Origin of the sequence: Sphingomonas changbaiensis NBRC 104936 (genome assembly GCF_000974765.1) — a bacterium.
In the GTDB taxonomy this organism is placed as follows: Bacteria; Pseudomonadota; Alphaproteobacteria; order Sphingomonadales; family Sphingomonadaceae; genus Sphingomonas_B; species Sphingomonas_B changbaiensis.
This window is the reverse complement of record NZ_BBWU01000001.1, coordinates 57,480-112,886: the sequence shown is the minus strand read 5'-3', so window position 1 is coordinate 112,886 and position 55,407 is coordinate 57,480. Positions and strand designations below refer to the sequence as shown.

Here is a 55,407-nt window from a genome sequence, read left to right as displayed (position 1 = left end):
CAGCGTCAGGTCATAGCCGATCTGCTCGGCGCGCTGGGTGAGGCGCTTCACATAATCCCAGCTTGCGTCCATCCCCTCGTCGGGCACGTTGCGCAGCCAGCCGCCGAACACCGGCATCCAGAAGCCGTACCTCATGCGCGCGCGATCCTTTGCTGGAGATAGTCGACCAGGTTTTCATGCGGGTCCCAGCCGAGCACCGTCAACGGGTCGGCCACGAAGTTGGACAGCGCGTTGATGTCGTAGAAGCGGGGCGCGCCGTCGCGGTCGTCGATCATCACCTCGATCCCGCCCACGTCCAGCGCCATCGCTTCCGCGATGCGCTCGGCAGCGGCGATCAGCTGCGGATCGGGATCGGCGCGGGTCAGCTTGATGTTGCTGTCGGCAACGCAGGCATCGGCCGGGCACAGGTCGAACGCGCCGCCGCCCTCCACGTCGATCGCGTACAGGAATTTGCGGTCGAGCGTCTCCAGCCGGGTGATCCGGCCGCCGCGTGTCGGCACATATTCCTGGACCAGCAGCACCGAGTCGATGCTGGCCGGAAAGCCGTTCTCGGCCGCGACGACCTTCAGCTCCGACAGGTTGTCGTAACGCACGATGCCCGCGCCCGAGCCGCCGATGTTCGCCTTGACCACGATCGGGAAGCGCAGCCCGTCGGCGGCAGCAACGACGTCGGCCGCGCGGTGCACGACGCGAGTCGCGGGAATATCGAGGCCAAGCGAGGCGATCAGCGACAGCTGCCGCGCCTTGGATGAATCGATCGCGAACGCCCGTCCGCCATTGATGATCGCCGCGCCCTGCCGCTCCCACTCGTCGAACAGCGCAGCGGCATAGAACAGCGGATGCTCGGCCGAACGCAGGAAGCTCGACTGGGCCAGCCGGTTCAGGATCAGCGGCGCAGGCGGCGGGCTCGCGCCCGGCACGAAGCGGTGATCGTCGGCCTGAATCGCGACATAATCGACGCCGCGCGCGTCGAGCGCCGCGAACAGCGGCCGGAACCAGAGGGGGTGTTCGTAGAGGATCGCGAGGTCGGCCATCGGCAGGCGCTATGGCCATGCGGCCAGCCCCAGGCAAGCGGCAAGGATTTGGAAAGAGCTTTGCGGCAGAAGGGCTTGGCGATGAAGCGGTTGAGCTCTCTCGAAACCCTGGGGCTGTGGGCCCGGTCCCATCGCTGGGCCGATCTGCGCCGGTTTCCGCGCAACGAAGCCGACGACGTGTTCGCCGGCCTGACGATCCGCGGCCGCAACCACATCGTGCGCCTGTATAACTGGTCGGCCGGGGGCGCCTGCATCGACCTTCCCGGCTCCGCCAAGCTGGGCGAGCGCGTCCACCTGGTCTGCGGCAAGCTCCGCCGTCACGGCCGCGTCGCCTGGCTCGCCAGCGGCCGTGCGGGCGTCGAGTTCGATTCCTAGCCGCTCAGGCTGACCTGCGCCCCTTCGCAATCGAGCATGCGCGCCAGCAATGTCCCGTGCTGCTCCTTCGGCGGAGCGGTGAACGTCACCTTGCCCGCCTCGTAAAACCCGCGCAGGTCGTCCAGATTGAAGCCGAGCTGGCACGATCCGGCCGGATTCTCCGCGCTCGCGGGGTGCAGCGCCAGCACCGTCTCGCCGGTGTCGACCTCGCTCCAGAACGGCGACGTCATCTTGACCGCGAAACCGAAGGTCTCGCTGTAGAACGCGACTGCCCGATCCATGTCGGCGACGAATTTGATGACGTACGACAGGCGTGCCATCCATCCCTCCTCTTCACGCGCCGCCATAATCGCACCAGAGGGAGCAGAATGCGATGCATCTCGACCGCAGAACCTTCCTCGCCGCGAGCGCCGCGATGTTGAGCTTTCCCGCCGACGCCGCCATCGCGCCCCTGGCGCCAGGCGCCCGCATCGCGCCCGATCGCGAGGAGATGATCCCGGTCGAAGGCGGCCGGGTCTATGTCCGCATCAACGGCGACCTGACGGGGCCGCGACCGCCGATCGTCTTCGCGCACGGCGGCCCCGGCAGCTCGCATTGGTATTGGCTGAATGCGACCGCGCTCGCCGACGAACGCGCCGTGATCCTCTACGATCAGCTGGACAGCGGCCGGTCCGATCACCCCGGCGATCCGGCCAATTGGACGGTGGCGCGGTTCGTGAGCGAGCTGCCGACGATCGCGCACGCGCTGGGCATCACGCGCTGGCACATGCTGGGCGCCAGCTGGGGCGGCACGCTCGCGCTCGAATATGCGGCGCGGCGCCCGGCCGAGCTTGCCAGCGTCATCATCCAGTCGCCGCTTGTCTCGACCGATATCTGGATTCGCGACGCCAACCGGCTGAAGGACGCGATGCCGCCCGAAACGCGGCGCCTGCTCTATCTCTGCGACACGCCCGGCGCGGCGTCGCAGGCGGAATGCGAGGCGGCAACCGACGCCTTTTACGCGCGCCACGTCCGCCGTTTCGATCCGCCGGCTGCCGTCCAGGCCTATAAGGACGCGCTGCCGCGGAGCTTCAGCCCCGATATCTACAATCATATGTGGGGCCGCGCGGAATTCACCGCCTCCGGCACGCTGAAGGATTATGACGGCCGCGCGCTGCTGAAGCACCTGGACGGCAAGCGCACGCTTTTCGTCGCGGGCGAGCATGACGAGGCCATCCCGTCGACGATCGCCGCCTTCGCCGAGGAGGCGGGCGCAGCATTCCGCGAGGTGCCGGATGCCGGGCACACGGCGATGAACGACAATCCGGAAGCCTATCTGGCGATCCTGCGTCCGTGGCTTGCGGCGCACGATCAGGGCTAGCGATCAGCAGGCCTGGCGGATCGGCGTTTCCTCTTCGGCCGCCTGCCGGCCCGGCCGCTCCGCCATCAGCGCGCGCACCAGCGGCTGCATCTTGGCGTCGAACTTAGCGAGCATCGTGTGTTCGTCGGCGGTGTCGAAATGGCTGACAAGCTCGCGCCCGTTCCATTTGTGAAGCGCGAAGGCCGGGGGATCGGCGATGATCATCGGGCGGTTGTCGGGCTGGTCGGGATCGATCGGGGCAAGGTCCAGCGCAACCTGCGGCGCGGTCGACGGGCAGATCGACACCGTGGTGCCGCGCCAGGCGGCGCTGATCGGGCGATGCAGATGGCCGCAGATGATGCCCTTGACCTGGGCGTGCCCGGCGATCGTGTCGGCGAACAGCGTCACCCAGGGCTCTTCGGGATCGGTCGTCATCCATTCGATGCCGACGTCGACGGGCGGGTGATGCATCACGATCACCGTGTCCCGGTCCGGTTGTTCCGCCAGCCGCTCGCGAAGCCAGCGCGCCCGCGCTTCGCAGAAGGCGCCGCCGTGCCGCCCCTCCTCCAGCGTGTCGATCACCAGGAAGCGGAGCTTGCCGGCGTCGACCTCATATTGCACGAACCCGTCCGGCATCGGGATTTCGGGGAAATGCTCGGCAAAGGTTTCGCGCTGATCGTGATTGCCGACGCAAGGCCAGACCGGAAAGGGGCAGATGCTAAGCGCATTCCTCAAGCGGCGATAGCTTTCGCCATCGCCGCGATCGACCAGGTCGCCGGTCGCAAGCAGCAGGTCCGGCATGGGGTTCATGCCGGTCAATAGTCGCAGTACCTGATCCAGCCGCTTCCGATTGAACTCGGCCGGATTGTCTGGATCGAACCCCAAATGAATGTCCGTGATCTGCGCGATCAGCATGTCACCCGCCTAGCATGCCCAAGCCACTCCCCCTTCAGCCTGGTCGCGCCCCTATACGCAATCCGGGCCAACGAGTGGTTAAGCGTTCCCCTCAGCGCCAGCGGACCTGCAGCATCGCCACCTGGTTCGCCGGCTCCGTCTTCCTGCCCTTACGCTTGAGCACCCAGGGCGCTCCCTCGTCGGCGTGGTAATCGTGGCACATCGCGCATGACGAAGCTGTGCCGGAACGCACAAGCTGCGCCGTGTGCGCGCCGTTCTGGCCGGTGTGGCAGGCCTGGCAGGTGGTCAGTGTCGGCAGAAGCAAATCACTGGCCGTGTTCGACTTTTCGGCAGCATGGCAATCGCGGCAGCCCCAGCGGCGCGATCCGTCCGCGCCGCGCACATCAAGATTGATGTGGGCGCGGTGATCGAACCAGCCATTCCGCAAATAGCGAGTCGGCTGCGCGACCGGCGCGATTCGCACGCCGTCCGGCCCGCCCATGCCGACCGTGTGGCATTCGCCGCAGACGCCGCCCGGAGCAAAGGTTGCGCGGATCAGCGCATCGCCCTTGCCCGGCAGCAGCGCCGCCGCGCGCGCCAGGTCCGCCGAACGCCGCTCGGCATTGACCTCGCCCGGCCGCGCACGGGTGTAGCGCGCGATCGGCAGGCCGGTCGGCCGGAAGCTGCCGCCCGATCCGTAGAAAGCACGGATATCGGCGATCACCTGCGCCGGCTGGCCGTGCGGCAACTGGCGGACCGTGCCGCCGATCGTCTGCAGGCCGAGACTGTGGCAGCTCTGGCACGCAGTCTCCATCCGGACCGGTTGGTAGCGCGTGCCGCTCGGATCGGTCTTGTGGCAGTCCTCGCAGTCCATCCCGGGCCCCTGGCCGGGCGACACGTTGCGCCACATTTCCGCGATCCCGTTCGATGTCGACAGATGCTGGGCGTGGGTGAATTTCAGCCCGTCCGGCATCTTGATCGGGCCGCTCATCACCGCACGTTGCATCTGCCAGCCGAGCAGCGGATTGCCGCCCGATCGCGCGTCGCGCTTGGCGAACGGCACCGGATGGGCGGTGTCATAGCCGGCCAGGATCAGCGGCTTGAACGGCGGATGCTGCAGGCCGAAATCGGTCGCGCTGCCGATCGCGCTCTTGAACCCTGCCGATTGGAGGCGGCCTTGCAGCCCGTTGTGGCAATCGGCGCAAAAGGCCTGCTGCGTCGCCGGCATCGGGCCCGCGCCTTCATGCTCTGTATGGCAATCGACGCAGCGCCCTTCGGGCTTGTTGAAGCTGTGCTTGAAAAACGCCTTGATACGACCGCCCAGATTGTCCGGCCCTCCCCGCGCCACGGCCAGCAGCTTTTCCGGCGCATGGTCGTAGGCGGCAGGCCCCGGCCGGCCGGGCCCGGTCATCGCCACACGCTGCAAGCCGGTCGCGGCGCGGCCGTGCGCGTCAGTGTGGCAGGCCTCGCAGGCATCGTCGCGGACGGCGACGAAGGCGTCGACATGGCAGGCCTGGCAGTCATTCTCAAGGTCCGCATGCGCCTTGCTGAGCGCCCCGGTTTCCCATGTCTTGTCGCCGTGGAAACCGGCCGGCCGGATCTTCTCGCCATGGGCACTGGCATAGGTGTAGATCGGCCAGGCCAGGAACGCGGCCAGGATCAGCGCGACGAACGTGTAGGCGCTGACCCGCTTTCCCGGCAGCAGGCCGCGGATCGTGAAGACGGTCTGCTGATCCTTTTCCTCAGCGGAATCGGACAGCGCCTCGACACGCTCCACGGTGATCGCGATCGTGCCGTCGTCGCTGCCGAGCTTCAGCCGGTGATTGCCGAAGCGGAGCTCCGCGCCGGTCGAGGCAGGCTCGATCTCCGCATGCATCACGGTGCGGCCGTCGAAGCCGAAGCCGAGCCCGGAAATGGAGTCGACGGTGACCCGGCCCGGCGAGGTTTCCTTGATCACGGCATGGCGCGGCTCGACCGCAAGATCGGCGAGATGGACGTCGTTCTCGCTCAGGCGCCCGACGCTGATCTGGTCGCCCGGCACCAGCTTTTCGCGCGGAATTTCACGGCCTTCGGACGTCCGCGCGATCGTGATGATCTTGAAGCCCATTTTGCCCCCGTCCGCCCGATCACCAGTAGAAGAAGACCGAGACGATGTGCGCCGACAGCGCCGCGATCAGCGCGAAGGTGATCGGCACGTGCACGTACAACCAGATTTCCAGCAGCGCCTTCAGCCGCAGATGGCGACGGACCCGCAGCAGGATCGAGCCCTTGCGCTCCAGCAGGCTGTCGATCCGATCCAGCGGATCGTCGGCAAGCTTCGGACGGAACGCGGCGCCGCGGCGAAGCTCGGCCTGGGCAGCGCGGGTCGAACAATTGGAATAGCGGCCGGTCAGTCGCGCCCAGAGACCGCCGCCGAACGGGTCCTGCTCCAACGAGGACTGGACCAGGTCCGCATTCTCCTGATCGAGCGGCTGGGCGGCCTCGTGCAGCTGCCGGTCGATCGAGCGCAGCGCTTCCAGCATCTGCGTCTCGGTCATCATTTCGCGATTGTCGCTGAGCGCCTTCGGCAGCGCGCCGTACATGCTGATGCCCCAGATGCCCGACAGGATGACGAGCATCATCAGCGCATAGGCCAGCGTGTGCACGTTCCAGCCGAACTGGAAGCCGGTGTGGAGCGTCGCGATCACGATCAGCGACAGGCCGAGATAGACGTGCGCCGACGTCCAGGCCTTCAACGACCAGCGCCCGCGCGTCATCGCCCGCTTGCGCACGCCCAGCAGGGTCAGCCAGAGGATCAGCAGCGCCCCGATCGTGCCGAGCACATAGCCTTCGGCGCTGCCGCCATTGGGGTGCGGCTGCACGTCGATCATCAGATAAGCAGCAATTGAGATTCCGCAGATCACGGCGGCGATCTTCGCCCAGCGGAAATTCCGATAGCGCAGGAATCCGTCATGCGAGCTCGTCCGCTCGCGCCGGCTCGCACTGGGCGGGTTCTTGACCATCAGCATGTCACGCCTCCAGTCGCGCCACCGTCAGGAATTCGTCCGGCGAAACACGGATCGCGGCGCCGGTCGGGCAAGCGCGGACGCAAGCCGGGCCGCCCTCGATCCCCGAGCACATGTCGCACTTGATCGCTTTTTTCGGCTTCTCGCCCTTCGAATTCTCGACCGACCATTCGTGGCTCGGCTCGCCTGGTCCCGGTCCGAGGCCGAGGAACAACCAGCTGAGCAACGACGGCTTCTTGGGCGGAACCTTGTCCATCCGGATCACGCCATAGGGGCAATTGCGCTGGCAATTGCCGCAGCCGATGCAGGTATCGTCGATGAACACCTCGCCGTCCGGCCCGCGATGGATCGCGTTGGGCGGGCAATCGGCCATGCAGTGCGGATGCTCGCAATGCCGGCACGAGGTCGGCACGTGCAGGTGGGCGTAGGTCTTGCCCGCCTCGCGATCGAGCCGGCTAAGCCCGTCATGGCTGTCGGCGCAGGCCTTTTCGCAATTGTCGCAACCGACACAGAGATTTTCGTCGATCAGGAGAACGTCGGTCGCTTCGCCGATGCCCTCGTCGATCAGGAACTTCGCCGTCTGCGAATACAGGTCGACCGCGCCCGAGAAGCTGTGCTTGCGCTCCTCGACGAACGAATTGACGATGCGCCGCGCTTCCATGTCCTGGCGGACGCGCTGCTCCAGCGCGGGCTTGCTCGCCATCAGCCGGGCAAAGGCTTCGCCGGGTAGGCGGATCACGTCGGCCTTGATCGCGGCCTTGACCGTTGCCGTGCGCAGGCCGCCGTCGATCAGCGCCATCTCGCCGACGAACGAGCCGGCCGGGACATAGCTCAGGAACACGGGTTTGCCGCCGACCGTCTTCTCGACGATCATCGAGCCTGAGCGGATCACGAACACGTCGCTGCCTTGCTCGCCCTCGGTAATCACCGCTTCGCCGGCCTTGACGGTCCTGACCTCGGCGCCGGCGACGACTTCGGCGACGTCCTCCTTGGTCAACCCGGCCTTGAACAGCTGCAGCAGCTGCCGCTCGATCGAGATGCGGGTGATTTCCTTCTGTGCGGACGGCACCTGGCGCTGCAGGCGCAGCGCGGCGAGGCGCGAAATCTCGACGATGATGCTCTTCTCGGCCGCGCGGATCGTGGCGCCGCGCGTGCGACCGGAGATCAGTCCGACCTCGCCGAATATTTCGCCGGTGCCGATCGGCACGGTGATCGACGGGTCCTGCGGATTGATTTCGACCAGCACCGACCCTTCGGCGATCGCGAACAGCGAATCCTCGCGCGCGCCGCGAACGAAGATCACTTCGCCCGGCCGATACATGCGCACGTCGGAATCGAGCATGAACTCGCGCATCTGCAGCGGCGAAAGACCCTGGAGAATGCCGATATTGGTGCGCAGCAGCTCCAACCATTCGGCGACGTCGCGGCCTTTCGGCAGGCCCGCGAATTTCTTTTCGAGGATCGGCTCGTCGGCGGGCTTCAGCGCGGTATTGCCGTTGATGAACTCGACGACGTCATAGCCCTGATTCATGCAATGCTTGATCAGCGGGTATCCCGCGAGCGCACCGATCACGAAGATGCCGGGCACGGTCGATTCAAACGTCGGCGACAGCACCGGATAGGCAAGCCGATCGTTGCTGGTGAACTGCACGCCGGTGCCCGCCTTCACGCCGCGCATCATCTTGCCCGGATTGCGCGGGTCCTCTTTCTCCTCGAACTCGGCGCAGCACGCCTCGACGAACGCGCGGGGCGGCGCCGAGCCCATGCGGGCGATCACGCGGTCGCAGCGGATCTTCAGTTCGCCGTCGCGCGTGTCGAACGTGATCCAGCCCTTTTCGACCTTTGCCGGCGTGCTTTCGGTCAGCACCTGCATCCGCCCGGCGTCGCGCGCGCCGAGCAGGGCGGCAACGTTCGGCCCTTTCGCGGTCGAGAATTCCGCCGACCGGTTGCACAGGCTGACGACGTTTCCCTGGGCGACCTCGGCGGCGAGACCCAGCGCATTTTCGATGCCCGCATCGCCGCCGCCGACGACGGTGATGTGCTCGTCATTATATTCTGCTGGATCGTCGAGCGTGTATTGGACCACCGCGCCGTCCTCGATCGGGCAGCGCATCAGGTTCGGATTGCCTTGGGTACCAATCGCCAGGATCACCGTTTCCGCCTTCACTTCGCGGCCGTCGGTCAGCTTCAGCGTGAAGTCGCCCTTGGCGCCGGTGATCGCCTTCACGTCGGCGTGATGCATGACGTTCACGCCATGCTTGGCGGTCTGCTCGTCCCAGGTGCCGAGCACCTTCTCGCGCTTGCCAGCATCGAAATCGAGCGGCGAACGCAGGGCAAGCTGCACCGGCGTCGCCATGACGTGCTTGCCCTTCTGGTATTTGTAGATGGTGTCGGACAGATGGTCCGTCTTTTCGAGCAGCACATGGCTCAGGCCCAGCTCTGCGGCCCGGCCGGCCGCACTGAGGCCCGCAGGTCCCGATCCCACGATTGCGATGCGGAAAGCGTCCGACACGCCTCTTCCCCCCAGAAAATCACACTGACCTGCCCGTCCGGTTCTCGCCGGTATCGGACAATGGTGCGGCCCCACCCCTTCTTACCAAAGTCCGATCGGTTCGCTAGTGACTGAGGCCACAAAAAACGACGGAATGGCAATGACTGAGAGGACTATCCCTGCTTCCCGCCTCGCGCTGTTCGGGGCGGCTGCGATCGCAATCGTCGCGGTGGGCGTCGCCGCATCGCGGAACCGAGCCGCTCCACCCCCCGCGCCCGTCGCCCAGGCTTCGGCCAGCCCCCAGGCGGACGTGGACACGATGATCTCGTCTCTGGAAGCCAAATTGAAGGCCAATCCGAACGACGCCGAAGGGTGGCGGATGCTCGGATGGTCGTTCTTCGAGACGGGCAAATTCGCCGAAGCCGCGATGGCCTATCAGAAGGCGACCCAACTTGCGCCGAAGAACGCCGAATATTGGTCTTCGCTGGGCGAGGCGCTGGTGCTCGCCGGATCGGGTGAGAAGATTCCGGCCGATGCGTCCGCCGCGTTCAAGAAGGCGCTGGCGATCGACCCGAAGGACCCGCGCTCCCGCTATTTCATCGGCGTCGAGCAGGACATGGCGGGCCGGCACAAGGAAGCGATCGACACCTGGTTCGCCTTGCTGAAAGACTCGCCATCGGGTGCACCCTGGGAAGCCGATGTTCGCAAGACGATCGAGCAGGTCGCCGCGAAGGAGAAGATCGACGTCAAGGACAGGCTGGCCGCGCTGAAGCCGCTCGCGCCCGCGGCTCCCGCCGGCCCTGCCGCGGCGCTCAACGGCATCCCCGGCCCAAGCCGCGAGCAGATGGCCGCGGCGTCGCAGCTTCCGTCCGGCCAGCAGGAGGCGATGGTCCGCGGCATGGTCGACGGGCTTGCCGCCAAGCTCCAGGCCGATCCGAAGCAGCCGGACCGCTGGATGATGCTGATCCGCAGTCGCATGATGCTGGGCCAGGGCCGCGAAGCCGCCCAGGCGCTTCAACAGGCGATCGCCGCCAATCCCGACTCGCGCGCAGACCTCGTCCAGGCGGCGCGCACGCTTGGGGTTCCAGGCGCCTGAAACCAGAAGGGCCCCGCTCCTGGGGTGGGGAGCGAGGCCCGGACTGGGGTCGTCCTAGGAGACAGGGAGGGGTGACCCTGTCTTGGTTCAGACAGCGGGGAGGGGTGCCGCGCTGTCTGGGATCAGTATATCGCCGTCAAAGGTCGCAAACCTATGTCGGCCGTCACAGGAAAGTGTCGCAAATTGTCGCGAACGGGAAAATCCTCCCCTTAGAGGGGAGGTGGCGCGCGCAGCGCGACGGAGGGGTGTCAGAGGCCGAGGATAAAACTCGAAGGTCGACACCCCTCCACCACTCGCCTTCGGCGAGCGGTCCCCCTCCCCTCTAAGGGGAGGATCTGCTCCGGCGATAGTCTCGCCACCCCCGCATCCGAAGCTCACACGCCGGACAGGTGCCGCAGCCATAGCCCCAGTCGTGGAGCGTGCCGCGGTCGCCCAGATAGCAGCTGTGGCTCTCGGTGCGGATCAGCTCGACCAACGCGTCGCCGCCCAGCTCGGCCGTGAGCGCCCAGGTCGCGGCCTTGTCGCGCCACATCAGCGGCGCGTGGATGACGATCCGCCGGTCGAGTCCGAGACCAAGCGCCACCTGTAGCGCCTTCAGCGTATCGTCCCGGCAGTCGGGGTAGCCCGAATAATCGGTCTCGCACATGCCGCCGACCAGGTGGCGGATGCCGCGCCGGTAGCCGATCGCCGCGGCCAGGTTGAAAAAGATCAGGTTGCGCCCGGGCACGAACGTGCTCGGCAGTCCGTCCGCATCAAATGCGATCTCGGCGTCGCGGGTCAGCGCCGTGTCGCTGATCTGGCCGAGCAGCGACAGGTCGAGCAGATGGTCCTCGCCAAGCTTTCCCGGCCAGACTTTGCCCATGCCGTCGCGCAGCGAAGCGCGGCAATCGAGCTCCACCCGATGCCGCTGGCCATAGTCGAACCCGACCGTCTCCACGCGCGCGAACCGGTCCAGCGCCCAGGCGAGACAGGTCGCCGAGTCCTGCCCGCCGGAAAACAGCACAAGCGCGGGTTCGGATTGCAGGGTCATGCGTGCGCCCCTACCGCCAAATTCCGTTCGTTTCGAGCGAAGTGGAGAAGCGATGGCTCCGAGCCTGCGCTTCTCCACTTCGCTCGAAGCGAACGGTGTTATTCGGCAGGAACCAAAGCGGGATCGAGAGCATCCCCCGTCACCAACCCTTCGCGATGCGCGACGATGTAGGTGACGAGCGCTTGGCCCGCGACGTTCACCGCGGTGCGGCCCATGTCGAGGATCGGATCGATCGCAAGCAGCAGGCCGGCGCCTTCCAGCGGCAGGCCGAGGGTCGACAGCGCCAGCGTCAGCATCACCAGCGCGCCGGTGAGGCCCGCCGTCGCCGCCGATCCGATCACCGAGACCAGCACCAGCGACGCATAGTCGGTCAGCCCCAGCGGCAGGCCATAGAATTGGGCGACGAAGATCGCGGCGATCGCCGGATAGATGGCGGCGCACCCGTCCATCTTGGTCGTGGACGCGACCGGGACCGCGAAGCTTGCATAGCTGCGGTCGACCCCCAGGCGTTCGGCGACCGCTTCGGTGGCGGGCAAGGTGCCGATCGACGAGCGCGTCACGAAACCGAGCTGGATGGCCGGCAGCGCCGCACGGAAGAACCGTGCCGGGCTGAGCCCATGCAGCACCAGCAGCGCCGGGTACACGCCCAGCAGCACGAGGCCGAGCCCGAGATAGACGGCGCCGGCAAACCAGCCGAGCCGCGCGAGTGAGTCCCAGCCATAGGTCGCGACCGCATGGCCGAACAGGCCGAACGCGCCGATCGGGCTCAGCGCGATCAGCCACGCGAGCAGCTTGCGAACGACCGCCAGCAACGAGCGCGCAAAGGCAAGGAACGGCTCGCCTGCCTCTCCCACCTTCAGCGCCGCGATGCCGGCGAGGACCGAAATCACGACGATCTGCAGCACGTTGAAACCGAGGTTGGTGCTCGGCGCACCGTCGACCAGCTTGGTCGAGGCGCCGAGGCCGAGCACATTGGCGGGGACCAGTCCTTTCAGGAAATCGAGCCAGGTGCCGACGGTCCGCGGCGCCGCCGCAGCCGCCGCGTCGGCGCCTGCACCCACGCCCGGCTGAATGACGAGCGCCAGGGCGATGCCGATCGACACCGCGATCAGCGCGGTGATCCCAAACCACAGCAGCGTCTGCGTCACCAGCCGGCTCGCGTTCGACAGCGCGCGCAGGTTCGAGATGCTGGACACGATCGACGCAAAGACAAGCGGCGGCACCAGCACCTTCAGCAGCTGGACGAAGCTCGATCCGATCAGGTCGAGTGCGGTGGTCAATCCCCTCGCATCGGGCAATGCGCGCGCGACAAAGCCGGCGGCAAGCCCGAGCAGCATTGCCGCCCCGATCTGGAGCCCGAAGGAAGCACGTACCATGGCTGCCGATCTGGCGCCGCCGCCTTCGGGCTCCAACCAAGCTTTTCTGTCAGCCGCAACAGCGCGGCTGAACCCTCATTTCAGCTTCACTTCCTGGAGCTGCGTCGTCGACATGATCGTGCGAAGCGGCGTGCGCGTCTCAGCCATCTGCGCGTCCGCCTGGTGCGGGTCCATCTTGACGAAGGCTTCGAAGGCCGCCGCCCGCCGCGCCTGCTCGGCCGCATCGGGCACCGATCTGTATTTGGTCATCAGATAGATGTCCGGCTCGCCGTTGCGCGGATAGGTGTTGGCGAGGACCTGATAATCCTCGATCCAGCCCTTCGACTTGGCGAATTCCTGCTGCTTCTTCCACTCGGTCGCGACCCAATCGAGATACTTTTCGGCGCCACCTTCCTTGAACTTGATCCCCGTCACATCCCAGAACGAGCCGGGCGTGTAGCTGCTCGCCTGGGCAAAGGCGGGCGCGGCACAGGTGAACGACAGCGGCAACGCGGCAAGCGCCGCGGCAAGCATCAGCTTTCTCATGATCAGGTTCCCCGTTCTCTCCGGCAGGCCCTTTGCCCGCCGAGCCTTACGCGACTGGCCCGCGTCGTCACCTGCGGCCCCGATGCTCTCGCGGCGACGTGAACGCGATCAAATCATCACGAAAGAGACCGTCTGGCAAGCCGCTGCGAGAGATGAGCGCCAAGCAGCGCGAAACCCACGCCTTCCATCCAGCCGCCGAGCACGTCGGTCGGCCAATGGACGCCCAGCACCACCCGCGAGCAGCCGATCAGGATCGCGAGCGGAACCGCGATCCACAGCAATCTGCGATCGATCAGCAAGGCGATCAGCAGGTATAGCGCCGCATTCTGGGCCGCATGGCCGCTCGGGTAGCTGAGGTCGAACGTGCGATCGAGGTGGGTGTACAGCTCCGGCCGCACGCGCGCGAACAGCGCCTTCAGCGCGCTGTTAGTGCCCGATTGGACAAGCGCCACAACCAGCAGAAGCACGGCGTCGCGGCCGCGGCTCCTGAACCACAGAAAGGCGGCGGCGAGCAGCCCGACGGCAGCACGGATCTCGCCCGCGCCGATCGTCGACAGGGCCAGCCAGACACCGCTCTGGGTCCGCCCGGCGGCAGCCAGACGGGAAAGCCAGAAATCGACCGCGGGCGTGCCGCCGACCTCCAGCCCGATCCCGAGCGCCAGCACGGCCGCGAACAGGATGAGCGCGGCACGAAGCTTGCCCGTCACGGGACCGACTTCACCACCTCGCCGCCCTTGATCACCACCGCTACGTGCTCGAGGGTGCGAACGTCCTGGGTGGGATCGCCATCCACCGCGATGATGTCACCGTAGCGACCGACCGCGATCGCGCCGACGTCGCCGGTCTGGCCCAGCGCTTCGGCCGCGCTCTTGGTCGCCGACTGGATCGCCTGCATCGGCGTCATGCCCCATTCGACTTCCTTGGCGAACTGGCGCGCATTCTGGCCATGCGGATAGACGCCGGCATCGGTCCCGAACAGCATCGGCACGCCGGCGCGGAACGCCTTCCGGAACGTCTCGCGCTGCAGCCGCCCGATCATCTTTTCCTTGTCGAGGCTTTCCTGCTCGGTGCCGTTCGCAGTGCCCGTCGCCAGAATATAGTCGTCATTATAGATATCCATGTCGAACCAGGTCTTCTTCGCCGCGGCCAGCTTGATGTCCTCGTCGTCGGCCAGGCTGGCATGCTCGATCGTGTCGATGCCGGCCTGGATCGCGGCGCGGATGCCGTCGGCGCCGTGGGCGTGCGCGGCGACCTTCAGGCCCAGCATGTGCGCTTCGTCCGCGATCGCCTTCATCTCGTCATAGGTGAGCTGCTGCGCACCGACCGCGTCGCCCATCGAAAACACGCCGCCGGTCGCGCAGATCTTGATCACCTTCGCACCATATTTGTGCAGCCACCGCACCTTTGCCCGCGCTTCCTCGGGCGAGTTGATGACCGACGCCTGCTTCTTGTCATAGGAAGGCGGCAGCGCATTTTCGTCGCAATGGCCGCCGGTCGCGCCGATCGCGTAGGTGGCGGGCACGATGCGCGGACCCGGAATCCAGCCGCCGTCGATCGCCTGCATCAGCCCGACATCGTCGAAATCGGCCGAGCCGACGTTGCGGACCGTCGTGAAGCCCGCCTCCAGCGTCTTCTTCGCATTGGCGGTGCCCACCGCCTGCCAGAAGCTGTCCGTATAGCGCAGCCCGCGATAGCCGCCGATTTCCGCCAGGCTGGTCAGGTGCACGTGCATGTCGATCAGGCCGGGGAGGATGGTCTTGCTACCCAGATCGATATGCTTCGCGCCCGCCGGCACCGCGCCGCCGCTGGAGACCGACGCGATCCGCCCGTCGGTGATGACGACCACCGGATTGTCGACTGTCTTTCCAGCCAGCACGTCGACCATCTTGGCCGCGGTGACGACGACGGTTTCGGCAGAAGCCGGCGCGGCAAGCAGCGCCGCGCCGAGAAGCAGAGTGCGGATCATGGTCCCTCCCGTGTGATGCGGGAGGGTTAGAAGGGCGAGGATCACCAAACAAGTCCCTCTCCCGACGGGAGAGGGAGGGAGCCGCGGAGCGGCGGAAGGATGAGGGCAACAAGGCCAGTCGCCCTCACCCCGCTCGGCTTCGCCGAGTCGACCCTCTCCCGACGGGAGAGGGTGATGGCTACATTGGCAGCTTCTGCGCCATGTCGAGATGGTGCTCGACCACCGTCGCGGTCTTGCTCGCGAAGTCCTTCAGCGGCGGGGAATCACCGCCACTTGCATAGCCCTTAAGCGCGGCGAGCGCCTTCTGGTGCGCATCGACCTGCTGCCTCGCATATTCCTTGTCGAAGTCGGTGCCGCTCAGGCCCTGCAGCTTGGTCATGTTCGCCTGCTGCTCGGCCGTCATCATGCCGGACGGCATCGGGTGACCATCAGCCTTGGCAGCGGCGGCCTTCAGGTCGGCTGTCGACTTGGTGTGATCCTTGATCATGTCGGCCGCGAAGCTTTTCACCTTGGCATCGCTCGACTTGTTCTGCGCCAGCTTGGCGGCGGCGATCTCATAGGCATCGGTGCCCGAAGCCGCGTCGACGAACGCCTGCGCCGTCATCGGCATCGCCGCAGTTGCGTTCATGTCGTTCGCGGCCATCATGTTGTTGTCGATGGCGCCGGTCTCGTTCGCGGTCGCCAGATTGTCGGACATATTGGTTTCGTTGGCGGTGTCGTTCTTCGATCCGCAGGCGGCCAAAGCCATCGCCAGGGCAGCGACCGTTGAAAGGGCGACGAACTTCTTCATGGGCTCTCTCCTCCAGAGCCGCCGAACGCCGCGCCTGTGCCGATGTTCCCGGAATCGCGGTGAAACGAGCGCTGCCTACTCAGTCGTTCGACCGTCCCAATGATCGTTGTCGTGATCGGCTTCGGCCTGTGCCTTGGTCCGGTGGACGACCTTGTCCTTGTGTTCGGGCGGACCATAGAGCGTGTAGAATCTGAGCGGTGCAGCCCCGGTGTTGCGGACATTGTGCCGAGCGCCGGCGGGCACGATCACGCCGAAATCGTCCTCGACCGGGTTGGCCTTGCCGTCGATCAGCACTTCGCCCGAGCCCTGCTCGAAGCGGAAGAACTGGTCGCGGTCTTCATGCACTTCCTCGCCGATCTCTTCGCCCGGCTTCAGCGTCATCACGACGAGCTGCAGATGCTCGCCCGTGTAGAGCACGGTCCGGAAGGTTTCGTTGTCCAGCGTCGCCCGCTGGATGTCATCGACATAACCCTGTTTCATGTGCCCTCCGTTCGGTTCGGCGGAGTAACGGGAAAGCCGCGCGCGTGTTCCCCCAACCCGTCATGCCGGACTTGATCCGGCATCCACCTGCCTTGACGGCTACGGCAGGAAGAAAGGTGGACCCCGGATCAAGTCCGGGGTGACGGTCCTGTCGGACCGTCAAATATGCAGCGCCCGCCCGTAGGCGGCGAGCACGCTTTCGTGCATCATCTCGCTCAAGGTCGGGTGCGGGAACACCGTTTCCATCAGCTCGGCTTCGGTCAGCTCGCCGGTCTTGCCCACCGTATAGCCCTGGATCAGCTCGGTAACTTCGGCGCCGATCATGTGGGCACCCAGCAGCTCGCCGGTTTTCGCGTCGAACACCGTCTTCACAAAGCCTTCCGGCTCGCCGAGCGCGATCGCCTTGCCGTTGCCGATGAACGGGAAGTTGCCGACCCTTACTTCGTAGCCCGCTTCCTTCGCCTTCGCTTCGGTCAGGCCGACGCTGGCGATCTGCGGCCGGCAATAGGTGCAGCCGGGGATGTTTTTCGGGTCCATCGCGTGCGGGTGCTTGCCCGCGATCGCCTCGGCCGCGATCACGCCTTCGTGGCTCGCCTTGTGGGCCAGCCAGGGCGGCGCGGTCACGTCACCGATCGCGTAGATGCCCTCCACGTTGGTGCGGCACATGCCGTCGGTAACGATGTGCCCGCGATCGGTCTTCACGCCGAGCGCCTCTAGGCCGATGTTCTCGGTGTTCGGCACGATCCCGATCGCGACGATCACATGGCTGAACTCTTGCGCGACGGTCTTGCCGTCCTTGCCCTTGATCGACGCCTTGACGCCGTCCGGGGAGACCTCGAGCTTCTCGACGCCCGCGCCGGTCATCGTCGTCATGCCCTGCTTCTTGACCGCCTTTTCCAGGAAGGCAGACACGTCGGCATCCTCGACGGGCACCAGCCGGTCGAGCATTTCGACCACCGTCACGTCCGCGCCCATGTCCCGGTAGAAGCTCGCAAACTCGATCCCGATCGCGCCGGAGCCCACGACCAGCAGCTTGGTCGGCATTTCGGGCGGCGTCATCGCGTGGCGATAGGTCCAGATGCGTTTACCGTCGGCCTTCGCGAACGGAAGGTCCCGCGCGCGGGCGCCGGTCGCCACGATGATGTTCCTGGCCGTCAGCTCGGTGGTCTTGCCATCCTTGGTGACGCTGAGCTTGCCCTTGCCCGTAAGCTTGCCGTCGCCCATGTGGACGTCGATCTTGTTCTTCTTCATCAGGTGCGTGACGCCCTGATTCAGCTGCTTCGCCACCCCCCGCGAGCGCTTCACCACCGCTTCCAGATCGGCGCTGATCTGGTTCGCGACCAGCCCGTAATCCTTGGCGTGCTGCATGTAATGGAACACCTCGGCCGACCGCAGCAGCGCCTTGGTCGGGATGCACCCCCAGTTGAGACAGATGCCGCCCAAGAGCTCCCGCTCGACGATCGCGGTCTTGAGGCCCAGCTGCGCCGCGCGGATCGCGGCGACATAACCGCCGGGCCCGGAGCCGAGGACGATGAGGTCGTAGGTGTCAGGCACGTTCGGAGGCTCCATTGGCAGCCCCTCTCCCCTTGCGGGAGAGGGAGGGGCCCACGCCGCAGGCGTGGGAGGGAGAGGGGGATATCAGTCGGGCGTAGATCGCTTCGGCAACCTCTAGGCTCTCGCCTAGAACTTGATTGTTCCAGAACCGCAGAATCTCGAAACCTTGGCCTTGCAGAAAAGCATCCCGGCGTTCGTCATACTTGTTGTCCGCGTGCTGGGAGCCGTCGGCTTCTATGATCAGCCGCCGCTCGAAACAGATGAAATCGACGATATACGGCCGAAGGATCACCTGACGCTTGAACTTGAACGCTGCCAGCCGTTTCACGCGGAGCATCGACCAGAGCCGCTTTTCCGCTTCAGTCGGGTGTGCGCGCATCCATTTCGCGCGGGCGAGGAGTTCGGCATCCCCTCTCCCTCCCACCGCTTCGCGGCGGGCCCCTCCCTCTCCCGCAAGGGGAGAGGGGCTGGGGTCCGGCGCGTGCTGCATCTACGCCACCATCCCCAGCGGCGCTTCCACCAATTCCTTGAACACCTTCATCAGCCGCGCGCCGTCCGCGCCGTCGATCGCGCGGTGGTCGAAGCTGCCCGTCGCGCTCATCACCGTCGCGATCTGGAGCGCATCGTCGACCACGTACGGCCGCTTCTCCCCGGCGCCGATCGCCATGATCATGCCCTGGGGCGGGTTGATGACCGCTTCGAACTGCTTGATCCCGAACATGCCCATGTTGGACAGGCTCGCGGTGCCGCCCTGATACTCGTGCGGCTGGAGCTTGCCGTCCTTCGCACGGCTCGCGAGCTCGTGCATTTCGGACGAGATCGCAGCCACGCCCTTACCGTCGGCATTCGTGACGATCGGCGTGATCAGCCCGCCCGGGATCGACACCGCGACCGAGATATCGGCGCGGCTGTATTTGATCAACTGGTCCGGCGTGAAGCTGACGTTGCACTCCGGCACTTGCTTCAGCGCAACCGCGAGTGCCTTGATCAGCAGGTCGTTGACCGACAGCTTGACGTTGCGCGCAGCCAACGCGCCGTTCAGTTCTCCCCTGAGCTTGAGCAGCGCGTCGAGGCGGATATCGACCGTCAGGTAGATGTGCGGGATCGTCGACTTCGCTTCGGTCAGGCGGCGCGCGATCGTCTTGCGCATGTTGGAAAGCTTGACCGCCTCGTGCGGGATCTCGGTCTCGAAAGGCGCGGCGGGTGCGGCCGGGGCCGGAGCAGGTGCGGGCGCAGCGGCCGGCGCGGCAGCCACCTTCGGCGCGGCGCCTGGCTGCGCGCCCTCGATATCCGCCTTCACGATCCGCCCGCCGGGGCCGGAGCCCTGCAGCGCGCCCAGGTCGATGCCCTTCGCCTCCGCCATGCGTCGCGCGAGCGGCGATGCCTTTACCCGGCCTTCTAGCCCCTCTCCCGCTTTTGCGGGAGAGGGAGGGGCCCGATCGGCGCCAGCCGATTGGGAGGGTGAGGGACTTGGCGCGGCGCTGCCCTCACCCTGGCCGGCTTTGCCGGCCTGTCCCTCTCCCGCCTTCGCGGGAGAGGGACTGGGCGCCGGCGCGGAAGCAGCGGCGGACGCGTCTTCCCCCTCGCCCGCGATCAGGGCGATCACGGCACCGACCTTCACGCCGTCGGTGCCTTCCGGCACGACGATCTTCGCAATTGTGCCTTCGTCGACCGCCTCGAATTCCATCGTCGCCTTGTCGGTCTCGATCTCGGCCATGATGTCGCCGGATTTGACCGTATCGCCTTCCTTCACCAGCCATTTGGCCAGCGTGCCTTCCTCCATCGTCGGCGAGAGAGCCGGCATCTTGAGCTCGATCGGCATGGAGGTCCCTTTGCTATTCTGGATCGTTGGAGCCCCCTTCGACCAAGGCTTGGGACCGGTCAAGATATTGCGCTTCCCCGCCGCATGCGCCACCTGTCGGGCAAACGGGGGCACGGGGCACGCGGATGCGCACCTATCTGGCAGTGATCGACGATACCGAGGAAGCCGCGATCGCGCTGCGCTTCGCGGCCCGGCGCGCGGCAAAGACCGGCGGCACCGTGCTGGTGCTGGCCCTGATCGAGCCGGCCGAGTTCGTCGCCTGGGGCGGCGTGCAGGCGACGATGGAAGACGAAGCGCGTCAGCGCGCCGAGGGCCTGGTCGCGAGCGTTTCGGGCAGCCTGTTCGAGGAAGCCGGCATCCGGCCCGCGATCCTGGTCCGTCAGGGCGATCCGGTCCAGGTCGTCAGGGAATTGCTGTCTGAGAACGACAACGTCGCCGCGCTGGTGCTGGGCGCCAGCGCCACCGGCGCACCCGGGCCGCTCGTCTCCCACTTCGCGGGTGCCGATGTCGGCAAGATGCCGTGCCCGGTGATGATCATTCCGGGTTCGCTGACCCCGGAAGCGGTGGATCGACTCTCTTAGCCCGCGATCCGCGGCGCCAGCAGCTTCACCAGCATCTCGCATCCCGCCGCATCGCCGGCGTCGAACCGGCCCGCGTTCGGACTGTCGAGGTCGAGCACGCCAATCAGCCGGCCTTGCTCGACGATCGGCACGACCAATTCGGAGGCCGAAGCGGCATCGCAGGCGATGTGCCCGGCGAACGCGTTTACGTCATGAACGAGCTGCGTTTCCCTCGTCGCCGCAGCCGTCCCGCATACGCCTTTGCCCATCGCGATCCGGATGCACGCGGTCTTGCCCTGGAAGGGCCCGAGCACCAGCTCATCGCCGACAAGGCGGTAGAAACCCGCCCAGTTCAGATCGGGCAGATATTCGAACAGCAAAGCCGCCGCGTTCGCCATGTTGGCGATCGGGTCCGGCTCGTCCGCCGTCAGCGCATCGAGCGCGGACAGCAGGTCGTCGTAGAGCTCGGTCTTGGAACCGCTACTGACTTGGAAGTGATACACATGAAACTCCGGTTTGGGCTGAGCCTGTCGAAGCCCTCCCTTCCTCTTACGGTGGCTCAGCAAGGAAAGGGAGGGCTTCGACAAGCTCAGCCCAAACCATAAGGAACTCGGTGACGAGCAGTTAGTCCAGCCGCACCTTGCCCCGCCCCGCCTTCACCGCGCTCCGTTCTTTCTTCGCATCCACCCGCTTTGCCTTGGCCGCCTTGCTCGGCTTCGTCGCCTTGCGCTTGCGCGGCGACAGATGCGCCTTGCCGACCAGCTCCGCCAAGCGCTCGCGGGCCTCGGCGCGGTTCGCGTCCTGGGTGCGGTGGGCGCGCGCCGTGACGACGACCTCGCCTTCCTTGGTCCAGCGGCTGCCGGCGAGCCCCTTCAGCCGCGCATAGACGTCGGGGTGCAGCCGGAGCGCGAACACGTCGAGCCGCAGCTGGACCGCGCTCGCCACCTTGTTGACATTCTGTCCGCCGGGGCCCGTCGCGGCGAGGAAGCGTTCCTCGAGCGCATCTTCGGGCAGCGGCGGCCATTCGACCTTAGCCATGCGCGAAGGCCCCGAACCGCTCGGGGAGCGGCGCCTCGACGTCGATCGCCGGCTTGTTGTGCCGCGGCACGACGATCCGGCTCGCGTGAAGCAGCATCGCCGGACCGCCCTTGCCGTAGGTCGGATCGCCGACGATCGGCAGCCCGAGCCCGCTCGCCGCATGAACGCGCAACTGGTGCGTCCGCCCGGTCTGTGGTTCGAACCGGACCAGCGCGCGGCCGTCCTTTACGTCGATGGCGGTCCAGCGCGTCACGGCAGGCTTACCCTTCTTCGCCGGAATGATGCGCCAGCCCTGCGCCGCGGTGCTGACCTTCGACAGGGCCAGCTCGATCACCCCCTCCTCCGTGTCCGGCACGCCTTCGAGCACGGCGAAATAGGTCTTCTGCACCTCACCATTCGCGAAGGCGGCCGAGAAGCGCCGATGGGCGCCGTGATTTCGTGCGAGCAGCAGGCAGCCGCTGGTGTCGCGGTCGAGCCGATGCACGAGCCCCGGCGGCCGCGCGAACCCGAAGCGCAGATCGTCGACCATGTCGGCCAGCGCGGGCGTGCCGTCCTTGGGTCGGTCGACCGGCAGCCCGGCCGGCTTGTCGATCACCAGCGCTTCGGCGTCGATGTAGAGGATGGGAATCGCTCCCCTCCCGCTTGCGGGAGGGGCTGGGGGTGGGATCGGCTGGTCTTGCACCAAGCTGACATGCCCACCCCCGCCCCCTCCCGCAAGCGGGAGGGGAGAAGTTCAGCCGAACAGCTTCTTCGCCGTCTCGGCCACGCGCCGGCCAAGGTAGCGCGCGCCGCCCAGATCCGCGTCGGTCGGCTGGCGCTCTCCCCGGCCCCCGGCAATGGTCGTCGCACCATAGGGAGCGCCGCCGACCACTTCCTCATGGCCCATCTGACCGGAATAGCCGTAATCGAGCCCCACCACCGTCAACCCGAAATGCAGCAGGTTGGTGATGATCGAGAACAAGGTGGTCTCGTTCCCACCATGCTGGCTCGCCGAGGAGGTGAACGCGGCCCCGACCTTGCCGTTCAGCGCGCCGGACGCCCAGAGGCCGCCGGCCTGGTCGAGGAACATCGCCATCGGCCCGCTCATCCGGCCGAAGCGGGTGCCGGTGCCGACCACGATCGCGTCGTAATTCGCAAGCTCGTCGATCGTCGCGACCGGCGCATCGGGCCGGGCGACCTGGATGCCCGGAAGGTCGGGAACGCGGCGCACATCGACGTCGGCACCGGCCTCACGCGCGCCTTCGGCGATGGCATCCGCCATCTGCGCGATGTGACCGTAGGTGGAGTAATAAAGGACCAGAACCTTCGTCATTTCGCAGTCTCCCAAAAATGGGGACAGTCCCTATTTTCGATAAATAGGGACTGTCCCTGTTTTGCGGTTTATTCGCTATCGACCATCACCAGCTCGGCGTCCTCGCGGGCGGTAATGCGCACGGTCTCGCCGCCGGTCAGCGCGGCGCCGTCGCGAGCGTCGAGCGCGGTTCCGTCGACATCGACGGCCCCCGTCGCGGGCACCAGATAGGCGTGCCGGCCGGGCCCGAGCGGATAATCGATGCTCTCGCCCGCCTTCAGCGTCGCGCCGAGGACGCGGGCATCGGCGCGGATCGGCAGCGCCCCTGCCTCGATCTCGTCGGCAAAGCCGCTGGCGAGCGTCACGAACCTGCCCGACCGATCGCCCTTCGGGAACGGCTTGGCACCCCAGCTCGGGCTCCCGCCGGTCCGCTTCGGCTCGATCCAGATCTGGAACAGCGTGGTCGTCTCGGGTTCGAGGTTGTACTCGGCATGACGCACGCCGGTGCCCGCGCTCATCACCTGGACATCGCCTGCCTCCGTGCGGCCGGTGTTGCCCATCGAGTCCTGGTGCGTGATCGCGCCTTTCCGGACATAGGTGATGATCTCCATGTCGCGGTGCGGGTGCGGCGGAAAGCCGCTGTTCGCGCCAATCTCGTCGTCGTTCCAGACGCGCAGCGCGCCCCAGCCCATCCGGCTCGGGTCATAGTAATTGGCGAAAGAAAAATGGTGCCGGGCGTTCAGCCAACCGTGATCGGCATGCCCCAGGCTTTCAAACGAACGTTTCTCAATCATTGTCAGTCTCCCGACTTGCTTGCGACCAAGATAGGGCGCAGGATCGGATCAGAAAGAGAAACCTCGGAAACGCATCGTTTCGATATATGCGCCTACCCGACTTCGAAGCCTGGGCGATTTTCGCCGCCGTGGTCGAGCACCGCTCGTTCAGCGCCGCCGCGCGTGCGCTCGGGCTGTCTAAAGCCACGGTGTCGAAAGCCGTCACCCGGCTCGAAGCGCATCTGGGCGCCAGTCTGTTCCATCGCACGTCGCGCAAGCTGACTTTGACCGAGACCGGCAGCGCCCTCGCTCCGCGCGCGCGCCGGATCATGGATGAAGCGATCTGCGCCGAAGAAGAGGCGAGCGACGCCGCCAGTGCGCCGAAGGGGCTGGTTCGGCTCGCGGCGCCGATGACGTTCGGCCTGCAGCGGGTCGCCCCAGCAATCGCCCAATTCCTTGCCGATAGCCCCGGTATCACGATCGACCTCTGCCTGGACGACCGCAAGATCGACCTTGTCGAGCAGGGCGTCGACGTCGCGCTCCGCATCGCGCAGCTTCCCGACAGTTCGCTGCGCGCGCGTCGGCTGATGCCGATCCGGGCGCATGTGGTGGCAAGCGCCGCCTATTTCGACGCGCACGGCCGGCCCGCCCATCCGGCCGAGCTCGCCGAGCATCGCTGCATCCTGTACGCGAACAATGAAACCTGGCGCTTTACCGGGCCCGGCGGCGAACAGGTCTCGATCAAGCCGGAGGGGCCGCTTCGCTCGAGCAGCGGCGAGGCGATGCTCCCCGCCCTCCGCGCGGGGCTCGGCATCACGGTGCTGCCCGACTTCATCGTCGGCCCGGACCTGGCCGAAGGAACGCTCGAGGAAGTGCTGAACGACTGGCAGGCGCCTCCGATCGCACTGCATCTCGTCACGCCGCCCAACCCGCTCCGGCCGGCGCGTGTCGAGGCGCTGATCCGCTTTCTTGTTGCGCATTTCTCCGGCAAGTCCGGGCAATGATCGAAGCGATTCCCGCCGCCACGCTCGTCCTTTTCCGCGATCGCGCCGGTGAGCCGCCTGAGCTGCTGATCACGCAGCGCGCGGCCGGAATGGTGTTCGCTGGCGGCGCCCTGGTCTTCCCCGGCGGCCGGATCGACCCTGCGGATCGCGTCCATGCCGTGCAGCATCCCGAGCTTTCGGAGGACGACGCTGCCGCGCGGATCGCCGCGATCCGCGAAACGGTCGAGGAAGTCGGCTTCGGCTTCGGCCTTGGCATTCACGACCTGGTTCCGTTCGCTCGCTGGCTGCCCAAGCACCGACAGGCGCGCAATTTCGATACGCGCTTCTACATCGCGCGGGTCTCGGCCGACGCGCCCGAACCAAAAGCCGATGGCGGCGAAACCGTCCGCGCCTTCTGGGCCAGCGCCGCCGACGTGCTCGCCATGTGCGACCGCGGCGAGGCGGACATCATCTTCCCGACCCGCCGCAACCTCGAACGCCTCGCCCAATTCGACAGCTTCGACGCGGCGGTGAGCCATGCCCTCGCGCACCCGATCGTGCCGATCACGCCCTTTCATGAAGAGCGCGAGGACGGCGCGTGGCTCTGCATTCCGGACGGGCTTGGCTACCCGGTGACGGCGGAGAGATGGACGAGCGTGATGCGGGGCTGAGATGCGCACAGCGCGCCGCCTCGCCCGCGCGCTGATCATCGCAATCGTCCTGATTGCGCTGATCTGCTGGTACCTGGTCTGGACCCACGACCACCCTGCCGACTCGCCCTTCACCGAGCTCGACCTCACCCGGCCGATCGGCCTGTTCACCGGCCGCAAGATCGCCGCGCTGGGGGACGACACGCCGAAATGCGAAACTCTGCTGTTCCGCGCCGGCGTCCGCTACCGCGCGCTGCCGGCTGCGGGCACCGGCCAGTGCGCCTATGACGATGCGGTACGGCTGACCAAAGGCGGCGCGCTCACAGCCGGCTTTCGGCCGGAGCGGGTCGATGTCTCCTGCCCGGTCGCGGCCGGACTTGCGGTCTGGGAACAGCAGATCGTCCAGCCCGCCGCCGAGCATCTCCTCGGCGCGCGCGTCACCGGCATCGACCATTTCGGCAGCTATTCGTGCCGCCGCATGTACGGCCGCTCGACCGGCGACTGGAGCGAGCATGCGCGGGCCAACGCGATCGACGTCGCCGGCTTCCGCCTGAGCGACGGTCGCCGGATCACGGTCGCGCGGGACTGGAACGGCGGCACGCTCAAGCAGCAGCAATTCCTGCGGGCGGTTCGCGACGGCGCCTGCAAGCTGTTCGCGACGGTGCTGAGCCCCGACTATAATGCTGCGCACCACGACCATTTGCATTTGGATCAGGCGATGCGGGGGGAGTTTGGGTGGCGGGCGTGTCGGTGAACTTTCCTCTCCCTGGAGGGGAGAGGAACAGCGGAGCTTGGCAGCTTGCTGCCTAGCGCAGCTAGGAGAGGGTGGTTGGCTCGGCGCCCAATACCCTCTCCCCGCTCGGCCCCGCAGGGCCGAGTCGCCCTCTCCCCTGCAGGGAGAGGGTGTTTAGAAGCCGATATCGTCCAGGCTTAGCAGCGTTGCGTTGCCGCCGGAGCTGGTCGTGTCCGTGCTCGTCACCCGCTCGGCGCAAAAGCGGGGCAGATAGTGCGGGCCGCCGGCCTTCGGCCCGGTGCCGCTGAAGCCTTCGCCGCCGAACGGCTGGCTGCCCACGATCGCGCCGATCATCGATCGGTTAACGTAGAGGTTGCCGACCCGCGCCAGCGCCTCCACGGTCTCCGCCGAGCGCGCGATGCGGCTGTGCAGGCCCATCGTCAGGCCGAAGCCCTTGCCGTTCACGTGGCTAATCGTGCGCTCCAGATCGCCGGCGCGCCAGGTCGCGACGTGCAGCAGCGGCCCGAACCATTCGCGGTCGAGATCGTCCATGCTCCGCAGCCGGATCGTGGTCGGCGGCACGAAATTGCCTTCCGCCGGCACATCGATGGTCTTGATCCAGCTGTTCCGCATCGCCTCGCGCCGGCCCATCAGATTGTCATAGGCTTGGCGGTCGATCACGGGACCGACGTCGGTCGCCGGATCCGCGGGATCGCCGATGATCAGCGTGTCCATCGCGCCCGACAGCATCTCCAGCGTCGACTCGGCGATCTCCTCCTGCAGCAGCAGCAGCCGGAGCGCCGAGCAGCGCTGGCCGGCCGAGCGGAAGCTGGAGGTGACCACGTCCTGCACGACCTGTTCGGCGAGCGCGGTCGAATCGACGATCATCGCGTTGACGCCGCCGGTCTCCGCGATCAGCGGCACCAGCGGCCGGTTCTCGTTCGCCAGCAGCTCCCGCGCGATCTTGCGCGCGGTCGCGGTCGATCCGGTGAAGGCGACACCGGCCACGCGCGGATCGGCGACCAGCGCCGCGCCCACGTCCGGGCCGCCGGGCGCCAGGATCAGCACGTCCTCCGGAATGCCGGCCTGGTGCGCCAGTTCGACCGCGCGCGCGGCGATGCGCGGAGTCTGCGGCGCGGGCTTGGCGATCACGGCGTTGCCGGCCACCAGTGCCGCGACGGTCTGGCCCAGGAAGATCGCCAGCGGGAAGTTCCACGGCGCGATCGTCGCCCACACGCCGCGGCCTTCATGCCGCAGCACGTTGCGCTCGCCGGTCGGCCCGGGCAGCTCGATCGGCACGAGATAGCCGCGCGCCTGCTCGGCGTAGTAACGGCAGAAATCGACTGCCTCGCGCACCTCGGCAAGCGCATCGGGGATCGTCTTGCGCGCCTCGTGCACGCAGACCGCCATCAGCTCGGTGCGATGCTGCTCCAGCAGGTCGGCCAAGCGTTCGAGACAGGCGGCGCGCTCGTGCACAGGGCGCGCGGTCCAGGCGGGGTAGGCGGCCTGGGCGCGGGCCACCATCTCCCCCTCCCGCTTGCGGGAGGGGTTAGGGGAGGGAACAGCCTTCCCATTTGCGCTGGGGTTAGGCACCTGCCCTCCCCCGGCCCCTCCCGCAAGCGGGAGGGGAGAAGATGCAATCGCACTCGCCACCCCGGCCAGGGTGTCCTTGTCCTGCAGGTCCACGCCCTCGCTGTTCCGCCGTTCCGGCGCGAACAGGTCCTTGGGCAGCGGGATGCTCGGGTGCCGTTCTCCGCCGACCTTCGCGATCTTCTCGACCGGATCGGCGAGCAATTCCTCGTCGGTCAGCCGCTCGTCGGCCAGCTGATGCACGAAGCTCGAATTGGCGCCATTCTCCAGCAAGCGCCGGACCAGATAGGCGAGCAGGTCGCGATGTCCGCCGACCGGCGCGTAAATGCGGCAGTGATAGCCTTCCTCGCGAACCAGCCGCTCATACAGCCCCTCGCCCATGCCGTGCAGCCGCTGGAATTCGAAGTCGCGGCTTTTGCCCGCCCATTCGACGATCGTCGCGACGGTCAGCGCATTGTGGCTGGCAAAGGCCGGCGCGATGCCCTTGGCCGCCAGCATGTCCTTCGCGCACGCGAGATAGGACACGTCGGTCGCCGCCTTGCGCGTGAACAGCGGATAGTCCGAAAGTCCCGCTTCCTGCGTGCGCTTGATCTCGCTGTCCCAATAGGCGCCCTTGACCAGGCGGACGTTCATCCGCCGCCCGGTCTCCTGCCCCAGCGCGTCGGCCCAGCCGATCACGGCGCGGCAGCGCTTGCCGTACGCCTGCACCGCCATGCCATAGCCGTCCCAGCCGTTCAGCGCGGGCAATCGCGCGACGGTCGAGATGATGTCGAGGCTCATCTCCAGCCGTTCCGATTCCTCGGCATCGACGGTCAGCGCGATGCCCTTCTGCGCCGCCCGGATGCACAGAGCCTCCAGCATTTCGGTCAGCGCCGGCACGCAGCGATCCCATTGCGGCACCTCATAACGCGGGTGCAGCGCAGAGAGTTTGACGGAGATCGAATGCCCGGCCGCCGGATCAGTGCCGACTGCATCGATCGCGTTCGCATAGGCATCGAAATAGCGTTGCCCGTCGGGGAAGGTCCGCGCCGCCTCGCCCAGCATGTCGAAGCTGGCGGTGAAACCCCTGTTCTCCGGCTTCTTCATCCGGCGCATTGCTTCGTCGATGGTGCGGCCCATCACGAAGACTTCGCCCATCATCTTCATCGCCGCGCCGACCGCCTGGCGCACGAACGGTTCGCCCGCGCGCGCGATCAGCCGGCGCAGCACGCCGCCCTGCCCGCTATCGCTGACCAGCGCCTTGCCGACGATCAGGCCCCAAGTCGCGGTATTGACCAGCTTCGACGAACTCTTGCCCTTGTGCGCGCTCCAGTCGGCGTCGCCGAATTTGTCGGCGATCAGCTGGTCCGCCGTTTCCGGATCGGGCACGCGCAGGAACGCCTCGGCAAGCGACAGCAGCGCGACGCCTTCGGACGAGTTCAGCCGGTATTGCTGCAGGAACTGGTTGACCCAGCCGCTCGACTGCGCCGCGCGCAGGTCGGCGAGCAGGCCGAGCGCGACCTGCACCGCGCCTTCGCGCTCGGCCGGCGTGAGTCGCGCACGTGCGAGCAGCGGCTTCAGGACTTCGGGTTCCGGCGCGCGATGCAGCCGCTTGAGTTCAGCATCAAAGGATGACGTTGCGGAATCCATGGCTCTCGATACCGCCCTTGCCGGGCGCTTGATTTCAGGGAATGAGCGGCGCCTATGCGCTAGATTGCGGGGTGAAGGAAGAGCATGGCGACAGTCACCATCGACGAATATCGCGGCCTTGTCGGCCAGCAGCTCGGCACGTCCGATTGGGTGACGGTCGACCAGGCGATGATCGACAAATTCGCGGACGCGACCGGCGATCACCAGTTCATCCATGTCGACCAGGAAAAGGCGAAGCTGACGCCCTTCGGCGGCACCATCGCGCACGGCTTCCTGACGCTCTCGCTGCTGCCGTTGCTCAATCAAAAGACCGACATGCCGCGGGTCGGCGGCATCAAGATGGGCGTGAATTACGGCAGCAACCGCCTGCGCTTCCTTGCCCCCGTCCGCGCCGGCAAGCGCGTGCGCGGCCATTTCAAGCTGCTGGAGTTCGAGGAAAAGCGCCCGGGCCAGTGCCAGCAGACCAGCGAAGTCACCGTCGAGATCGAGGGCGAGGACAAGCCTGCCCTGATCTGTGAGTGGATCGGCCAATTCTTCATTTAACGGAGTGAAATCCATGCGCGACGCTGTCATTGTTTCCACTGCCCGCACGCCGATCGGCCGCGCCTATCGCGGGGCGTTCAACAACCTGCCGAGCCAGAGCCTGGCCGCCCATTCGATCCGTGCCGCGGTCGAGCGCGCCGGCATCGATCCCGCCGAAGTGCAGGACGTGGTGTTCGGCGCGGCGCTGCAGCAGGGGCACCAGGCCGGCAACATCGCTCGCCAGGCACTGCTTCGCGCCGGGCTTCCCGTCACCGTCTCCGGCATGTCGGTGGACCGCCAGTGCGCGTCCGGCCTGATGGCGATCGCGACCGCCGCCAAGGAAATCACCGTCGACCGGATGGACGTGGCGATCGGCGGCGGGGTCGAGAGCATCAGCCTGGTCCAGACGCCGCAGATGCGCGTCGCGCCCGATCCCGAACTGGTCGCGATGCACAAGGACATTCACATGCCGATGCTGCAGACGGCCGAGGTCGTCGCCAAGCGCTATGGCATCAGCCGCGACGCGCAGGACGAATATGCGCTTCAATCGCAGCAGCGCACCGCCGCCGCCCAGGCCGCCGGCCGGTTCGACGACGAGATCGTGCCCGTCACGGCCACGATGGCCGTGGTCAACAAGGAGACCAAGGAAGTCTCCTACAAGGAAGTGACGCTGGCGAAAGACGAGGGCAACCGCCCGGAAACGACGCTCGAAGGCCTGAAGTCGCTGCAGCCGGTGCTGGGGCCGGACCTCAACATCACGGCCGGCAACGCCTCCCAGCTGTCGGACGGCTCCTCGGCCTCGGTATTGATGGAAGCGAAGCTCGCGGAAAAGCGCGGGCTCAATCCGCTCGGCCGCTATGTCGGCATGGCCGTCGCCGGCACCGAGCCCGACGAAATGGGCATCGGCCCCGTGTTCGCGATCCCGAAGCTGCTCGACCGGTTCGGCCTGAAGATGGACGATATCGGCCTGTGGGAGCTGAACGAGGCCTTTGCCGTCCAGGTCCTCTACTGCCGCGACAAGCTCGGCATTCCCAACGAGCTGCTGAACGTCGACGGCGGCGCGATCTCGATCGGCCATCCCTATGGTATGTCGGGCGCCCGCATGACCGGCCATGCGCTGATCGAGGGCAAGCGGCGCGGCGCGAAATATGTCGTCGTGACGATGTGCGTTGGCGGCGGCATGGGTGCGGCCGGGCTGTTCGAGGTACTCTGAAAACGGGAACAGGGCTGCTCCCTCGTCGGTTCGAGTCCGGACCGTTCGAGGAAGCAGCCCATGCCCAGCGAAGCCGAAATTACCGAGAAGTTCTGGAAGGGCATCAAGTCCGACATGACCGTCATGCTCGGGATCGAAGGCGTCGAGCATGGCCGGAGCCAGCCGATGACGGCTCAGATGCTGCACGGAAAAAGCTATCTCTGGTTCTTCACGACCAGGGACAACAATCTGGTCCAAGCGATGCGTCAGCACAGCGATCGCGGGATCATGACGTTCGCGTCGAAAGGCCACGACCTATTCGCCACCGTGGACGGGCGGCTGGAAGAGGACAACGATCGCGACATCCTCGACCAGCTCTGGAGCCCCTTCGCCGCGGCCTGGTATGAGGGCGGCAAGGATGATCCGAACCTCCAGCTGATCCGGTTCGATCCGACCTTCGCGCAGATCTGGCTGAACGAGAACAGCATGTTCGCGGGCATCAAGACCCTGCTCGGCGCCGATCCGAAGAAGGATTACAGAGACAAGGTCGCCGAAGTCGCGCTTTAGCGCGCCCGCACGCCCCGGTCGTACAGCACCGGCGCCAGCTCGCGGTAGAGCGTGCGATAGCGGTAGAAGGGCACCCGCGGCCACAAATGGTGGACCAGGTGCATGCTGTGGCCGATGCTTGCGACCGCCAGCCAGCGGCTGCGGCGGAGCGCTGTCGAGCGATAACGGTCACCGGCCACGAAGGGCCGGTGCGGCAGCCAGCTGAGGAAAATGCCCATCAGCAGGCGTCCGATCGTGGCCGGGACGACATAGAGCACGAAAACCTGCACGCCATAGCCGAGCGCGACCGCGGCCCACACGCCGATGCACATCAGGCCGTGCGCCGCCTGATGGGTCCGCCATTCACGCGCGCGCATTACTTTCCACGCGTCGAGATAGCCGAGATTCGGCGTGTCCCGGCCATAGACCAGCCTCCAGAGCGGCACGGGCACGAGATTGGTCCAGACGGACAGCGCAGCCATCACGAACAACCGCCCGAGCGAACCATGCACGAACGCGTCCGGATCGCGCTCGCTGTTGGTGTGCGCATGATGGGCGAGATGGGTGCGAAGCAGCAGCGGCCAGGTCATGCCGCTCAGCAGCCCCGCCCACCAGCCGATCAGCCGGTTGACCGGATCGAAGCGGCGCGAGCGCACGATGTTGCGATGAATCGCCTCGTGCGCCGGCGTGTAGTGAAGATAGGCGGAGACGCCGAGCGGCAGGGTCAGCAGCCAGGGCGAGACCATCCCCGACAGCCCCAGCCACAGCATCGCCCCATGCAGCGGCGCCAATATCGTCAGCATCAGCAGGGTCGGCCAGGCGATCGCGGGCGACAAAGCGCGCGCCGTTTCACCTTCGACTGCATTCAACAGCATCGCCGTTCCCCCGGCGGGGGGACTAACCCTTGCTGGTTAACGAAGCGTTGCGGCAACCCGCAAAACCCCTCCGATTCGGTAACATCGGATATGATCTTTGCTCGACAACGGATTGAATCCGGGCCAGCTTCCCCGGCAGGGGGCATTAACATGATCCTGACTGCTCTCGCGGCCGCCGCGACGTTCGATCCGGAGGCGGCGACCCGCGCCTATCTCGCCACGCTGAACGGCGCGGCGCGCGCCAAGTCGGACGCCTATTTCGAAGGCGGTTACTGGCTGCTGCTCTGGGGCGCCGTCGTGACGGTGCTGATCTCTTGGGCCGAGTTGCGCTTCGGCTGGTCGGCGAAGTGGAGCGGTTGGGCCGGGCGCGTGACGCAGCGGCGCTGGCTGCGGCCGGCGCTCTACGCACTCCCGTTCGTGCTGGTCACGGCGTTGCTGACGCTGCCCTGGTCGATCTACACCGATTTCATTCGCGAGCATCAATACGGGCTGTCGAACCAGAATCTCGCGCAATGGGGCGGCGATCAGCTGAAAGGATTGCTGATCCAGCTGATCGTCTTTCCGCTGGTGCTGATGGCGATCTTCGCGGTGATCCGGCGCAGTCCGCGGCGGTGGTGGCTATGGGCGACCTTGATCGTCTCGGCTTTCATCATGGTCGGCGCGGTGATCGCGCCGGTGTTCATCGCGCCGCTGTTCAACACCTATAAGCCAATGGCGGCGGGACCGCTCAGGGACCAGATCCTGGGCATGGCCCATGCCAATCATATCCCCGCCGACAACGTCTACGTCTTCGACGCGTCGAAGCAGACCAAGCGCATTTCCGCGAACGTTTCGGGCCTGGGGCCGACGATCCGCATCAGCCTCAATGACAACCTGCTGAACCGCACTTCGCCGGCCGAGGTGAAGGCGGTGATGGGGCACGAGATGGGCCATTATGTGCTCGGCCATGTCTGGCGCAATCTGATCGCATTCACGGCCGTGTTCCTGGTCCTGTTCCTGCTGCTCTGGTGGAGCGCGCCGCGCCTGCTTGCGCGCTATGGTTCGCGCTGGGGCGTGAGGGAGGTCGCCGATCCGGCATCGCTGCCGTTGCTGATGGCGATTGCGTCGGTGCTGTTCCTGCTGATGACGCCGGTGCTGAACACAATCGTGCGCACCGACGAAGCGGAAGCCGACGCCTTCGGCCTGAATGCCGCGCGCGAGCCGGACGGCTTCGCGGCGGTATCGATGAAGCTCAGCGAATACCGCAAGATCTCGCCCGGCCCGGTCGAGGAATTCATCTTCTTCGACCACCCCTCGGGCGAGAACCGGGTGCGGCGGGCGATGGAGTGGAAGGCGAGACAGCTGAACGAGACGCGTTGAGCCGGCTGCTCCTCTTCGGCCCCGGCTATACCGGCGAGCGACTGGCGGCCGCGGTCGAAGCGCGCGGCTGGACAGTGGCGCGGATCGGCCGCGAAAAAATAGGGACTGTCCCTCTTTTCGAGGAGGCTGTGCGGGCGACGCACATTCTTTCGACTGTGCCGCCCGACGAGGACGCCGGCGACCCTGTACTCCGCCGTTGTCGTCCGGCCCTCGTCCGCGCACCGCGCTGGATCGGCCATCTGTCGTCGACCGGCGTGTATGGCGATACCGGCGGCGCGTGGGTGGACGAGAGTGCGCCTGTCGGGCTCGGCCGGCGCAGCGCCCGAGCGGCGGCCGATCGCGACTGGCTCAGCCTCGGCGCGCATGTGTTCCGCCTGCCCGGCATTTACGGTCCCGGCCGGTCGCCGCTCAACCGCGTCGCGAGTGGAGCCGCGTACCGTGTCGACCGTCCCGGCCAGGTGTTCAGCCGCATTCATGTCGACGATATCGTGGCGGCGGTGATCGCCGCTTTCGACGCGCCGCCCGGCGCCTACAACATCGCCGATGACGAGCCGGCGCCCCAGGATGAAGTCACCGCCTATGCCGCGCGGCTGCTCGGCGCACCGCTGCCGCCGGTCGTGCCGCTGGACAGCCTGCCCCCGGCCGCGCGCGGCTTCTATGCCGAGAACCGGCGTATCGCGAATGGTCGCGCGAAGCGGCTGCTCGGCTGGCGGCCGCTCTATCCGTCCTATCGCGAAGGCTTGCGGGCGCTGAGCGCGACGACCAGCCCCGCAAGCGTCAGCGCGCCGCCGAGCGCCGCCGTCACCGACCAGCGATAGCCCTCGAACGCGGTCGAAAAGCCCATCGCCAGGATCGGGATCAGCACGCTCGAATAGGCCGCGCGCGCCGCCCCGATTTCACGAATGATGCGGTAGTAGAGCAGGAACGAGACCGCCGAGGCGGCAAGGCCAAGGTACAGCACGCCGGCGATGTAGCCCGGCCGCGGATCGAAGACCGGCGGCCCCGTCGTCACCCAGGCTATCGCGCCATCGGCGAGAGCGCCGATCGCCATGCTCCAGGCGACCAGGGTGGCGACCGGCAGGCTGCGCGCCCGCTCCGTTCCCTGCACGACATTGGCGACCGACGCGCACATGACCGCCAGCAATGTCAGGCCGATGCCCCTGAACACCGCGCCATTATCGGCGCCGTCGAGCTTCAGCTCGTGCGCGAACAGCAGGGCGATGCCGAACAGGGCGACCAGCGATCCGTACAGGAACGGCCGCGACAGACCCTGCTTCAGGAAGATGCGGGCCAGCACGGCATTGGGGACCAACAGCAGCGCAAACACGACGGCGACCAGCCCCGACGCGATATAGCCTTCGGCACGATAGACCAGGTTGAAGTTCAGCACGAACTGCGCCACCCCGACCAGCAGCACCAGCGGCCAGTCGCCTCGTGCGATGCGCAGCGGCGTGCGGGTGACGAGCGCATAGACGATCATTGCGGCGAAGGCGGTCAGAAAGCGGTAGGTGACCGACCAGCTCGGCGGCACGACGCCCAGCTGGTCGCGGATCACCAGCCACGTCGATCCCCAGATCATGGTGATGATGATGAACGGCACCAGCACGTGCGCGCGCACGCGCCCGGGCAGCGGAGCCTCGCTCATCGCTCGGCTTTGCTCACAGCGCGGCGATGGCGTCGGCGAGCGGCCGGATCGCCGCTTCGTCCTGATCCCAGCTGATCACCAGCCGCGCTTCGCCCGGCCCCCAATCATAGAAATCGAAGCCCAGCCCGCGGAGCTTCGCCGCCTCGTCCGCGGTCACGCGCAGAAAGACCTCGTTCGCCTCGACCGGATGAACCAGGCGCGAGCCCGCTGCCTGGCCCAGCATCGCCGCGCCGCGATTGGCCGCGCGCGCATTGTCGAGCCACAAGTCATTCTTGAGCATCGCGAGGATCTGCGCGGCGAGAAAACGGCCCTTGGAAAAGAGCTGCCCCGCGCGCTTGCGGCGGTAGAGCGTCGCGTCCACCAGCTCCGGCCGGAAGAAGACCAGCGCCTCGGCGCTCATGCCGCCATTCTTGACGAAGCCGAAGCTCAGCGCGTCGACGCCGCCGCGCCAGGTCAGATCGGCCGGCGAGCAATCGAGATGGGCGACCGCGTTGGCGAAGCGTGCGCCGTCCATGTGGAAGCCGAGCCCGCGGCGCTTGGCGACATCGCCCAGCGCTGCCACCTCGTCCGGCGTGTAGACCCGGCCATATTCGGTGGCGTTGGTGATCGACAGCGCGCGGGGCTGAACCTGATGCACATCGTTGCGGATTCCGGCGCACACCTCTTCGACCGCCTCGGGCGACAGCTTCGCGCCTTCGCCATCGGCCAGCAGCAGCTTGGCGCCGTGGGTGAAGAATTCCGGCGCGCCGCATTCGTCGACATTGATGTGCGCCTCGCTGTGGCAGACGATGCCGCCGAACGGCGGGCACAGCGACGCAAGCGCCAGCGAGTTGGCCGCTGTCCCGGTCGCGATCCAGAGCGCCCGCACCTCCCGCTCAAACAGCTCGGAAAAGGCGCCGTCCAGCCGCTTCGACCAGACATCGCCGTCATAGGCGGTGTCGAGCGTGTTGGCGGCGCCGAGGGCCTCCAGCACCGCGGGATGCGCCGCGGCGGCGTTGTCGGAAAAGAACCGCATGCTCGCGCCTTGGAGAGCTTCGGCGCCGGGGTCAACGGTCTGCAACCACGTCAAAAAATCTCATCATAAGTTGGTGAAAAAACAGTGAATGAGAAATGAACCGGAACGGTACTGATCCGTTCTGTATGCGTAGCGAAGGTCCGACAGGGATGCCGCTAACAGGGCCGCAAGAAAGGGAGCCTCGCGTATGAAGAAGTGGCTTTTGGCTGCAGTAGCGGCCGTATCGTTGACCGGTCCGGCCAGTGCGACAGTCCTGACGCTGGAAAACATTACCACGAACGGCTCGCACGATTTCACTTTCACCTATCAGGGCACATTGGGGCCGGATGAAGGCGTTCGGAGCGGTGATCGGCTGATCATCTACGACTTCCTGGGCTATATCCCCGGATCGATCTTCACGCCGAGCGCCGATCTTGTTGCGACGACAGAATTGGTTTCGCCGTCGGGACTTGTGACGCCGGGGTTCGATGACAATCCGACGCTCACAAACCTGGTCTTCACTTATGTGGGACCGGATTTCCGCAATACTGGCGGTCCGTTTTCGCCGTTCGACTTCGACGGCCTGGGCGCACGCTCCATTTATGGCGGAATGAGCCAGGACGCATTCTTTACCCGGTCGACCAAGAACAACCCGGATGGCGTGCCCGGCGGTTCCAACACCGCGGTCTACACGCTCGGACAGGTCACGGTCCCGTTCCCCGCGGCGGTTCCGGAGCCTGCAACCTGGGCGATGATGCTCGGCGGCTTCGGCGTGATGGGGCTCTCCATGCGCCGGCGCAAGCGCGTCCTTCGGGTGACTGCCTGATTCACCGAAAGGGGTGAGGTTGCGCCGCTGCCCTGTCCGGGCGGCGGCGTTTACTTTTGCGCTTGCGATCCGACCTGATGCCGCTCAAGCTCTGCCCGAAGGGGGACGAGGGGGGTGAGAGCCCAGGCGTTCGACGAAATGGGCAAGGAGCCGCGGCAGGCCTATGCCGCGCTCAGCGCCTGGCTCGACGAAACGCCGGACAGCTATCTCCAGACCCGTCGCGCCCAGGCCGAGCTGTTCTTCCGGCGGATCGGGATCACGTTCGCGGTCTATGGCGATGCGCAGGCCGACGAGCGGCTGATCCCGTTCGATATCATCCCCCGCATTTTATCGGCCGAAGAATGGGCCGGGCTGGAGCGCGGGCTGGTCCAGCGGGTGAACGCGCTGAATGCCTTCCTGCGGGACGTTTATGGGCCGCGAGAGATCATCAAGGCCGGGATCATCCCTGAAGAGCTGGTGCTCCGGAACCCGCAATTCTGCCTTCCCGCCATCGGCCGCACGCCGCCGCACGGCATCTACACACACGTCGCCGGCATCGACATCGTCCGCACCGGGCCCGATAAGTTCTCCGTTCTCGAAGACAATGCGCGGACGCCTTCGGGCGTTTCCTACATGCTCGAGAATCGCGAGGTCATGCTGCGGCTTCTGCCGGAACTGACCGATCGCCACCGCATCGCCCCGGTCGAGACCTATCCCGAGCTGCTGCTCAGCACCTTGCAATCGGTCGCCCCGCCTCGCTGCCGCGGCGAGCCGACCGTGGCCGTGCTGACCCCCGGCTTTCACAACTCGGCCTATTACGAACACAGTTTCCTGGCCGACAAAATGGGCGTGGAGCTGGTTGAGGGAAGCGACCTGCTCGTCCAAGGCGACGTGCTCTATATGCGCACGACCGACGGGCCGCAGCGGATCGACGTGCTGTATCGCCGCGTCGACGACGCTTTCCTCGACCCGCTCGTCTTCCGCCCCGATTCGGCGCTGGGCGTGCCGGCGCTGATGAGCGCCTTTGCGACCGGCAACCTGACGATCGCCAACGCGGTCGGCACCGGCATCGCCGACGACAAGGCCGTCTACAGCTACATGCCGGACATCGTCCGCTTCTATTCGGGCGAGGACGCGATCCTGGAGAATGTGCCGACCTGGCGCTGCCGCGAACCCGAGGCGCTCGCCTATGTGCTCGAGCACCTGCCCGAGCTGGTGGTGAAGCAGGTGGACGGCTCGGGCGGCTACGGCATGCTGATCGGGCCGCATGCGAGCAAAGGCCAGATCGCGGAGTTCGCCGCCAAGCTCCGCGCGCACCCGGACGGCTTCGTCGCCCAGCCGACGCTGGCGCTCTCCACCTGCCCGACGCTGGTCGAGCAAGGCATCGCGCCGCGCCATGTCGACCTCCGCCCGTTCGTGCTGACCGGCGCTCAGGGTGTGCGGATCGTGCCCGGCGGGCTGACGCGGGTCGCGCTCAAGGAAGGATCGCTGGTGGTGAATTCCAGCCAGGGCGGCGGCACCAAGGATACGTGGGTTCTGGATGGGTAGGCGGTGCGTAGCCGTCGCGGCGAAGCCGCGCCGTCGGTCGGGCGCCAGCGCCCGCCGGCCGGCCTTGCCCGGGTCGGGGCGCGGGCGCGCGCCCTCGCCGGGCTGCGGCTAATGCTCTCCCGCACCGCAGGCGACTTGTTCTGGACCGGGCGCTATGTGGAGCGCGCCGACTTCATCTCGCGCCTGGTCGACGCGACCCTGCGCTTGGCAGCCCTCCCCTCCAGCTATGGCGGCGCGGTCGGCGCATGGACCAGCGCGCTCGCCGCGGCGGGCATCGAGCCGCTCTATACCGAACGCCATGCCGAGCTGACCGAGCGCAGCGCGACCGCGTTCCTCGCGCTCGATCCCGACAACCCTTCGTCCATGCGCTGCTGCATCGAACGCGCCCGCCACAATGCCCGCGCCGTGCGCACTGCGCTGACCTCCGAGGTATGGGAAGCGATCAACACCGCCTGGCTCGAAATCCAGCGCTTCGGCACGACGCTGGAATCGCGGGCGGCCCTGACCCGGCTTGTCGACCATGTGAAGAGCTCCGCGCTGCTGTTCGACGGCGCCACCCATCGCACGATGCTGCGCGAGAAATCCTATTGGTTCCTCCGCCTCGGCGCCGCGCTTGAACGCGCCGACAACACCGCGCGGCTGCTCGACGTCAAATACCATCTGCTGCTGCCCCGCGACGAGCCGGTCGGCGGCAGCCTCGACTATTTCCAGTGGACCACGATCCTGCGGACGGTTTCGGCGCTGACCGCCTATCGCCATGTCTATCTGGACAGCATCAAGCCGTGGCTGGTCGCCGACCTGCTGATCCTCAACCGCCGCATGCCGCGCTCGCTCTCCGCCTGCGCGAGCGACCTGGTCCGCTATCTCGACAATCTCGCCCGCTCGACGGGCAAGCGCGGGCCAGCGCACCGCCAGGCCGTCGCCCTCTCCGCCCGGCTCGCCCAAGGCGACATGACCGCCATCTTCGCCTCCGGCCTGCACGAATTCATCGGCGAGTTCATTGCCGAGAACAACGCCGTCGGCTTCGCAATCCAGGAGCAATATCTGTTCTGATGCGCATCCTCGTCGATCACTGCACGACCTATTCGTACACGCTGCCGGCCGCGAACGTCGTCCAGGCGCTGCGGCTGACCCCGCGCGACCATGATGCGCAATATATCCGGAACTGGCGGGTCGACACCGACGTGAACGGGCTGATGCGCGAAGGGATCGATGCGTTCGGCAACAGGGTGACGATGTTCTATGCCGACGCGCCGCTCACCCACCTGACCGTCATTGTGTCCGGTGAGGCGGATGTTTCGGAGGCCGACGGCGTCTATCGCGGCCCCGAGACCCTGCCGCCGCTGGTCTATTTGCGCTCGACCGAGCTCAGCCGCGCCGACTCCGCGATCGTCGACATGGCGCGCGGCTGCCGCACGGCGGACGTGCTCGCGACCTTGCACGCGCTCAACCGCGCGGTGCACGACCATATGGATTTCGACACGACCGAAACCGACGCCGCCACGCCCGCCGCCGAGGCTTTCGCCGGCAAGAGCGGCGTCTGCCAGGACTTCGCGCATATCTTCGTCGCCGCCGCCCGGACGCTCGAGATTCCCGCGCGCTACGTCTCCGGCCACCTCGCGCGGGACAGCGATCCGGCGCAGGAAGCCGCGCACGCCTGGGCCGAGGCGCTGGTGCCGGATCTCGGCTGGGTCGCGTTCGATCCGGCGAACGGCATCTGCACCACCGATGCCTATTTGCGCGTGGCCATCGGACTCGATTATCTCGACGCCGCGCCCGTCCGCGGCGCCCGCCGGGGCGGCGGCACGGAGACGATGCACGTCCATGTCCAGGCCGCCGAGGCGGCACGGCAGGGTCAGAACTGAGGGGATAAGCGGGATGACCTATTGTATCGGGATGCTGATCCGCGAAGGCCTGATCCTGATGGCGGACACGCGCACCAACGCGGGCGTCGACAACATCTCCACCTATCGCAAGCTCCGGCTGTACGGGAACGACGGCAAGCGGCTGATCGCGGTCGCCTCCGCCGGCAGCCTGTCGACAACGCAAGGCGCGGTGCAGCGCGTGTTGAAAGGCGTGCTGAACCCGGATACGAAAAAGCTCGAGACCTGGAACAGCTTCACCACCATCTATGACGCGGCCCATGCGGCCGGACGCGCGTTGCGGGCGGAGCGCGACAGCATGCAGGACCTGGCGCAGCCGGGGATCAACTTCGATGCGACCCTGATCGTCGGCGGCTCGATCAACGGCGAGCCGTCGCGCCTTTTCCTCGTCTATTCGGCCGGCAACATCATCGAGTGCGCGGCCGACACGCCGTATCTGCAGATCGGCGAGCTGAAATACGGCAAGCCGATCCTCGACCGTGCCCTGAACTACGACACGCCGATGAACCACGCGCTGAAGATCGGCCTGATCAGCTTCGACGCGACGATGCGCGCCAACCTCGCGGTCGGGCTGCCGATCGACCTGATGGTTGCCGACGCAAATGCCGGCGAGGCCCGCATCAACATCCGGATCGAAGAGTCCGACGATTATTTCCTGGAGCTTTCGCACCAGTGGCACACCAAGCTCGCCAAAGCGACCGAGGAACTGCCGCTGCCGAGCTATTGAGATCGACAGGCCGAAAATCGCCATGAGGCGCAACGGTTACTGTATTCGCGAATGGGGTGTGCCGATGGAAAGTCGATTCAAATCCTCAGTTGTGGCGGGATGGGCAATCACCATTGCCGTGAGCCTTTTCATGCTTCGCGACCTCTTCCCGGACCTCCAGCAGGCGTCTTGGGCGGTCAAGGCGAACGCGGGACTGGGTATTCCAGCGAACGTCGTCCTGCTGATCGGCATGGCCGGCCTTCTCTCCACGCTTATCTATGCACTTCCACGGACATCGGTGCTCGGCGCCATCTTGCTTACCGGATTTCTCGGGGGCGCAGCGTTCGTGCACATCAGGGTCAATGGGAGTCTCTGGGACGTTGGTGAGAATCTGCTGATCGGTGTGGCCGCGTGGGCTGGCCTCTGGCTCCGCGACGACAAACTTCGTTCCCTACTGCCGTTCCGACGTTCGACGATTGATTGAGGGACACCTCACCCCGGTGACCAAATATCTCATCTCCTTCCCGAGCGAAGCCATGGTGCTCACCAAGGAAGATTTCCCGATCGTTTCCGCCGATGCCCATGCGGTCATCGAGGAAGCCAAGCAGGCCGGCGTCTACGTGTTCGGCGGCGGAATTAACGAGGGAGTCGATCCCGTGCTGGTTTCCGGCGACGGATCGGTGTCCGCCGAAATTTATCCAGGCAGCCGGCTCAGGGGTGGGTTCACGGTGCTGGAGTTGCCGACGCGGGAGGATGCCGTGCAGTGGGCGAGGAAGATCGCGGTGGCCTGCCGTTGTTCGCAGGAACTCCGCGAGTTCATGTACGATCCCGCCAGCTAGCCGCCGCTTACCCGAACCGCCCCGTCACATAGTTGCGGGTGCGCACCAGCCTTGGCGTCGAGAAGATCGACGCGGTCGGGGCGAACTCGATCAGTTTTCCCATGAACATGAAGCCGGTGTAGTCGGCGATGCGGGCGGCCTGCTGGAGATTGTGGGTCACGATCACGATCGTGAAATCCTTCTTCAGCTGGAGCAGCGTGTCTTCCAGCTTCGCGGTCGAGACCGGGTCGAGCGCGGAGGCGGGTTCGTCGAGGAGAAGGATTTCGGGTTCGACCGCAATGCCGCGCGCGACGCACAGCCGCTGCTGCTGCCCGCCGGACAGGCCAAGCCCGGAACTCCCTAGCTTGTGCTCCACTTCGTCCCATAACGCCGCACGCCTGAGCGAGCGTTCAACGATCGCATCCAGCTCCGCCTTCGACGTGCTGCCGTGCAGCCGCACCCCGAACGCGACATTGTCGTAGATCGACATCGGGAATGGCGTCGGCTTCTGGAACACCATGCCCACGCGCGCCCGCAGATCCGCCGCGTTCACCTGACCGCTGAGAATGTCCTCCCCGTCCAGCAGGATTTCGCCCTCGGCGCGCTGGTTCGGATACAGCTCGTAAATGCGGTTCATCGCGCGCAGCAGCGTCGACTTGCCGCAGCCGGACGGGCCGATCAGCGCGGTGATCTTGCCGCGCGCGATGCCGAGATCGACGCCGTGCAGCGCCTGCGTCTTGCCGTAGTAGAAATCGAGCCCGCGCGTCTCCAGCGCCAGCGCGTCCTGCGGCGGATGCTCGAGGTGCGGCACCTCGTTCAGTTCGGCATCGGCCAGGCTCATTTGTGCGAAACCTCCCGGGCGAGCAGCCGCCCGACAATGTTGATGATCAGCACGGCAGCGGCGATCAGCAGCGCGCCGGTCCAGGCCAGCTGCCGCCAATCGTCGAAAGCGCTGAGCGCGAATTGGAAGATCGTCGTCGGTAGCGCAGCCATCGGCTGCGACAGATCGAGATTGAGATATTGGTTGCCGAGCGAGGTGAAGAGCAGCGGCGCCGTCTCGCCGCTGATCCGCGCGAAGGCGAGCAGGCCGCCGGTCACGATCCCCGCGCGCGCGCCGCGCCAGATGATCGTGCGGATCACCTTCGCGCGGGAAGCACCCAGCGCCATGCCGGCCTCTCGCAGCGCGCCGGGCTGCAACGTCAAGATGTCCTCGGTCGTGCGCACCACCACCGGAGTCGCGAGGAACGCAAGCGCCACCGCGCCGGCATAGGCGGAAAAGCCGTGGAACGGTGCCACCATCAGCTCGTAGACGAACAGGCCGATCAGGATCGACGGCGCCGACAACAGCACGTCGTTCAGGAAACGGACGGCCCGCGCGTAGCGGCTCTGCCCGCCATATTCGCTGAGCCAGGTGCCGGCGAGGATGCCGACCACCAGCGCGATCGCCATGCCCAGGCCGCACATGATCAGCGAACCGACGATCGCGTTGCGCAGACCCCCTGGCGAGCCCGGCGCCGGCTGATCCTGGGTGAAAATCGTGCCCGACAGGCCACCCGCCCCCTTGCTGACCAGCGACCAGAGGATCAGCAGAAGGGCCGCCAGCGCGACGAACGTCGCAAGCGCGGTCGCGCCGACGAACACGGCGTTGGTGATGCGGCGGCGGGCGGAGCGCGCGCTCATGTCAGTGCCGCTCGCTCGCTAGCAGCACACGCGCGATCGCCAGCACCGCGAATGTGATGATGAACAGCACCAGCCCCAACGCGATCAGCGAGGCGGTGTGCAGCTCGCCGGTCGCTTCGGTGAACTCGTTCGCGATTGTCGACGCGATCGTGGAGCCGGCGTCGAAAAGCGAATGCGGCAGGCCGTGCGCGTTGCCGATGATGAACGTCACCGCCATGGTCTCGCCCAGCGCGCGGCCCAGACCGAGCATCACCACGCCGACGACGCCGCGCCGGACATAGGGGACGATCACTTTCGACACCGCTTCGAACGACGTGCTGCCAAGCCCGAACGCGGCCTCGCGCACCTGTGCGGGGACCGACAGGAACAGCTCCCGGAACACCGCGGCCATATAGGGCAGGATCATCACCGCCAGGATCACCGACGCGGTGAAGATGTTGGCACCGTTCGGCACACCGCCGAAGAAGCGCGCCGCCCAGGAACCCTCGGTCAGGTGCACGGCGAGCGGTGCCTGCACGTGCGCGGCGAACCAGGGGGCGAACACGAACAGGCCCCACATGCCGTAGACGATCGATGGAATGCCGGCGAGCAGCTCGACGGCCACGGCGATCGGCTGGGCGAGCCGGCGCGGGCAGAATTCGGTCAGGAAGATCGCGACGCCGAGGGCCAGCGGCAGCGCCATCGCTAGCGCCAGGAATCCCGTCACGAGCGTGCCGACGATCGGCCCGGCGGCGCCGTACAGGTCGGTCACCGGGTTCCATTCGGCGGTGATGAAGAAGCGCCAGCCGAACGCCTTGAACGCCGGCCAGCCGCCGATCGCGAGCGAGACCACGACGCCGGCGAGCGCCGCCATCAGCAACGTTGCGGCGCTGAAGCAGGCGGCGCGGAACAGATATTCGTCCCAGCGCGCCGCGGGGCGCGTCACGGCGCTGTCCGCACGTGTGGCCACTCAAATCCCCGTTCTTGCAGGCGTTCGCGCGAGACAACCGCACATGATCCGGGCGCTAGGCCCGGATTGTGACAGTCGTGTGACTCCCGGTCCCTCTCCCAAAGGGAGAGGGCGACTCGCGCCTCCGGCGCGAGCGGGGTGAGGGGGCACGGAGCCGGGTGCCCAGCTGCCGATCCCCTCACCCGCTCGGGCGTGCCGCCCGAGTCGACCTCTCCCTATGGGAGAGGTGGTCTCCTACTTCACCGGCCAGACCGGCTTGCGGCCTGCGGTGATCTCGCTCGCCCATTGCTTGCGCACTAGGTCCTTTACCGATGCGGGCAGCGGCACATAGTCGAGCTTGGCGGCCGCAGCGTCGCCATTGGCATAGGCCCAGTCGAAGAATTTCAGCACAGCCTGCACCGTCTTCGGGTCCTGCTGCTGCTTGTGGAGCAGGATGAAGGTCGCGCCGGTGATCGGCCACGCATTCGCGCCCGGCTGGTCGAGCAGCAGCAGGTAATTGCCCGGCGCCTTCGCCCAATCCGCGCCTTCCGCCGCCGCGGCGAAGCTTGCCGCGTCCGGTGCAACGAAGCTGCCCGCCTTGTTCTGCATCTGGGCGTAGCTCGCGCCGTTCTGCTTGGCATAGGCGTATTCGACATAGCCGATCGACCCGGCCGTCTGCTTCACGAAGGCGGCGACGCCGTCATTGCCCTTGCCGGCAAGGCCCGTCGGCCAGGCGATCGAGTCGCTCGCGCCCGCCTTCTGCGCCCATTCCGGGCTCTGGCCCGACAGATAGGTCGTGAACAGGAAGGTGGTGCCCGACCCGTCCGAGCGATGGACGACGGTGATGGGCTTGGCCGGCAGCGGCACGCCCGGGTTGATCGAGACGATCGCCGGGTCGTTCCAGCTTTTGACCTTACCCAGATAGATGTCGGCGAGCAGCGCGCCGGTCAGCTTCAGCTGGCCCGGCTTCAGCCCCTCGACATTCAGCACGGGCACCACGCCGCCGATCACGGTCGGGAACTGATAAAGCCCCGCCTTTTGCAGCTCGCCGGGCTTCAGCGGCTTGTCGCTGGCGCCGAAATCGACGGTGCCGGCCTTGATCTGCTTGATGCCGCCGCCCGAACCGATCGCCTGGTAATTGAGGCCAACCTTGGTCGCCTGGCGATAGCCTTCCGACCATTTCTGGTAGATCGAGGCCGGAAAGGTCGCGCCGGCGCCCGAAATCGTGGTCGCGCCGCCGTTCGTCCCGCCCGAGCCCCCACAGCTCGCCAACATCGCCGTCGCCGCGGCAAGGCCCAAAAACCTGATCATCGAAGCTTCCCTGTTAGAAGAGGAAGCCCGCCCGTATGACGATCATGTGACTCTGGTGTGACAGTTTCAGGCGTCGAGCACCGCGCGCATCTTGCGGGCCAGCTGCTCGACCGTGAACGGCTTGGGAATGAAGAACACGTCGCTGTCGACAACGCCGTTATGCACGACCGCGTTGCGCGTGTAGCCGGTCGTATAGAGCACCGGCAACTCCGGCCGCAGCGTGCGCGCCTTGTCGGCGAGCTGGCGGCCGTTGATGTCGGGCATTACCACGTCGGTGAACAGCAGCCGGATATCGGGCCGCGTCTGCACCAGCGCGAGCGCGTCCTCGCCGCCCGGCGCCTCAAGCACGTCGTAGCCGAGTTCCTGCAGCGCATCGACCGACATGCGGCGGACCTGGTCCTCGTCCTCGACGACGAGGATCAGCTCGCCCGGACGCCCGCGCGGCAGCTCCGCCGGCGCCTCGGCGGCCGCCGCCACTTCGGCCGGGCCGAAATAGCGCGGCAGATAGATCTTGACCGCGGTGCCCTGGCCCACTTCCGAATAGATGCGCACGTGGCCGCCCGACTGGCGGACAAAGCCATAGACCTGGGCGAGGCCCAGACCGGTGCCCTTGCCGACGCTCTTGGTCGTGAAAAAGGGCTCGAACGCGCGTTCGATGACGTCCGCCGGCATGCCGGGGCCGTTGTCGCTGATCACGATCGCCGAATATTGGCCGGCGGCGACGCCGATGTGGCGGGCGGCGTAATCGTCGTCCAGGTGCGCGTTCAGCGTCTCGATCGTCAGCCGCCCATTCCCCTCCATCGCGTCGCGCGCGTTGACGCAAAGGTTGAGGATGGCGTTCTCGAGCTGGCCGGGATCGGCATGGGTACGCCACAGCCCGCCCGCCAGCACCGTCTGGATGCTGATCCCTTCGCCCAAAGTCCGGCGCAGCAGCTCGGACATATTCGAGACCATCTGGTTCGGGTCGATCGGCTGCGGCTGGAGCGGCGAACGCCGGGCAAAGGCGAGCAGCCGCTTGGTCAGGCTCGCGGCGCGGTTGGCGCCTTCGAGCGCATGGGCGATCGCCGTGCGCGCCCGCTCCGGGTTGCTGGCGAAGCGGCGCTCGGCGATGTCGAGGCTGCCGATGACGATCGCGAGCATGTTGTTGAAATCGTGCGCGATGCCGCCGGTCAGCTGGCCGATCGATTCCATCTTCTGGACCTGGCGCAGCTCATTTTCCGCCTTCTCGCGCTGCGCCATCTGCTGGATCAGCTCGGCATTCGTGTCCTGCAGCTCGGCGTTCGCACGGCGCAACGCCGCCTGGGCCACGCCCAGGATCAACACGATCAGGGCCGCCATCACCGCGAGGACACTGATCAGCGCGTATCGCGAAAGTCGCCTCGACAACGGTTCGATGTCGGTCAGCAGGTAGATGGTGCCGATGCGCTTGCCGCCACTTACGACCGGTGCCACGCCCCGCGACATCGTCGAGGGCACGGCTGTGCCCGGCAGCCGCGGCGACAGCTTTTCGCCGTGCAGGCCGTAGCCGGTCAGCAGCCGTCCGCTCTGATCGTAGATCGCAATGACGCGCGTCGCGGGATCGACCCGGAACGGCGCGATCGCTTCGCGCGCAGCCTCGAGATCGCTGAAATCGACCGCCGCGGTCACGCTCGCGGCGAGCACCTGGGCGCGGATATCGGCGCGCTGCGCCTGTTCGCTGCGGTAGACCCGATCGGCTTGCGTCACCACGATCACGCCGAGCAGCAGCAGGAAAACCGCCATCAATGCCGCCGCGAACTGCGGGACGCGCTGCGAGCGCTCGATCAACGCCCGCTCCTCGGCCGCACCGACAATGCCAAAGCGAGCAGCTTGGACGAAATGCCGAGCCCGCTTTCAGCCGCTGCCTTGTCATCGATGTGGAAGCGAACCCGGTCGTTCGCGATCTGGAAATGGATCATGCCCCGCGCACTGCTCCACCGGCTGTCGGTCACAGTCAAGACGGGGGCGGAACGAAGCGCCGCAAGCGCCGCCGACACCGATTGGCGCGGCGAGCCGGCGATATAGGCGATGGTGCAGCCGGAATTACGGTCGACGCTATCCAGCTTGCGGACGACGAGGCCGCGTCCGTCGATCTGCTGGCCGGCCGTGGCACGGTCGAGCGCGTCGCCGAGCACATCCCTGCCGACCGCGCAGATGACGATCGGACCACCGCCGCCCGGCCAGGTCACATAGGCCCCGAACTTCGCCAGAAAGGCCGCCTCGACCGCCGTTTCGCTCGCGCCCTGGGCGCGCGCCAGCGCAGGCGCCAGCAGCGCGATCGGCAGCAGCCACAAGGCGAAGCGCCGGCTCAAAGGCCGAACCGCGCCCCCACATACACGATGCGAGGAATGAGCTGGCCACGACTGACGTCCTCGCTCTCCGGCCGCTTGTCGTGGAAGAGATTGTTGCCGGCGACGTACAGCTCGACCGCGGGCGCGACACGCCAGCCGAGCCGCGCGTCGGCATCGGTATAGGCCGGCACCTTCGGGTTGGGCCGGCTGGCATAATGGCGCACCTGAACGTCGAGCCCCAGCGTCGGCGTGAAATCGAACCGCGAGCCGACCTGGACGTGATAGTCCGGATCGTTGCCCAGCGAGATGAAGTTCTGCGCGTCGATCTCGCCCGGCTTCAGATGGAAGCTCTTGTCGAGCGTCGAGATGCCGGCGCTCAGCCGCCACCAATCGGTGACTTGCGCGCTGCCCCAGGCTTCGACCCCGAAGGTGTGGCCCTTGATCCCATTGGCGAGTCGGAACGGGACAACCGTCACCGGCGTCGGCTTTGTCGAGCGCAGATCGTCATAAAGGTTGTAAAAGGCGGCGACGGACAGCGACACATTGCGGGCCGGCTGCCCGCGATAGCCGATCTCCAGCGCGGTCAGCCTTTCCGCCGAGAACGTGCTGCCATCGAGGATGCCGACCGCGGTCAGGTCGCGATCGATGCGCGAAGGCTCGCGCACCGCACGGGCGGCCGATGCGTAAAGCAGGTGATCGGGGCTTGGCTGCCAGGCGAGCCGCACGCTCGGCAGCAACTCGACGCCGGTGAAGGTCGTCTTTTCGAGCTTCAGCCCGCCGGTAACGGCGACGCCGCCGCCCAGATCGATCCGGTCCTGCGCAAAAGCATTGTAGATCCACAAGGTCTTGGACTGCGGGACCAGCTGGAAGATATTCAGATTGTTGACGAACTTGTCGCGCGTCATCCGCGCGCCGCCGCCGACGACGATCGAATGCCGGCCTTCGGTACGGTTGTGCTGGACCGAAATGTCGGTCGTTGCCAACCGGTCGAACACCAGAGTGAACTGCCGCGCGAAGCGCGTGTAATAGCCCTGGACCTGGGTCTGCGCGCCGTCGCTATGGGTATGTGTCCAGCGGCCAAGGATGTTCTGGCCGTCGTCGCCCTGATCAGCGCCGCTGTCGTAATAATGCTTGAAAAGGTCGCCCTGCAGCGTGAACTGATCGGCACCGCTGCCGAAATCTCCGCGGAATCCGGTCTGCCAGCCGGTGCCGCCGTCGTCGATGACGCGCTTGCCCGATGACGGAAAGCCCTGCCGGTTCCAGCCCTCGGCGTAGACGCGGATCGCGCCGTCCGCGCCGATCGGCGCGCCATAGCGGAGCAGCCCCGTCTGCTCGAGATTGCCCGCCGTTCCGCGCGCCAGAACGCCGATCGTGTCGCGCGCATCCTTGGTCGTGATGTTGATCACGCCGTTGACGGCATTGGCGCCATAGAGGGTTCCGCCCGGGCCGCTGATCACCTCGATGCGGTCGATATCTTCCAGCGGGGTGTCGAAAAGGTCCCAGTAAACGCTGTCGGCCAGCGTCGAATAGATGCTGCGCCCGTCGATCTGGACCAGCAGCTTGTTCGCGGTTTCATAGCCCTGGAAGCCCCGCGCGGTGACCGCGTATTGGCGCGCGTCGACGCGCTGCACATCGAGGTTCGGCGCGAGCCGCAGCACCTCGGGCAGCGACGTCGCGCCCTGACGCACGATGTCCTGGTTCGTGATCACGAACAGCGATGCCGGCGCCTGGCTCAGCGGCTCTTCGCGCTTGCCGGCCGAGGTGACCTTGATGTTGCTCAGTTCCTCGATCGAGAGATCTTGGAGCTGCTCTGCAGGGACGGCCGCTGCCGCGACCAGCCCGATTCCGGCCAAAATGGGCCAAGCCAATGGTAATGCTCCCCTTTTCCTGCCCAGCCCATTGAAGCAGCCGCGGCATGCGTCAAGCACTAACTTACCGGAATGTAGGCTGAACGAACCCCCATCCGAAATCGTAACGCAGCGGGAACAAACGCGTTCCTCTGTTCATGTCGCGAGCCGGACCAGCCAATAGGTCACGGCCGCGATCAGCCCGGCGCACGGCAGGGTCACGAACCATGCGATGACGATGTTGCCGGCGACGTTCCACCGCACGGCCGACAGCCGCCGGGACGCGCCGACGCCGACGATCGCGCCGGTGATGGTGTGCGTGGTCGAGACGGGAATGCCGCCGATCGTCGCGAGGAACAGCGTGATCGCGCCGCCGGTTTCCGCGCAGAAGCCCTGCGCCGGGGTCAATCGGGTGATCTTGGAACCCATCGTGTGGACGATGCGCCAGCCGCCGAGCAGGGTGCCCAGCGCCATTGCCGCCTGGCACGAGAGCACCACCCACAGCGGCACGCTGAACTCGCCGCCCAGCAGCCCCTGCGAATAGAGCAGCACGGCGATGATCCCCATCGTCTTCTGGGCATCGTTGCCGCCATGGCCCAGCGAATAGAGCGCCGCGGAGAAAAGCTGGAGCCTGCGGTAGCGGCGATCGACGGCCATCGGCGTCAGCCGGATGCTGGTCCAGGCGACCGTCAGCACGAGCAACAGCGCGAGGATCAGGCCGACGGCGGGCGAGATGAAGATCGCCGACACCGTCTTGATCACGCCCGACCAGACGATCGCGCTCAGCCCGGTCTTGGCCAGACCGGCGCCGATCAGTCCGCCGATCAGCGCATGGCTGCTGCTCGACGGAATGCCGAGCAGCCAGGTGAGCAGGTTCCAGACGATCGCGCCGGTCAGCGCGGCGAAGATCACGGCCGCGTCGATGACGTTCGCATCGACGATCCCCTTCCCCACCGTGTTCGCGACATGGAGGCCGAAGACCAGGAAGGCGATGAAGTTGAAGAACGCCGCCCAGACCACTGCGTAGTGGGGCTTCAGCACGCGCGTCGACACGACCGTCGCGATCGAGTTCGCGGCATCGTGCAGCCCGTTCAGGAAGTCGAACGCCAGCGCGACCCCGATCAGCGCGACCAGCAGCGGAAAGGACAAGGTCATCGGTTCAGGCGTGATCGATCACGAGACCCTGGATCTCGTTCGCCACGTCCTCGAATTTGTCGACGATCCGTTCCAGGTGGGAATAGATTTCCTTGCAGACGATGAACGCCATCGGGTCGGTCTTGCAGGCCTTGAACAGCGCCTTCAGCCCCTGGTCGTGGATATGGTCGGCATGCCCCTCGATCTGGATCAGCCGGCCGGTCAGCTCGTGCAGCCGCCCGGCATTCTGCCCGAGAGAGCGCAGCAGCGGCACGGCCTCGGCAACAATCCGCGCCGCCTCGACGATGATCCCGGCCATATCGCGCATCTGCGGCTCGAACGTCGTGACGCCATAAAGGCCGATCACGTTGGCGGTCTGGTTCATCTGGTCGATCGCGTCGTCCATCACGCCGATCAGGTCGGTGATCGCGCTGCGGTCGAACGGCGTGACGAACACGCGGCGCACGTCCTGCAGCACGTCGCGGGTGATGTCGTCGGCCTCATGCTCGCGCCGGACGATCTCTTCGATCAGCTCCGGAATGGCGCCCTCGCCATGCAGCAGCCGCGCTAGAGCGTCAGCGCCGCCAACCAAAGTCTGCGCGTGCGCATCGAACAATTCGAAGAACCGCCCCTGCGACGGCATCAGTTTGTGGAACCAGCCCAGCACCGGAAGGCGCCTCCTCACCCGTGTTTGCAGCGCCGGCAGCACCCGGCTTGCGAGGCCCGATGGCGCAGGTGGCGCGCGAAATCCAGCAATGAGTCGCTTGAGCTCGGGTTCGTCCACAGCGGCGGCGGCTTCGGCAAGGCCGAACCAGCGCGTCGTCCGCTGCTCGCGCTCCGGCCAATCCTCGAGCTGCTCGACCACCGACAGCGGGTACAAGGTCGCCGAAACCTGCTTCGCCAGCCGGGCGCGCCGCGTCTTCCAGTAGATGAACACGCCCAGCGCGGTCGGGCACGGAATGCCGCGCACGCCCGCTTCCTCATAAGCCTCGATCGCGGCCGCCTCGTGCGCGGAGTAGCCGCGCATCAGATTGCCCTTGGGCACCACCCAGCGCTGGGTGTCGCGCGAAGTGATCAGCAGGACTTCGGCCGACCCGCCGGGTGTGATGCGATAAGGAAGGGCTGCGACTTGTTGAATTTGGCGCCTCCGATAGTCCGGAAGGCGCAATATGACGGTTTAGTGACGGCGTTCAATCGGCCGTGTTCAGCCTTCGGGCGTCTCCGACAGGATCATTGCGCCGAAGCGCCAGCCCAGCACCCAGCGGACTTCCGCGCGCAATCGTCCGCGGCCCGGAACACGGACCTCGACGATCGAGCCGAGGCGAACCTTTTCCTCGCATTCGGCCATGAAGCCGCCGTCCGACATATTGGCGACCCGCCCCATCAGTTCGCGACCGCAATCGTCTTCCACGACGACTTCGACATCGCATTCCCAACGGGGCTGCCTGCGGACGTAGCTGGCGACTTTGGCGGCCGGCATTGCGGTTCTCCGGTAGGATCGATCAGAAGTGGAAGGAAACGCCGCCGGAAAACGCCCAGGGGTCAAGCCGGGTCTTTCCTTCGACCGGCAGGCCCTGGTAGGTCCCGAACGCCTTGGGGCGGAGCAGCGCCTTCTTCACGTCGGCAAAGATCGCGAGGCGATCGTTGACCATGAAGTCCGTGCCCGCTTCGAACGCCGGGCCCAGGTCGTTGTCCACCTTCAGCTTCTGGAACGCGCCGTCGTTGGTGTCGAACACGATCATGTAGCTGATGCCGGCGCCGATATAGGGACGGATGCGGCCGCTGCGGGTCGGGTGATACTGGAGCGTCAGCATCGTCGGGCCATAGGTGACGTCACCGAGCTTCGGCAGCGCGCCGATCGACCCGGCGCCGAACACGTTGATCGACGGCGGGAAGCCCAGCGTCGCGTTGACGGCGATGTTGGGTGTCAGAAAACGGCCGATCTGCACCGACACCGTATGATGCTCGAAGGTCGACAGGCCGGCACCGGGATACGGCGCGCCGCCGACCGACAGGTCCACCTTGTCGGCAAGGCTGAGGTTGGTCAGCCCGACTTTCACGACCCATTTGGTCTCATCGGTCGCGATCGGCGGGTTCGAACCGCCATCGGCGCCGCGGCCGAAGTGCGCGGCAAGGCCGAGCTGGATCGTCAGCGGATCGAGCTCTGCCTTGGCGTCCACCTGCGCGAACCGGGTAAAGGTCGCGTCCAGCGGAAGCTTGCCGCTGGCATTGGTGTGATAAAAGGCCTTGCGAACCTCGGCGAACACGCCCCAGCGGTTCGAGATCGCGACATCGACGCCGCCCTGGATATAGGGGCCGCTCGCATTGGGAACATTGAGGCCGACGGCGAGCGCGTCGCGCTCCTGCGTCGTGAAGTGCCGCACAAAGCCGCCGCCGATATAGGGCGAGATCGGGCCCTTGATCGGATGCAGGCTGGCGCCGACCGTCACCATCGTGAACTCGTCGTCACCCAGATTGGGCGTGCCGGCGAGCGAGCCGGCCGGAATGTTGTTGGTCGTCGCCGGGGTGGAGATCGATGCCTCGAGCGCAATGCGGTCGAGGATGTAATAGCCGCCGGTCAGGACACCGTGATAGGTTTCGCGCGTCGTATAGGCCGCTTCAGGGTCGACGACGCCGTTCTCCTTGATCACACCTTTGTCGACCAGCTTGGTGCGCGCGGCACCGACGCGCACGAATGCGTCGCCCTGCTCCTGCGCAAGGGCTGGCGCCGATGCGATCAGACCGGCCAGCCCGATTCCGGCCAGCGTGACGACCCGGTACTTCATTTGACGAGTTCCTTTCGCCAGCGGAATTAGCTGGACGGGGTAAATATGCTGTAAAGGCTAAGCGGCGATCGAACCGCGCCGAGGAGCGGCAGGCGCCTGGGGAAGCGGCGCGGCTGCATCGCCGGCGGGCGTGGGCAGCTTGACCGGAAGCGGACGATCCTTGGCAAGCGACGCGAGCGAGGCCGCGCCTTCATCGAGCGCGCGCTGGTCTTCGCCGGCGTCGGCGGCAGCGGTCGCCAGCCGGTGGACGGCATCGATGATGTCATGCTGGCTGTGCCGCGCCATCACCTGCAGCCGGAACCGCGCCTGCCCCTTGGGCACTGCCGGGAACTCGACCAGGTTGGCCAGCATGCCCAACGCCGGCAGACGGCGGCTGGTGAGCCGGGCGAGCGATTCGCTCCCCATCTTGACGCAGACGATCGCGGACGGATCACCATAGGTCTCGAGCCCGCAACCGTTCAGCAGGCTGCGGAGCATCAGGATATTGTCCATCAGCTTGCGGCGCAGCGCAGCGCCTTCGTCCGACGACACGATGTCGAACGCCTTGCCGACGATCGCCGCATTGGCGGGCGACATCGCGTTCGAGAAGGTGTTGGGCGAGCTGTAATAGCGCAGATATTCCTTCACGCTGCGCCCGCGCGAGGCCACGAAGCCGCCGTTCGAGGCGAACGTCTTCGAAAAGCTGCCCATGACCACGTCGACCTTGCCGAGCATGTTCTGGATCTCGATGAAGCCGCGGCCGGTCGGGCCGAGATTGCCGAGATCATGGGCGACGTCGACGACCAGGGTCGCGCCGAACTCATGCGCGAGCTGCTGGAGCTCGGCGATGTCCGGCGTATCGGAGTCCATCGAGAACAGGCTCTCGGTGATCAGCAGGATGCCGTTTTCGGTGTCGGAAGCGCGGATCTTGGCGAGCTTCTGGCGCACGCCTTCGATCTGGTTGTGGCGGAACAGATGGATGTTGCGGGTCGCAGCCTGCGCGCCTTCCTGAAGGCAGGCATGGCTGAGCGCGTCCATGACGATATGGTCGTTCGGCCGCACCAGCCCCTTGATCACGCCGAAGCCGGCGGCCCAGCCGGTCGGGAACAGCGCGACATGGTCGTAGCCGAGGAACGCGCCGATCTTTTCTTCCAGCGCGATCGACAGCGAGGTGTTGCCGACCAGCGCGGGCGACCCGGCGCTGTGCACGCCGAACTCGCGCATTGTCTCGATCGCAACCTCGAGGATCGCGGGGTGCGAAGACAGGCTCAGATAGTCCTGGCTCGCGAAATTAACGCCTTCGAACAGCGCGCCTTCGTCGGTGCGCGCGGTGCAGCGGCTGTGCGCGCCAAGCTCCGTGGAGCGGCCCAGCGGCCACACGCCGGCGGCGCGGCGCGCCTGCTGCCAGTCGTAGAAGGCGTCGACCCGCGTCAGCAGGTCAGAGCCGGGCAGATAGCGAAAATCGCGCATGCTGCCTTCGAGCGCCCCAAATTCAGGCGCGGTGCCGTCACCGATC

57 protein-coding genes (2 of these 57 running past the window's edge) are annotated in these 55,407 nt (G+C 66.5%); 19 read left to right on the top strand and 38 right to left on the bottom strand.

Annotated elements, in window-relative coordinates:
* Window positions 1-135, bottom strand: partial view of an LLM class flavin-dependent oxidoreductase gene (locus tag SCH01S_RS00525; protein ID WP_046346790.1) — the 5' end (the start) only. The gene continues 882 nt to the left of window position 1, outside the view; the window shows 135 of its 1,017 coding nt (coding positions 1-135); the start codon lies at window positions 133-135; its stop codon lies off the left edge, out of view.
* A complete protein-coding gene (locus tag SCH01S_RS00520; RefSeq protein ID WP_046346789.1) occupies window positions 132-1,034 on the bottom strand; it encodes an ATP-grasp domain-containing protein in 903 nt (300 codons plus the stop codon). The genes SCH01S_RS00525 and SCH01S_RS00520 overlap by 4 nt, the downstream gene beginning before the upstream one ends.
* Before the next feature lie 81 nt (window positions 1,035-1,115).
* Here SCH01S_RS00520 and SCH01S_RS00515 point away from each other — a divergent pair, with 81 nt between their 5' ends.
* A complete protein-coding gene (locus SCH01S_RS00515) occupies window positions 1,116-1,409 on the top strand; it encodes a PilZ domain-containing protein (RefSeq protein ID WP_046346788.1) in 294 nt (97 codons plus the stop codon).
* Here SCH01S_RS00515 and SCH01S_RS15635 read toward each other — a convergent pair.
* Window positions 1,406-1,729, bottom strand: a complete 324-nt coding sequence (locus SCH01S_RS15635) for a VOC family protein (RefSeq protein ID WP_157032749.1) — start codon at window positions 1,727-1,729, stop codon at window positions 1,406-1,408. The genes SCH01S_RS00515 and SCH01S_RS15635 overlap by 4 nt on opposite strands.
* Before the next feature lie 53 nt (window positions 1,730-1,782).
* Here SCH01S_RS15635 and SCH01S_RS00505 point away from each other — a divergent pair, with 53 nt between their 5' ends.
* Entirely contained in the window at window positions 1,783-2,769 is a 987-nt protein-coding gene (locus SCH01S_RS00505) for a proline iminopeptidase-family hydrolase (protein ID WP_052733688.1), read from the top strand.
* Window positions 2,770-2,772: 3 nt separating this feature from the next.
* Here SCH01S_RS00505 and SCH01S_RS00500 read toward each other — a convergent pair whose 3' ends face one another.
* The 4 genes from SCH01S_RS00500 to SCH01S_RS00485 all read right to left on the bottom strand — a co-directional run bounded on the left by SCH01S_RS00500 (window position 2,773) and on the right by SCH01S_RS00485 (window position 9,159).
* Complete coding sequence (locus SCH01S_RS00500) at window positions 2,773-3,663, bottom strand: phosphodiesterase (protein ID WP_046346787.1); 891 nt, start codon at window positions 3,661-3,663, stop codon at window positions 2,773-2,775.
* Between the two features lie 91 nt (window positions 3,664-3,754).
* Window positions 3,755-5,749: a cytochrome c3 family protein gene (locus SCH01S_RS00495; RefSeq protein WP_046346786.1), complete on the bottom strand. Its 1,995-nt coding sequence runs from the start codon at window positions 5,747-5,749 to the stop codon at window positions 3,755-3,757.
* Between the two features lie 19 nt (window positions 5,750-5,768).
* Complete coding sequence (locus SCH01S_RS00490; protein ID WP_439645788.1) at window positions 5,769-6,650, bottom strand: hypothetical protein; 882 nt, start codon at window positions 6,648-6,650, stop codon at window positions 5,769-5,771.
* 1 nt (window position 6,651) lies between these two features.
* Window positions 6,652-9,159 carry a cyclic nucleotide-binding domain-containing protein gene (locus tag SCH01S_RS00485; RefSeq protein WP_046346785.1) on the bottom strand — a complete coding sequence of 836 codons (2,508 nt, stop codon included), beginning with the start codon at window positions 9,157-9,159 and terminating at the stop codon, window positions 6,652-6,654.
* 139 nt (window positions 9,160-9,298) lie between these two features.
* Between SCH01S_RS00485 and SCH01S_RS00480 the strand changes: the two genes are divergently transcribed.
* Window positions 9,299-10,234 carry a tetratricopeptide repeat protein gene (locus SCH01S_RS00480; RefSeq protein ID WP_046346864.1) on the top strand — a complete coding sequence of 312 codons (936 nt, stop codon included), beginning with the start codon at window positions 9,299-9,301 and terminating at the stop codon, window positions 10,232-10,234.
* A gap of 322 nt (window positions 10,235-10,556) precedes the next feature.
* Here the strand turns inward: SCH01S_RS00480 and queC are convergent, their stop codons facing one another.
* The 10 genes from queC to SCH01S_RS00430 all read right to left on the bottom strand — a co-directional run bounded on the left by queC (window position 10,557) and on the right by SCH01S_RS00430 (window position 19,777).
* On the bottom strand, window positions 10,557-11,264 hold the full coding sequence (gene queC, locus SCH01S_RS00475) for a 7-cyano-7-deazaguanine synthase QueC (RefSeq protein ID WP_046346784.1): 708 nt from the start codon (window positions 11,262-11,264) through the stop codon (window positions 10,557-10,559).
* 98 nt (window positions 11,265-11,362) lie between these two features.
* Window positions 11,363-12,640, bottom strand: coding sequence for a dicarboxylate/amino acid:cation symporter (locus tag SCH01S_RS00470; protein ID WP_046346783.1), 1,278 nt, complete (start codon window positions 12,638-12,640; stop codon window positions 11,363-11,365).
* Window positions 12,641-12,715: 75 nt separating this feature from the next.
* Window positions 12,716-13,165: a hypothetical protein gene (locus tag SCH01S_RS00465; protein WP_157032748.1), complete on the bottom strand. Its 450-nt coding sequence runs from the start codon at window positions 13,163-13,165 to the stop codon at window positions 12,716-12,718.
* A gap of 116 nt (window positions 13,166-13,281) precedes the next feature.
* Window positions 13,282-13,872: a phosphatase PAP2 family protein gene (locus tag SCH01S_RS00460; protein WP_046346782.1), complete on the bottom strand. Its 591-nt coding sequence runs from the start codon at window positions 13,870-13,872 to the stop codon at window positions 13,282-13,284.
* The gene (locus SCH01S_RS00455) at window positions 13,869-15,131 is read right to left on the bottom strand and encodes a Xaa-Pro dipeptidase (RefSeq protein WP_046346781.1); all 1,263 of its coding nucleotides are present in this window, start codon (window positions 15,129-15,131) and stop codon (window positions 13,869-13,871) included. The genes SCH01S_RS00460 and SCH01S_RS00455 overlap by 4 nt, the downstream gene beginning before the upstream one ends.
* A 178-nt stretch (window positions 15,132-15,309) precedes the next feature.
* Window positions 15,310-15,921, bottom strand: a complete 612-nt coding sequence (locus tag SCH01S_RS00450) for a DUF4142 domain-containing protein (protein ID WP_046346780.1) — start codon at window positions 15,919-15,921, stop codon at window positions 15,310-15,312.
* A gap of 75 nt (window positions 15,922-15,996) precedes the next feature.
* A complete protein-coding gene (locus SCH01S_RS00445) occupies window positions 15,997-16,401 on the bottom strand; it encodes a cupin domain-containing protein (RefSeq protein ID WP_046346779.1) in 405 nt (134 codons plus the stop codon).
* Between the two features lie 159 nt (window positions 16,402-16,560).
* Window positions 16,561-17,955, bottom strand: coding sequence for a dihydrolipoyl dehydrogenase (gene lpdA / locus SCH01S_RS00440; protein ID WP_046346862.1), 1,395 nt, complete (start codon window positions 17,953-17,955; stop codon window positions 16,561-16,563).
* Window positions 17,948-18,445, bottom strand: a complete 498-nt coding sequence (locus SCH01S_RS15985; RefSeq protein WP_084689315.1) for an endonuclease domain-containing protein — start codon at window positions 18,443-18,445, stop codon at window positions 17,948-17,950. The genes lpdA and SCH01S_RS15985 overlap by 8 nt, the downstream gene beginning before the upstream one ends.
* Window positions 18,446-19,777: a pyruvate dehydrogenase complex dihydrolipoamide acetyltransferase gene (locus tag SCH01S_RS00430; RefSeq protein ID WP_046346778.1), complete on the bottom strand. Its 1,332-nt coding sequence runs from the start codon at window positions 19,775-19,777 to the stop codon at window positions 18,446-18,448.
* 125 nt (window positions 19,778-19,902) lie between these two features.
* On the opposite strand from SCH01S_RS00430, the gene SCH01S_RS00425 reads away from it, so the two are divergent.
* Window positions 19,903-20,358, top strand: a complete 456-nt coding sequence (locus tag SCH01S_RS00425; RefSeq protein ID WP_046346777.1) for a universal stress protein — start codon at window positions 19,903-19,905, stop codon at window positions 20,356-20,358.
* Here the strand turns inward: SCH01S_RS00425 and SCH01S_RS00420 are convergent.
* From SCH01S_RS00420 to SCH01S_RS00400, 5 genes are all read right to left on the bottom strand, one after another.
* Entirely contained in the window at window positions 20,355-20,840 is a 486-nt protein-coding gene (locus SCH01S_RS00420) for a free L-methionine (R)-S-oxide reductase MsrC (RefSeq protein ID WP_046346776.1), read from the bottom strand. The genes SCH01S_RS00425 and SCH01S_RS00420 overlap by 4 nt on opposite strands.
* A 121-nt stretch (window positions 20,841-20,961) precedes the next feature.
* A complete protein-coding gene (arfB, locus tag SCH01S_RS00415; protein WP_046346775.1) occupies window positions 20,962-21,375 on the bottom strand; it encodes an alternative ribosome rescue aminoacyl-tRNA hydrolase ArfB in 414 nt (137 codons plus the stop codon).
* Window positions 21,368-22,057 carry an RluA family pseudouridine synthase gene (locus SCH01S_RS00410; protein ID WP_245612119.1) on the bottom strand — a complete coding sequence of 230 codons (690 nt, stop codon included), beginning with the start codon at window positions 22,055-22,057 and terminating at the stop codon, window positions 21,368-21,370. The genes arfB and SCH01S_RS00410 overlap by 8 nt, the downstream gene beginning before the upstream one ends.
* 51 nt (window positions 22,058-22,108) lie before the next feature.
* On the bottom strand, window positions 22,109-22,687 hold the full coding sequence (gene wrbA, locus SCH01S_RS00405) for an NAD(P)H:quinone oxidoreductase (protein WP_046346774.1): 579 nt from the start codon (window positions 22,685-22,687) through the stop codon (window positions 22,109-22,111).
* Window positions 22,688-22,755: 68 nt separating this feature from the next.
* Window positions 22,756-23,460, bottom strand: coding sequence for a pirin family protein (locus tag SCH01S_RS00400; RefSeq protein WP_046346773.1), 705 nt, complete (start codon window positions 23,458-23,460; stop codon window positions 22,756-22,758).
* A gap of 86 nt (window positions 23,461-23,546) precedes the next feature.
* Here SCH01S_RS00400 and SCH01S_RS00395 point away from each other — a divergent pair, with 86 nt between their 5' ends.
* From SCH01S_RS00395 to SCH01S_RS00385, 3 genes are read left to right on the top strand one after another with little or no spacing between them, the layout of a single operon-like run.
* Entirely contained in the window at window positions 23,547-24,443 is an 897-nt protein-coding gene (locus SCH01S_RS00395) for a LysR family transcriptional regulator (RefSeq protein WP_046346772.1), read from the top strand.
* Window positions 24,440-25,093 carry an NUDIX hydrolase gene (locus tag SCH01S_RS00390; protein ID WP_046346771.1) on the top strand — a complete coding sequence of 218 codons (654 nt, stop codon included), beginning with the start codon at window positions 24,440-24,442 and terminating at the stop codon, window positions 25,091-25,093. Before SCH01S_RS00395 ends, SCH01S_RS00390 begins: the two co-directional genes overlap by 4 nt.
* Before the next feature lies 1 nt (window position 25,094).
* A complete protein-coding gene (locus SCH01S_RS00385) occupies window positions 25,095-25,826 on the top strand; it encodes an extensin-like domain-containing protein (protein ID WP_046346770.1) in 732 nt (243 codons plus the stop codon).
* Window positions 25,827-25,979: 153 nt separating this feature from the next.
* Here the strand turns inward: SCH01S_RS00385 and putA are convergent, their stop codons facing one another.
* Window positions 25,980-29,024 carry a bifunctional proline dehydrogenase/L-glutamate gamma-semialdehyde dehydrogenase PutA gene (gene putA, locus SCH01S_RS00380; protein WP_046346769.1) on the bottom strand — a complete coding sequence of 1,015 codons (3,045 nt, stop codon included), beginning with the start codon at window positions 29,022-29,024 and terminating at the stop codon, window positions 25,980-25,982.
* Between the two features lie 84 nt (window positions 29,025-29,108).
* Between putA and SCH01S_RS00375 the strand changes: the two genes are divergently transcribed.
* Genes SCH01S_RS00375 through SCH01S_RS00365 form a run of 3 tightly spaced genes read left to right on the top strand, consistent with a single transcriptional unit; the run spans window position 29,109 to window position 31,305 of the window.
* On the top strand, window positions 29,109-29,567 hold the full coding sequence (locus SCH01S_RS00375; RefSeq protein ID WP_046346768.1) for a MaoC family dehydratase: 459 nt from the start codon (window positions 29,109-29,111) through the stop codon (window positions 29,565-29,567).
* A 13-nt stretch (window positions 29,568-29,580) separates the two neighbouring features.
* Window positions 29,581-30,759, top strand: coding sequence for an acetyl-CoA C-acyltransferase (locus SCH01S_RS00370; RefSeq protein ID WP_046346767.1), 1,179 nt, complete (start codon window positions 29,581-29,583; stop codon window positions 30,757-30,759).
* A 60-nt stretch (window positions 30,760-30,819) separates the two neighbouring features.
* A complete protein-coding gene (locus tag SCH01S_RS00365; RefSeq protein WP_046346766.1) occupies window positions 30,820-31,305 on the top strand; it encodes a pyridoxamine 5'-phosphate oxidase family protein in 486 nt (161 codons plus the stop codon).
* On the opposite strand, the gene SCH01S_RS00360 is transcribed toward SCH01S_RS00365, so the two are convergent.
* Window positions 31,302-32,159: a fatty acid desaturase gene (locus SCH01S_RS00360; RefSeq protein WP_046346765.1), complete on the bottom strand. Its 858-nt coding sequence runs from the start codon at window positions 32,157-32,159 to the stop codon at window positions 31,302-31,304. The two genes, SCH01S_RS00365 and SCH01S_RS00360, sit on opposite strands and share 4 nt — an antisense overlap.
* A gap of 150 nt (window positions 32,160-32,309) precedes the next feature.
* Between SCH01S_RS00360 and SCH01S_RS00355 the strand changes: the two genes are divergently transcribed.
* Both SCH01S_RS00355 and SCH01S_RS00350 read left to right on the top strand, forming a co-directional pair.
* On the top strand, window positions 32,310-33,518 hold the full coding sequence (locus SCH01S_RS00355) for a M48 family metallopeptidase (protein WP_046346764.1): 1,209 nt from the start codon (window positions 32,310-32,312) through the stop codon (window positions 33,516-33,518).
* Entirely contained in the window at window positions 33,515-34,336 is an 822-nt protein-coding gene (locus SCH01S_RS00350; RefSeq protein ID WP_046346763.1) for a Rossmann-fold NAD(P)-binding domain-containing protein, read from the top strand. Before SCH01S_RS00355 ends, SCH01S_RS00350 begins: the two co-directional genes overlap by 4 nt.
* Here SCH01S_RS00350 and SCH01S_RS00345 read toward each other — a convergent pair.
* On the bottom strand, window positions 34,246-35,163 hold the full coding sequence (locus SCH01S_RS00345; RefSeq protein WP_046346762.1) for a DMT family transporter: 918 nt from the start codon (window positions 35,161-35,163) through the stop codon (window positions 34,246-34,248). The genes SCH01S_RS00350 and SCH01S_RS00345 overlap by 91 nt on opposite strands.
* Before the next feature lie 13 nt (window positions 35,164-35,176).
* The gene (locus tag SCH01S_RS00340; protein ID WP_046346859.1) at window positions 35,177-36,178 is read right to left on the bottom strand and encodes a threonine aldolase family protein; all 1,002 of its coding nucleotides are present in this window, start codon (window positions 36,176-36,178) and stop codon (window positions 35,177-35,179) included.
* 187 nt (window positions 36,179-36,365) lie between these two features.
* Here SCH01S_RS00340 and SCH01S_RS16270 point away from each other — a divergent pair, with 187 nt between their 5' ends.
* The 7 genes from SCH01S_RS16270 to SCH01S_RS00305 all read left to right on the top strand — a co-directional run bounded on the left by SCH01S_RS16270 (window position 36,366) and on the right by SCH01S_RS00305 (window position 41,938).
* Window positions 36,366-36,983 (top strand): PEPxxWA-CTERM sorting domain-containing protein, encoded by a 618-nt coding sequence (locus tag SCH01S_RS16270; RefSeq protein WP_157032747.1) that lies wholly within the window; start codon window positions 36,366-36,368, stop codon window positions 36,981-36,983.
* Window positions 36,984-37,121: 138 nt separating this feature from the next.
* Complete coding sequence (locus SCH01S_RS00330; protein ID WP_046346760.1) at window positions 37,122-38,510, top strand: circularly permuted type 2 ATP-grasp protein; 1,389 nt, start codon at window positions 37,122-37,124, stop codon at window positions 38,508-38,510.
* A 3-nt stretch (window positions 38,511-38,513) separates the two neighbouring features.
* Window positions 38,514-39,563 (top strand): alpha-E domain-containing protein, encoded by a 1,050-nt coding sequence (locus SCH01S_RS00325; RefSeq protein ID WP_369385507.1) that lies wholly within the window; start codon window positions 38,514-38,516, stop codon window positions 39,561-39,563.
* Complete coding sequence (locus SCH01S_RS00320) at window positions 39,563-40,375, top strand: transglutaminase family protein (RefSeq protein ID WP_046346759.1); 813 nt, start codon at window positions 39,563-39,565, stop codon at window positions 40,373-40,375. Before SCH01S_RS00325 ends, SCH01S_RS00320 begins: the two co-directional genes overlap by 1 nt.
* Window positions 40,376-40,388: 13 nt before the next feature.
* Entirely contained in the window at window positions 40,389-41,120 is a 732-nt protein-coding gene (locus tag SCH01S_RS16690) for a proteasome-type protease (protein WP_046346758.1), read from the top strand.
* A gap of 64 nt (window positions 41,121-41,184) precedes the next feature.
* Window positions 41,185-41,583 carry a DoxX family protein gene (locus SCH01S_RS00310; protein WP_046346757.1) on the top strand — a complete coding sequence of 133 codons (399 nt, stop codon included), beginning with the start codon at window positions 41,185-41,187 and terminating at the stop codon, window positions 41,581-41,583.
* Between the two features lie 16 nt (window positions 41,584-41,599).
* Window positions 41,600-41,938: a YciI family protein gene (locus SCH01S_RS00305; protein WP_046346756.1), complete on the top strand. Its 339-nt coding sequence runs from the start codon at window positions 41,600-41,602 to the stop codon at window positions 41,936-41,938.
* A gap of 7 nt (window positions 41,939-41,945) precedes the next feature.
* Here the strand turns inward: SCH01S_RS00305 and pstB are convergent, their stop codons facing one another.
* The 12 genes from pstB to SCH01S_RS00245 form a co-directional block, all read right to left on the bottom strand.
* Window positions 41,946-42,758 carry a phosphate ABC transporter ATP-binding protein PstB gene (gene pstB, locus SCH01S_RS00300; protein WP_046346755.1) on the bottom strand — a complete coding sequence of 271 codons (813 nt, stop codon included), beginning with the start codon at window positions 42,756-42,758 and terminating at the stop codon, window positions 41,946-41,948.
* A complete protein-coding gene (gene pstA / locus SCH01S_RS00295; RefSeq protein WP_046346754.1) occupies window positions 42,755-43,597 on the bottom strand; it encodes a phosphate ABC transporter permease PstA in 843 nt (280 codons plus the stop codon). Before pstA ends, pstB begins: the two co-directional genes overlap by 4 nt.
* 1 nt (window position 43,598) lies before the next feature.
* The gene (gene pstC / locus SCH01S_RS00290; RefSeq protein WP_052733685.1) at window positions 43,599-44,546 is read right to left on the bottom strand and encodes a phosphate ABC transporter permease subunit PstC; all 948 of its coding nucleotides are present in this window, start codon (window positions 44,544-44,546) and stop codon (window positions 43,599-43,601) included.
* 234 nt (window positions 44,547-44,780) lie between these two features.
* Entirely contained in the window at window positions 44,781-45,836 is a 1,056-nt protein-coding gene (pstS, locus tag SCH01S_RS00285; protein WP_046346752.1) for a phosphate ABC transporter substrate-binding protein PstS, read from the bottom strand.
* Window positions 45,837-45,902: 66 nt separating this feature from the next.
* A complete protein-coding gene (locus SCH01S_RS00280; RefSeq protein ID WP_157032745.1) occupies window positions 45,903-47,642 on the bottom strand; it encodes an ATP-binding protein in 1,740 nt (579 codons plus the stop codon).
* Window positions 47,639-48,166, bottom strand: coding sequence for a YfiR family protein (locus tag SCH01S_RS00275; protein ID WP_046346751.1), 528 nt, complete (start codon window positions 48,164-48,166; stop codon window positions 47,639-47,641). Before SCH01S_RS00275 ends, SCH01S_RS00280 begins: the two co-directional genes overlap by 4 nt.
* Entirely contained in the window at window positions 48,163-50,013 is a 1,851-nt protein-coding gene (locus SCH01S_RS00270) for a TOL_0244 family TonB-dependent receptor (RefSeq protein ID WP_046346750.1), read from the bottom strand. The genes SCH01S_RS00275 and SCH01S_RS00270 overlap by 4 nt, the downstream gene beginning before the upstream one ends.
* Window positions 50,014-50,148: 135 nt before the next feature.
* Entirely contained in the window at window positions 50,149-51,147 is a 999-nt protein-coding gene (locus SCH01S_RS00265; RefSeq protein WP_046346749.1) for an inorganic phosphate transporter, read from the bottom strand.
* Between the two features lie 4 nt (window positions 51,148-51,151).
* Entirely contained in the window at window positions 51,152-52,264 is a 1,113-nt protein-coding gene (locus tag SCH01S_RS00260; protein WP_046346856.1) for a DUF47 family protein, read from the bottom strand.
* Window positions 52,265-52,330: 66 nt separating this feature from the next.
* Entirely contained in the window at window positions 52,331-52,606 is a 276-nt protein-coding gene (locus tag SCH01S_RS00255) for a PilZ domain-containing protein (protein ID WP_046346748.1), read from the bottom strand.
* A 22-nt stretch (window positions 52,607-52,628) separates the two neighbouring features.
* The gene (locus SCH01S_RS15630) at window positions 52,629-53,912 is read right to left on the bottom strand and encodes an OmpW/AlkL family protein (RefSeq protein ID WP_052733683.1); all 1,284 of its coding nucleotides are present in this window, start codon (window positions 53,910-53,912) and stop codon (window positions 52,629-52,631) included.
* 57 nt (window positions 53,913-53,969) lie between these two features.
* Window positions 53,970-55,407: the 3' portion of an aminotransferase class I/II-fold pyridoxal phosphate-dependent enzyme gene (locus SCH01S_RS00245; protein ID WP_217995389.1), read on the bottom strand. 2 nt of this gene lie beyond the right edge of the window; only the last 1,438 of its 1,440 coding nucleotides appear in the window; the start codon is cut by the window's right edge — 1 of its three bases falls inside, at window position 55,407; it ends in the stop codon at window positions 53,970-53,972.

What these genes read in the sequence shown, in the direction of transcription:
- SCH01S_RS00520 (WP_046346789.1), bottom strand. Translation starts at nt 1,034, where the DNA reads ATGGCCGACCTCGCGATCCTCTACGAACACCCCCTCTGGTTCCGGCCG.
- SCH01S_RS00515 (WP_046346788.1), top strand. Translation starts at nt 1,116, where the DNA reads ATGAAGCGGTTGAGCTCTCTCGAAACCCTGGGGCTGTGGGCCCGGTCC.
- SCH01S_RS15635 (WP_157032749.1), bottom strand. Translation starts at nt 1,729, where the DNA reads ATGGCACGCCTGTCGTACGTCATCAAATTCGTCGCCGACATGGATCGG.
- SCH01S_RS00505 (WP_052733688.1), top strand. Translation starts at nt 1,783, where the DNA reads ATGCATCTCGACCGCAGAACCTTCCTCGCCGCGAGCGCCGCGATGTTG.
- SCH01S_RS00500 (WP_046346787.1), bottom strand. Translation starts at nt 3,663, where the DNA reads ATGCTGATCGCGCAGATCACGGACATTCATTTGGGGTTCGATCCAGAC.
- SCH01S_RS00495 (WP_046346786.1), bottom strand. Translation starts at nt 5,749, where the DNA reads ATGGGCTTCAAGATCATCACGATCGCGCGGACGTCCGAAGGCCGTGAA.
- SCH01S_RS00490 (WP_439645788.1), bottom strand. Translation starts at nt 6,650, where the DNA reads ATGCTGATGGTCAAGAACCCGCCCAGTGCGAGCCGGCGCGAGCGGACG.
- SCH01S_RS00480 (WP_046346864.1), top strand. Translation starts at nt 9,299, where the DNA reads ATGACTGAGAGGACTATCCCTGCTTCCCGCCTCGCGCTGTTCGGGGCG.
- queC (WP_046346784.1), bottom strand. Translation starts at nt 11,264, where the DNA reads ATGACCCTGCAATCCGAACCCGCGCTTGTGCTGTTTTCCGGCGGGCAG.
- SCH01S_RS00470 (WP_046346783.1), bottom strand. Translation starts at nt 12,640, where the DNA reads ATGGTACGTGCTTCCTTCGGGCTCCAGATCGGGGCGGCAATGCTGCTC.
- SCH01S_RS00465 (WP_157032748.1), bottom strand. Translation starts at nt 13,165, where the DNA reads ATGAGAAAGCTGATGCTTGCCGCGGCGCTTGCCGCGTTGCCGCTGTCG.
- SCH01S_RS00455 (WP_046346781.1), bottom strand. Translation starts at nt 15,131, where the DNA reads ATGATCCGCACTCTGCTTCTCGGCGCGGCGCTGCTTGCCGCGCCGGCT.
- SCH01S_RS00450 (WP_046346780.1), bottom strand. Translation starts at nt 15,921, where the DNA reads ATGAAGAAGTTCGTCGCCCTTTCAACGGTCGCTGCCCTGGCGATGGCT.
- SCH01S_RS00445 (WP_046346779.1), bottom strand. Translation starts at nt 16,401, where the DNA reads ATGAAACAGGGTTATGTCGATGACATCCAGCGGGCGACGCTGGACAAC.
- SCH01S_RS15985 (WP_084689315.1), bottom strand. Translation starts at nt 18,445, where the DNA reads ATGCAGCACGCGCCGGACCCCAGCCCCTCTCCCCTTGCGGGAGAGGGA.
- SCH01S_RS00430 (WP_046346778.1), bottom strand. Translation starts at nt 19,777, where the DNA reads ATGCCGATCGAGCTCAAGATGCCGGCTCTCTCGCCGACGATGGAGGAA.
- SCH01S_RS00425 (WP_046346777.1), top strand. Translation starts at nt 19,903, where the DNA reads ATGCGCACCTATCTGGCAGTGATCGACGATACCGAGGAAGCCGCGATC.
- arfB (WP_046346775.1), bottom strand. Translation starts at nt 21,375, where the DNA reads ATGGCTAAGGTCGAATGGCCGCCGCTGCCCGAAGATGCGCTCGAGGAA.
- wrbA (WP_046346774.1), bottom strand. Translation starts at nt 22,687, where the DNA reads ATGACGAAGGTTCTGGTCCTTTATTACTCCACCTACGGTCACATCGCG.
- SCH01S_RS00400 (WP_046346773.1), bottom strand. Translation starts at nt 23,460, where the DNA reads ATGATTGAGAAACGTTCGTTTGAAAGCCTGGGGCATGCCGATCACGGT.
- SCH01S_RS00395 (WP_046346772.1), top strand. Translation starts at nt 23,547, where the DNA reads ATGCGCCTACCCGACTTCGAAGCCTGGGCGATTTTCGCCGCCGTGGTC.
- SCH01S_RS00390 (WP_046346771.1), top strand. Translation starts at nt 24,440, where the DNA reads ATGATCGAAGCGATTCCCGCCGCCACGCTCGTCCTTTTCCGCGATCGC.
- SCH01S_RS00385 (WP_046346770.1), top strand. Translation starts at nt 25,095, where the DNA reads ATGCGCACAGCGCGCCGCCTCGCCCGCGCGCTGATCATCGCAATCGTC.
- putA (WP_046346769.1), bottom strand. Translation starts at nt 29,024, where the DNA reads ATGGATTCCGCAACGTCATCCTTTGATGCTGAACTCAAGCGGCTGCAT.
- SCH01S_RS00375 (WP_046346768.1), top strand. Translation starts at nt 29,109, where the DNA reads ATGGCGACAGTCACCATCGACGAATATCGCGGCCTTGTCGGCCAGCAG.
- SCH01S_RS00370 (WP_046346767.1), top strand. Translation starts at nt 29,581, where the DNA reads ATGCGCGACGCTGTCATTGTTTCCACTGCCCGCACGCCGATCGGCCGC.
- SCH01S_RS00365 (WP_046346766.1), top strand. Translation starts at nt 30,820, where the DNA reads ATGCCCAGCGAAGCCGAAATTACCGAGAAGTTCTGGAAGGGCATCAAG.
- SCH01S_RS00360 (WP_046346765.1), bottom strand. Translation starts at nt 32,159, where the DNA reads ATGCTGTTGAATGCAGTCGAAGGTGAAACGGCGCGCGCTTTGTCGCCC.
- SCH01S_RS00355 (WP_046346764.1), top strand. Translation starts at nt 32,310, where the DNA reads ATGATCCTGACTGCTCTCGCGGCCGCCGCGACGTTCGATCCGGAGGCG.
- SCH01S_RS00345 (WP_046346762.1), bottom strand. Translation starts at nt 35,163, where the DNA reads ATGAGCGAGGCTCCGCTGCCCGGGCGCGTGCGCGCGCACGTGCTGGTG.
- SCH01S_RS00340 (WP_046346859.1), bottom strand. Translation starts at nt 36,178, where the DNA reads ATGCGGTTCTTTTCCGACAACGCCGCCGCGGCGCATCCCGCGGTGCTG.
- SCH01S_RS16270 (WP_157032747.1), top strand. Translation starts at nt 36,366, where the DNA reads ATGAAGAAGTGGCTTTTGGCTGCAGTAGCGGCCGTATCGTTGACCGGT.
- SCH01S_RS00330 (WP_046346760.1), top strand. Translation starts at nt 37,122, where the DNA reads ATGGGCAAGGAGCCGCGGCAGGCCTATGCCGCGCTCAGCGCCTGGCTC.
- SCH01S_RS00320 (WP_046346759.1), top strand. Translation starts at nt 39,563, where the DNA reads ATGCGCATCCTCGTCGATCACTGCACGACCTATTCGTACACGCTGCCG.
- SCH01S_RS16690 (WP_046346758.1), top strand. Translation starts at nt 40,389, where the DNA reads ATGACCTATTGTATCGGGATGCTGATCCGCGAAGGCCTGATCCTGATG.
- SCH01S_RS00310 (WP_046346757.1), top strand. Translation starts at nt 41,185, where the DNA reads ATGGAAAGTCGATTCAAATCCTCAGTTGTGGCGGGATGGGCAATCACC.
- pstB (WP_046346755.1), bottom strand. Translation starts at nt 42,758, where the DNA reads ATGAGCCTGGCCGATGCCGAACTGAACGAGGTGCCGCACCTCGAGCAT.
- pstA (WP_046346754.1), bottom strand. Translation starts at nt 43,597, where the DNA reads ATGAGCGCGCGCTCCGCCCGCCGCCGCATCACCAACGCCGTGTTCGTC.
- pstS (WP_046346752.1), bottom strand. Translation starts at nt 45,836, where the DNA reads ATGATCAGGTTTTTGGGCCTTGCCGCGGCGACGGCGATGTTGGCGAGC.
- SCH01S_RS00265 (WP_046346749.1), bottom strand. Translation starts at nt 51,147, where the DNA reads ATGACCTTGTCCTTTCCGCTGCTGGTCGCGCTGATCGGGGTCGCGCTG.
- SCH01S_RS00255 (WP_046346748.1), bottom strand. Translation starts at nt 52,606, where the DNA reads ATGCCGGCCGCCAAAGTCGCCAGCTACGTCCGCAGGCAGCCCCGTTGG.
- SCH01S_RS15630 (WP_052733683.1), bottom strand. Translation starts at nt 53,912, where the DNA reads ATGAAGTACCGGGTCGTCACGCTGGCCGGAATCGGGCTGGCCGGTCTG.